Origin of the sequence: Microlunatus kandeliicorticis (assembly GCF_014137855.1) — a bacterium.
Taxonomy (GTDB): domain Bacteria; phylum Actinomycetota; class Actinomycetes; order Propionibacteriales; family Propionibacteriaceae; genus Microlunatus; species Microlunatus kandeliicorticis.
This window is the reverse complement of sequence record NZ_JACGWT010000004.1, coordinates 288358-346028: the sequence shown is the minus strand read 5'-3', so window position 1 is coordinate 346028 and position 57671 is coordinate 288358. Positions and strand designations below refer to the sequence as shown.

The 57671-nt window shown below is 73.2% G+C and carries 52 protein-coding genes and 2 pseudogenes (2 of these 54 only partly in view); 43 read left to right on the top strand and 11 right to left on the bottom strand.

Annotated features, from left to right (window positions below):
• The 17 genes and pseudogenes from FHX74_RS13835 to FHX74_RS13755 all read left to right on the top strand — a co-directional run.
• Window positions 1-11 carry the 3' portion of an N-acetylneuraminate synthase family protein gene (locus FHX74_RS13835; protein ID WP_182560752.1) on the top strand. It extends 910 nt beyond the left edge of the window, so only the last 11 of its 921 coding nucleotides appear in the window; its start codon lies beyond the left edge, outside the window; its stop codon occupies window positions 9-11.
• Between the two features lie 63 nt (window positions 12-74).
• Entirely contained in the window at window positions 75-1193 is a 1119-nt protein-coding gene (locus FHX74_RS13830; protein WP_220483927.1) for a hypothetical protein, read from the top strand.
• A gap of 83 nt (window positions 1194-1276) precedes the next feature.
• A complete protein-coding gene (priA, locus tag FHX74_RS13825; RefSeq protein ID WP_182560751.1) occupies window positions 1277-2071 on the top strand; it encodes a bifunctional 1-(5-phosphoribosyl)-5-((5-phosphoribosylamino)methylideneamino)imidazole-4-carboxamide isomerase/phosphoribosylanthranilate isomerase PriA in 795 nt (264 codons plus the stop codon).
• The gene (locus FHX74_RS13820; RefSeq protein WP_328823822.1) at window positions 2068-4542 is read left to right on the top strand and encodes an HAD-IB family hydrolase; all 2475 of its coding nucleotides are present in this window, start codon (window positions 2068-2070) and stop codon (window positions 4540-4542) included. The genes priA and FHX74_RS13820 overlap by 4 nt, the downstream gene beginning before the upstream one ends.
• A gap of 1 nt (window position 4543) precedes the next feature.
• Window positions 4544-6052 carry a lactate racemase domain-containing protein gene (locus FHX74_RS13815; protein ID WP_182560750.1) on the top strand — a complete coding sequence of 503 codons (1509 nt, stop codon included), beginning with the start codon at window positions 4544-4546 and terminating at the stop codon, window positions 6050-6052.
• Window positions 6042-6929 carry a lysophospholipid acyltransferase family protein gene (locus FHX74_RS13810; protein WP_182560749.1) on the top strand — a complete coding sequence of 296 codons (888 nt, stop codon included), beginning with the start codon at window positions 6042-6044 and terminating at the stop codon, window positions 6927-6929. The genes FHX74_RS13815 and FHX74_RS13810 overlap by 11 nt, the downstream gene beginning before the upstream one ends.
• Window positions 6930-6953: 24 nt before the next feature.
• Window positions 6954-7712: a YebC/PmpR family DNA-binding transcriptional regulator gene (locus tag FHX74_RS13805; RefSeq protein WP_182560748.1), complete on the top strand. Its 759-nt coding sequence runs from the start codon at window positions 6954-6956 to the stop codon at window positions 7710-7712.
• Window positions 7713-7842: 130 nt separating this feature from the next.
• On the top strand, window positions 7843-8889 hold the full coding sequence (locus FHX74_RS13800) for a hypothetical protein (protein WP_182560747.1): 1047 nt from the start codon (window positions 7843-7845) through the stop codon (window positions 8887-8889).
• Window positions 8890-9470: 581 nt separating this feature from the next.
• The gene (ruvC, locus tag FHX74_RS13795; RefSeq protein WP_220483999.1) at window positions 9471-10031 is read left to right on the top strand and encodes a crossover junction endodeoxyribonuclease RuvC; all 561 of its coding nucleotides are present in this window, start codon (window positions 9471-9473) and stop codon (window positions 10029-10031) included.
• Window positions 10028-10633: a Holliday junction branch migration protein RuvA gene (ruvA, locus tag FHX74_RS13790; protein ID WP_182560745.1), complete on the top strand. Its 606-nt coding sequence runs from the start codon at window positions 10028-10030 to the stop codon at window positions 10631-10633. The genes ruvC and ruvA overlap by 4 nt, the downstream gene beginning before the upstream one ends.
• Window positions 10634-10718: 85 nt before the next feature.
• Window positions 10719-11738: pseudogene (ruvB, locus tag FHX74_RS13785) on the top strand (Holliday junction branch migration DNA helicase RuvB); the annotation flags it as partial.
• A gap of 280 nt (window positions 11739-12018) precedes the next feature.
• The gene (gene yajC / locus FHX74_RS13780; RefSeq protein ID WP_182560743.1) at window positions 12019-12540 is read left to right on the top strand and encodes a preprotein translocase subunit YajC; all 522 of its coding nucleotides are present in this window, start codon (window positions 12019-12021) and stop codon (window positions 12538-12540) included.
• Window positions 12541-12566: 26 nt separating this feature from the next.
• The gene (gene secD / locus FHX74_RS13775) at window positions 12567-14312 is read left to right on the top strand and encodes a protein translocase subunit SecD (RefSeq protein WP_182560742.1); all 1746 of its coding nucleotides are present in this window, start codon (window positions 12567-12569) and stop codon (window positions 14310-14312) included.
• Window positions 14312-15619 carry a protein translocase subunit SecF gene (secF, locus tag FHX74_RS13770; RefSeq protein WP_182560741.1) on the top strand — a complete coding sequence of 436 codons (1308 nt, stop codon included), beginning with the start codon at window positions 14312-14314 and terminating at the stop codon, window positions 15617-15619. The genes secD and secF overlap by 1 nt, the downstream gene beginning before the upstream one ends.
• Before the next feature lie 60 nt (window positions 15620-15679).
• Entirely contained in the window at window positions 15680-16267 is a 588-nt protein-coding gene (locus FHX74_RS13765; RefSeq protein WP_182560740.1) for an adenine phosphoribosyltransferase, read from the top strand.
• A 25-nt stretch (window positions 16268-16292) separates the two neighbouring features.
• Window positions 16293-17360 (top strand): potassium channel family protein, encoded by a 1068-nt coding sequence (locus FHX74_RS13760; protein ID WP_182560739.1) that lies wholly within the window; start codon window positions 16293-16295, stop codon window positions 17358-17360.
• Between the two features lie 698 nt (window positions 17361-18058).
• On the top strand, window positions 18059-20290 hold the full coding sequence (locus FHX74_RS13755) for a RelA/SpoT family protein (protein ID WP_182560941.1): 2232 nt from the start codon (window positions 18059-18061) through the stop codon (window positions 20288-20290).
• A 119-nt stretch (window positions 20291-20409) separates the two neighbouring features.
• Here FHX74_RS13755 and FHX74_RS13750 read toward each other — a convergent pair whose 3' ends face one another.
• Window positions 20410-20865: a hypothetical protein gene (locus FHX74_RS13750; RefSeq protein ID WP_182560738.1), complete on the bottom strand. Its 456-nt coding sequence runs from the start codon at window positions 20863-20865 to the stop codon at window positions 20410-20412.
• A 170-nt stretch (window positions 20866-21035) separates the two neighbouring features.
• Window positions 21036-22324, bottom strand: a pseudogene (locus FHX74_RS13745) (DUF349 domain-containing protein).
• Window positions 22325-22346: 22 nt separating this feature from the next.
• On the opposite strand from FHX74_RS13745, the gene FHX74_RS13740 reads away from it, so the two are divergent.
• The 8 genes from FHX74_RS13740 (at window position 22347) to FHX74_RS13705 (ending at window position 29963) form a co-directional block, all read left to right on the top strand.
• Window positions 22347-23063 (top strand): MBL fold metallo-hydrolase, encoded by a 717-nt coding sequence (locus FHX74_RS13740; protein WP_182560736.1) that lies wholly within the window; start codon window positions 22347-22349, stop codon window positions 23061-23063.
• 74 nt (window positions 23064-23137) lie between these two features.
• Window positions 23138-24481 carry a histidine--tRNA ligase gene (hisS, locus tag FHX74_RS13735; protein WP_182560735.1) on the top strand — a complete coding sequence of 448 codons (1344 nt, stop codon included), beginning with the start codon at window positions 23138-23140 and terminating at the stop codon, window positions 24479-24481.
• Window positions 24481-25515, top strand: a complete 1035-nt coding sequence (gene denD / locus FHX74_RS13730; RefSeq protein ID WP_182560734.1) for a D-erythronate dehydrogenase — start codon at window positions 24481-24483, stop codon at window positions 25513-25515. Before hisS ends, denD begins: the two co-directional genes overlap by 1 nt.
• A 140-nt stretch (window positions 25516-25655) precedes the next feature.
• The gene (locus FHX74_RS13725) at window positions 25656-26912 is read left to right on the top strand and encodes a S1 family peptidase (RefSeq protein ID WP_182560733.1); all 1257 of its coding nucleotides are present in this window, start codon (window positions 25656-25658) and stop codon (window positions 26910-26912) included.
• Between the two features lie 65 nt (window positions 26913-26977).
• Window positions 26978-27874: a pyridoxal 5'-phosphate synthase lyase subunit PdxS gene (pdxS, locus tag FHX74_RS13720; RefSeq protein WP_182560732.1), complete on the top strand. Its 897-nt coding sequence runs from the start codon at window positions 26978-26980 to the stop codon at window positions 27872-27874.
• Window positions 27871-28566 carry a pyridoxal 5'-phosphate synthase glutaminase subunit PdxT gene (gene pdxT, locus FHX74_RS13715; RefSeq protein WP_182560731.1) on the top strand — a complete coding sequence of 232 codons (696 nt, stop codon included), beginning with the start codon at window positions 27871-27873 and terminating at the stop codon, window positions 28564-28566. The genes pdxS and pdxT overlap by 4 nt, the downstream gene beginning before the upstream one ends.
• Window positions 28567-28626: 60 nt before the next feature.
• Entirely contained in the window at window positions 28627-29136 is a 510-nt protein-coding gene (locus tag FHX74_RS13710) for a hemerythrin domain-containing protein (protein WP_182560730.1), read from the top strand.
• A 158-nt stretch (window positions 29137-29294) separates the two neighbouring features.
• Window positions 29295-29963: a phosphatase PAP2 family protein gene (locus tag FHX74_RS13705; RefSeq protein WP_220483924.1), complete on the top strand. Its 669-nt coding sequence runs from the start codon at window positions 29295-29297 to the stop codon at window positions 29961-29963.
• Here FHX74_RS13705 and FHX74_RS21155 read toward each other — a convergent pair.
• Window positions 29956-30675 carry a ZIP family metal transporter gene (locus FHX74_RS21155; RefSeq protein ID WP_182560729.1) on the bottom strand — a complete coding sequence of 240 codons (720 nt, stop codon included), beginning with the start codon at window positions 30673-30675 and terminating at the stop codon, window positions 29956-29958. The genes FHX74_RS13705 and FHX74_RS21155 overlap by 8 nt on opposite strands.
• Window positions 30676-30754: 79 nt before the next feature.
• Between FHX74_RS21155 and FHX74_RS13695 the strand changes: the two genes are divergently transcribed.
• Window positions 30755-31909, top strand: coding sequence for an AAA family ATPase (locus FHX74_RS13695; protein WP_182560728.1), 1155 nt, complete (start codon window positions 30755-30757; stop codon window positions 31907-31909).
• A gap of 43 nt (window positions 31910-31952) precedes the next feature.
• Here the strand turns inward: FHX74_RS13695 and FHX74_RS13690 are convergent, their stop codons facing one another.
• Both FHX74_RS13690 and FHX74_RS13685 read right to left on the bottom strand, forming a co-directional pair.
• Window positions 31953-32795, bottom strand: coding sequence for a sugar phosphate isomerase/epimerase family protein (locus tag FHX74_RS13690; protein ID WP_182560727.1), 843 nt, complete (start codon window positions 32793-32795; stop codon window positions 31953-31955).
• Window positions 32796-32806: 11 nt separating this feature from the next.
• Window positions 32807-33013: a hypothetical protein gene (locus FHX74_RS13685; protein WP_182560726.1), complete on the bottom strand. Its 207-nt coding sequence runs from the start codon at window positions 33011-33013 to the stop codon at window positions 32807-32809.
• A gap of 133 nt (window positions 33014-33146) precedes the next feature.
• On the opposite strand from FHX74_RS13685, the gene FHX74_RS13680 reads away from it, so the two are divergent.
• On the top strand, window positions 33147-33872 hold the full coding sequence (locus tag FHX74_RS13680) for a hypothetical protein (protein ID WP_182560725.1): 726 nt from the start codon (window positions 33147-33149) through the stop codon (window positions 33870-33872).
• A 47-nt stretch (window positions 33873-33919) separates the two neighbouring features.
• Here the strand turns inward: FHX74_RS13680 and FHX74_RS13675 are convergent, their stop codons facing one another.
• On the bottom strand, window positions 33920-34504 hold the full coding sequence (locus FHX74_RS13675) for a DinB family protein (protein ID WP_182560724.1): 585 nt from the start codon (window positions 34502-34504) through the stop codon (window positions 33920-33922).
• 98 nt (window positions 34505-34602) lie between these two features.
• Between FHX74_RS13675 and FHX74_RS13670 the strand changes: the two genes are divergently transcribed.
• From FHX74_RS13670 to FHX74_RS13650, 5 genes are all read left to right on the top strand, one after another.
• A complete protein-coding gene (locus FHX74_RS13670) occupies window positions 34603-35421 on the top strand; it encodes a class I SAM-dependent methyltransferase (protein ID WP_182560723.1) in 819 nt (272 codons plus the stop codon).
• Entirely contained in the window at window positions 35418-35948 is a 531-nt protein-coding gene (locus FHX74_RS13665) for a GNAT family N-acetyltransferase (protein ID WP_182560722.1), read from the top strand. Before FHX74_RS13670 ends, FHX74_RS13665 begins: the two co-directional genes overlap by 4 nt.
• 31 nt (window positions 35949-35979) lie before the next feature.
• Window positions 35980-37602 carry a DNA polymerase Y family protein gene (locus tag FHX74_RS13660; protein ID WP_328823821.1) on the top strand — a complete coding sequence of 541 codons (1623 nt, stop codon included), beginning with the start codon at window positions 35980-35982 and terminating at the stop codon, window positions 37600-37602.
• Between the two features lie 75 nt (window positions 37603-37677).
• Window positions 37678-41364, top strand: coding sequence for an error-prone DNA polymerase (locus tag FHX74_RS13655; protein WP_182560721.1), 3687 nt, complete (start codon window positions 37678-37680; stop codon window positions 41362-41364).
• Between the two features lie 78 nt (window positions 41365-41442).
• Entirely contained in the window at window positions 41443-42024 is a 582-nt protein-coding gene (locus FHX74_RS13650; protein ID WP_220483922.1) for a TetR/AcrR family transcriptional regulator, read from the top strand.
• Between the two features lie 75 nt (window positions 42025-42099).
• Here FHX74_RS13650 and FHX74_RS13645 read toward each other — a convergent pair whose 3' ends face one another.
• Window positions 42100-42963 carry an NAD(P)-dependent oxidoreductase gene (locus FHX74_RS13645; RefSeq protein ID WP_182560719.1) on the bottom strand — a complete coding sequence of 288 codons (864 nt, stop codon included), beginning with the start codon at window positions 42961-42963 and terminating at the stop codon, window positions 42100-42102.
• A 130-nt stretch (window positions 42964-43093) separates the two neighbouring features.
• Between FHX74_RS13645 and FHX74_RS13640 the strand changes: the two genes are divergently transcribed.
• Window positions 43094-44023 carry a glycoside hydrolase family protein gene (locus tag FHX74_RS13640; protein WP_182560718.1) on the top strand — a complete coding sequence of 310 codons (930 nt, stop codon included), beginning with the start codon at window positions 43094-43096 and terminating at the stop codon, window positions 44021-44023.
• Between the two features lie 46 nt (window positions 44024-44069).
• On the opposite strand, the gene FHX74_RS13635 is transcribed toward FHX74_RS13640, so the two are convergent.
• Window positions 44070-45038, bottom strand: coding sequence for a sulfotransferase family protein (locus tag FHX74_RS13635; RefSeq protein ID WP_182560717.1), 969 nt, complete (start codon window positions 45036-45038; stop codon window positions 44070-44072).
• 187 nt (window positions 45039-45225) lie between these two features.
• On the opposite strand from FHX74_RS13635, the gene aspS reads away from it, so the two are divergent.
• The gene (aspS, locus tag FHX74_RS13630) at window positions 45226-47040 is read left to right on the top strand and encodes an aspartate--tRNA ligase (protein ID WP_182560716.1); all 1815 of its coding nucleotides are present in this window, start codon (window positions 45226-45228) and stop codon (window positions 47038-47040) included.
• A 92-nt stretch (window positions 47041-47132) separates the two neighbouring features.
• Here the strand turns inward: aspS and FHX74_RS13625 are convergent, their stop codons facing one another.
• The gene (locus tag FHX74_RS13625; protein WP_182560715.1) at window positions 47133-47984 is read right to left on the bottom strand and encodes a class II glutamine amidotransferase; all 852 of its coding nucleotides are present in this window, start codon (window positions 47982-47984) and stop codon (window positions 47133-47135) included.
• Between the two features lie 101 nt (window positions 47985-48085).
• Here FHX74_RS13625 and FHX74_RS13620 point away from each other — a divergent pair, with 101 nt between their 5' ends.
• From FHX74_RS13620 to FHX74_RS13595, 6 genes are all read left to right on the top strand, one after another.
• Window positions 48086-49495, top strand: coding sequence for a glutamate decarboxylase (locus tag FHX74_RS13620; protein WP_182560714.1), 1410 nt, complete (start codon window positions 48086-48088; stop codon window positions 49493-49495).
• Between the two features lie 69 nt (window positions 49496-49564).
• On the top strand, window positions 49565-50716 hold the full coding sequence (locus FHX74_RS13615) for a YdcF family protein (RefSeq protein ID WP_182560713.1): 1152 nt from the start codon (window positions 49565-49567) through the stop codon (window positions 50714-50716).
• A 76-nt stretch (window positions 50717-50792) separates the two neighbouring features.
• Window positions 50793-52199: a replication-associated recombination protein A gene (locus FHX74_RS13610; protein ID WP_407941481.1), complete on the top strand. Its 1407-nt coding sequence runs from the start codon at window positions 50793-50795 to the stop codon at window positions 52197-52199.
• A gap of 138 nt (window positions 52200-52337) precedes the next feature.
• A complete protein-coding gene (locus tag FHX74_RS13605; protein WP_182560712.1) occupies window positions 52338-53711 on the top strand; it encodes a sigma-54-dependent transcriptional regulator family protein in 1374 nt (457 codons plus the stop codon).
• A gap of 148 nt (window positions 53712-53859) precedes the next feature.
• Window positions 53860-55383 (top strand): acetaldehyde dehydrogenase ExaC, encoded by a 1524-nt coding sequence (gene exaC / locus FHX74_RS13600; protein WP_182560711.1) that lies wholly within the window; start codon window positions 53860-53862, stop codon window positions 55381-55383.
• A gap of 219 nt (window positions 55384-55602) precedes the next feature.
• Complete coding sequence (locus tag FHX74_RS13595) at window positions 55603-56028, top strand: DUF779 domain-containing protein (RefSeq protein ID WP_182560710.1); 426 nt, start codon at window positions 55603-55605, stop codon at window positions 56026-56028.
• A gap of 103 nt (window positions 56029-56131) precedes the next feature.
• Here the strand turns inward: FHX74_RS13595 and FHX74_RS13590 are convergent, their stop codons facing one another.
• Together FHX74_RS13590 and FHX74_RS13585 are read right to left on the bottom strand one after the other, a co-directional pair.
• A complete protein-coding gene (locus tag FHX74_RS13590) occupies window positions 56132-56425 on the bottom strand; it encodes a DUF1905 domain-containing protein (protein WP_182560709.1) in 294 nt (97 codons plus the stop codon).
• Window positions 56412-56786 carry a VOC family protein gene (locus FHX74_RS13585; RefSeq protein WP_220483921.1) on the bottom strand — a complete coding sequence of 125 codons (375 nt, stop codon included), beginning with the start codon at window positions 56784-56786 and terminating at the stop codon, window positions 56412-56414. Before FHX74_RS13585 ends, FHX74_RS13590 begins: the two co-directional genes overlap by 14 nt.
• A 166-nt stretch (window positions 56787-56952) precedes the next feature.
• On the opposite strand from FHX74_RS13585, the gene FHX74_RS13580 reads away from it, so the two are divergent.
• The 3 genes in view from FHX74_RS13580 to alaS are tightly spaced (at most 55 nt apart) and all read left to right on the top strand, a layout consistent with a single transcriptional unit that may run on beyond the window.
• Window positions 56953-57354 carry a DUF948 domain-containing protein gene (locus FHX74_RS13580; RefSeq protein WP_182560707.1) on the top strand — a complete coding sequence of 134 codons (402 nt, stop codon included), beginning with the start codon at window positions 56953-56955 and terminating at the stop codon, window positions 57352-57354.
• Window positions 57351-57578, top strand: coding sequence for a DUF6167 family protein (locus tag FHX74_RS13575; RefSeq protein ID WP_182560706.1), 228 nt, complete (start codon window positions 57351-57353; stop codon window positions 57576-57578). The genes FHX74_RS13580 and FHX74_RS13575 overlap by 4 nt, the downstream gene beginning before the upstream one ends.
• A 55-nt stretch (window positions 57579-57633) precedes the next feature.
• Window positions 57634-57671, top strand: partial view of an alanine--tRNA ligase gene (gene alaS, locus FHX74_RS13570; protein WP_182560705.1) — the 5' portion only. The gene runs 2692 nt beyond the window's last position; the window shows 38 of its 2730 coding nt (coding positions 1-38); it begins with the start codon at window positions 57634-57636; its stop codon lies beyond the right edge, outside the window.

Here is a 57671-nt window from a genome sequence, read left to right as displayed (position 1 = left end):
TCGGGGCCTGAGCGGTCGACCGGCCCATCCTCACCGGACGCGCTCGCCCGACACCCACACCCACGGAGGACCCGATGTCCCCGCAGACCCCTTCGACCCGCCCGCCGTCCCCGCTGCCGACGGGGGAGACCCCGCACCGTGACGTGGTCGCGCTGGTGGAGAGCCCGGCGCAGCTGCTGAACGTGATCGAGTGGGCGCACGCCCGCTGCTCGACCGGCGACGGCGAGCCGCAGCTGTCGCCGCACCGGATCGGCGCCGGGGCCACCGTGGTGGTGCTGGCGCCGGCCCAGGCGGCCGGCCGCGAGCAGCTGCGGGCGATGGCCGGGCTGGCCCGCTCGGTCGGGTTCGCCGTGGTCTGGTACGACCTCCGCGGGTCGGCGGCCGGTCGGCTGTCCTGCTGGCCGGGGCTGCTCGGCTGGGTCCGGGCGGCCCGGACGCTGGTGGTCGGCGACCCGTTCTCGGGGCCGATCCAGCTGCTGCTCGGCGCCTCCACCGCCCGCGAGGTGGTGGTGGTCGACGACGGGAGCGCCACCTTCGAGCTGGTCGAGCTGCTGGCCCGCGGCGACGACCTGATCCGCTGGCACCGCGGCGGCCGGGCCGGCGCGGTGCGCCGGCGGGTCGCGCGGACGGCCACCCGGCGACTGACGCCACGGCGGAAGCGCCCGGTCAGCCTGTTCACCGCGATGCCGGTGCACTCGCCGGTGCTGCCGGTGCTGCCCAACCGGCTGGCCTGGACCCGGCGCAGCTTCGGCCCGCCCACCGTGCTGCCGGGCGCCGACCTGATCGGCACCTCGCTGGTCGAGTCCGGAGTCATCGGTCTCTCGCCGTACCTGCGGGCGGTCGGTGGGCTGACCCGCAGCCACGGGCTCGGCCGCTACCTGGCGCACCGCCGGGAGTCCGAGGAGAAGCTGCGGCGGATCGCCGACCTCGGGCTCGAGGTGGTCCGGCCCGAGCTGCCGCTGGAGATCGTGGCCCGGACCGGTCCGATCCGCCGGACGATGATCAGTTTCCCCTCCACCGTGGTGCACACGCTGCCGCCGCTGATCGCTGAGGTCGGCGCCCGGGTGCTGGTCTGCGAGATCGACCGCGACTGGTTCGTCCCGGCGCAGGTCGATGGCAGCTCGGCCGGCTTCCTGAGCGGGGTCAGCGACGCCGCCCGGCGCGCCCACGGCCTCGCGACGGTCGGCGCCTGACCGCTCCGACGTGCCACGGCGGACGCCGTCTCCCGGCTCCGCGGCGGGTCGGTGAGCCGGTCGGACTCGGATAGGGTCACCGGGTGAGTTCGTTGGTGCTGCTGCCCGCCGTCGACGTGGCGGGCGGCCAGGCGGTGCAGCTGGTGCAGGGCCGGGCCGGGAGCGAGAAGCGGTTCGGCGACCCGCGTCAGGCGGCCCGCCGGTGGGCCGAGGCCGGCGCCGAGTGGATCCACCTGGTGGACCTCGACGCGGCGTTCGGCCGCGGCAGCAACGCCGCGGTGATCGGCGAGGTCATCGCCGAGGTGGCCAGCGTGGTCGGGCTCAAGGTCGAGCTCTCCGGCGGGATCCGCGACGCCGCCAGCCTCGACCGCGCCCTCTCCACCGGGTGCGCCCGGGTCAACATCGGCACCGCCGCGCTCGAACGTCCCGAGTGGGTGGCCGAGATCATCGCCGAGCACGGCGAGCGGATCGCCGTCGGCCTGGACGTGAAGTCCGATCCCGACGGCGAGCACCACCGGCTGGCCGCGCGCGGCTGGACCACCGAGGGCGGGGACCTGTTCGAGACGCTGGACCGGCTCGACGCCGAGGGCTGCGCGCGGTTCGTGGTCACCGACGTCGCCTCCGACGGCATGCTGGCTGGGCCGAACTACCGGCTGCTGGCCCAGATCGCCGAGCGCACCTCCCGGCCGCTGGTGGCCAGCGGCGGCATCTCCACCCTCGACGACATCGAGCGGCTCGCCGCCCTGGTGCCCGACCGGCCCGGCGAGCCCGGCGTCGAGGGCGCGATCATCGGCACCGCGCTCTACGTCGGCAACTTCACCCTGACCGACGCGCTGGCCACCGCGCGCGGCGAGCGCCCGGCCGGAGCGGTGCGGTGACGGTCGCGCCCGCCGAGACCTTCCAGCGCGCCACCGCGGCCGACCACCCCGGCCCCACGGTCGACGGGCGGCTCCGCGACCTGCTGGCCGGCAAGGTGATCGTGATGACCGGGGTCACCGGGTTCATCGGCGAGCAGCTGCTGTGGAAGATGCTGGTCGAGCTGCCCGACACCACGGTGGCCGTGCTGGTCCGCCGCAAGGGCTCGGCCAGTGCCCGCGACCGCACGCTCGCGGTCGTCCGGAAGAAGATCTTCGCCGGGGTCCGGGAGGCGGCCGGTGGCCCGGAAGCCCTGCTGGAGCAGCGGATCCGGGTCATCGAGGGTGACCTGCCCAACGTTCCCGCGCTGCCGCGCGACCTCGACGTGGTGGTGCACTGCGCCGGCGACGTATCCTTCGACCCGCCGATCGACCAGGCCTTCCGCACCAACGTCATCGGCACCGAGGCGCTGATGGACCGGATGCTCGAGGCCTGCACCGGCGAGGACGGCGAGCTGGTCCGGATCCCGCACTACGTCCAGATCTCCACCGCCTACACCGCCGGCCGGCGGCGCGGGGCGATCGGCGAGGCCCCGCACGCCCACGACATCGACTACCGGGCCGAGACCGCGGCCGGGCTGGCCATGCGCGACCTGATCGAGGCCGAGTCGCGGACGTCGGCGCAGCTGACCCGGCTGCGTAAGGAGGCCGAGCGCGACCACCGCGCCGCCGGCTACCTCACCACCGCCGCCGACACCGAGCGCCGCCGCAAGGAGTGGGTGCAGGCCAAGCTGGTCGAGGCCGGCACCGAACGGGCCCGCTCGCTCGGCTGGACCGACGTCTACACGTTCACCAAGGCGCTGGGTGAGCGGGTGGTCGCCGACAAGGGCGCGCACATCCGCACCTCGGTGGTCCGGCCCTCGATCGTCGAGTCCTCGCTCGTCCACCCCTACCCGGGCTGGATCGAGGGCTTCAAGATGGCCGAGCCGCTGATCCTGGCCTATGGCCGCGGCGAGTTGCCCGAGTTCCCGGCCTCCCCGGACTCGGTGATCGACGTCGTCCCGTGCGACCACGTGGTCAACGCGACCATCGCGGTCTGCGCGACCGAGCCGGAGATCGGGGTCTGCGAGTACTACCACGTCAGCTCCGGCGCCCGGAACCCGATCACCTTCTCCGGCTTCTACATCCACATCCGCAACTACTTCCTGGCCCACCCGTTCGAGGGCGGCGCCCGGGGCGCGGCGCGGCTGCCGCAGTGGAAGTTCCCCGGCGCGGCCTCGGTCGAGCGGCTGCTGTCCACCTCCGAGCGGGCGCACGCGCTGGCCGACCGGGCGGTGCTCAAGCTCCCGCGCTCCGAGCGCACCCGCAAGTTCGCCCGCGACCTCGACCGGACCCGGTCGCGGCTGGACTTCCTGCGCCGCTACCTCAGCCTCTACAACGAGTACGCGCAGTCCGAGCTGCACTTCGTCGACGACAACACCCTGCGGTTGAGCCGTTCGCTCGACCCGGCCGACCAGCCGGTCTTCGCCTGCGACACCGCGGTGGTCGACTGGACCGAGTACGTCGAGCGGATCCACTGCCCGTCGATCACCGCCCCGGTCCGTCGGCTCGACGCGCTCCGCCGCAAGCGCGGGTCGCGGGCCAGCACCTGGGCCGACCTGAGCAGCGACGAGGGGATGCGCCGGGCCAAGGCCGACCCGGAGGCGCACCGGGTGCTGGCCGCCTTCGACCTCGACGGCACGATCATGTCGACCAACGTGATCGAGCAGTACCTGTGGTCGCGGCTGCCCGAGCTGGACCGGGCCCACCAGCTGGCCGAGCTCGGTTCGGTGCTCCGCTCGCTGCCCAGCTATCTGCGGGTCGAGCGGCGCGACCGCGGGGCGTTCCTGCGCGCGGTCTACCGGCGTTACGCCGGGGCCGACCTGGCCGCGCTCGAGGAGTTCGTCGACACCACGATGGCCGGCGAGATCCTCGGCCGGCTCAGCCCGGACGCGGTCCGCCGGGTCCGCGAGCACCGCGAGGCCGGGCACACCACCATCCTGATCACCGGCTGCATCCGGCCGCTGACCCGGCCGCTGGCGCCGCTGTTCGACGTCATCGTGGCCGCCGACCTCGCCGTCGACGCCCGTGGCCGGTGCACCGGCTTCCTCACCGGCCCGCCGCTGGTCGGCGAGTCCCGGGCCGCCTGGCTCAACCACTACGCGTCGCTGCACGACATGGACCTGTCGCGCAGCTTCGCCTACGCCGACAGCCACTCCGACCTGCCGATGCTGTCCTGCGTCGGACGTCCGGTCGCGGTCAGCCCGGACGTCCCGCTGATGCGGGCCGCGGCCGGCCAGTCCTGGACCACGGTCGAGTGGAAGATCCGTCCGCAGAACTCGCGCTGGACGCTGTCCCGGCTGACCGCCGAGGAACGCACCGACCCGCCCGAGCTGACCGGCGCCCCGTCCGGGGACCCGTCCCCGGCCCCGCGCCCCGTACGAGGAGACTCCTGAGATGGCCCGCCCCGGTTTCGTGCTCGAGGTCGACGAGCGCACCCCGCCGCTGCTGGTGCACGACGGTCCGCGGCTGCGGACCGAGCAGTTCCCACTCGGCACCGAGGTCGTCTACCCGCCCGACCCGGCGACCCCGGTGGACGACCTGACCGAGGCGATCGACGCCGCCTGCGCGCACCCGGTGGGCTCCGACCCGCTGGCCGACCGGCTCCGCCCCGGGATGCGGCTCACCCTGGTCTTCGACGACCTCAGCAGCCCCGGCGTCCGGCTCCGCAGCCCGGACGTCCGCGGCCGGGTCGTCGAGCGGGTGCTGACGCTGGCCGCCGCGGCCGGCGTCGACGACGTCGTGCTGGTCGGGGCCCGCGGGCTCGAACGGCGCAGCACCGACACCGAGCTCCGGCGGGTGCTGGGCGAGCGGGTCTTCCGCAGCTTCCACGGCGACGGCCGGCTGCTCCAGCACGACGCCGAGGACCGTGACGGGCTGACCGTGCTCGACCCGGGCGGCGACGGTGCGCCCGAGGTCGCGATCCACCGCCGGGTGGCCGAGTCCGACCTCGTCGTGCTGGTCCACCTGGTGACCCGGCCGGGCGCGGGCGGGCTCGAGCTGATCGCTCGCGGGCTCGGCTCGCCGGCCACCGCCACCGCCCCCCGCGCGGTCGAGCTGATCGGCGCCGCGGTGCCGGTCTTCGCGCTCGACGCGGTGGTCTCGGTGCAGCGGTACGGCGGCCGGCTCGAGTTCCTCGGCCGCCGCGAGTGGGAGTGGGGGCTGGCCGCGCAGGGCGCCTACCAGGCGGTCTCGCGCGGGCTGTCAGCCGCACCGAGCCGCTGGGCCGACCGGCTGGCCGGCGGCCGCGAGGCGTCGGCGACCGTCAGCCTGGTCACCGCCGGTGACCCGACCGCCGTCGCCGCCGCCAGCGCCGCGCACGTGGCCGAGCACCTGCGGGTCCAGGTCGACGGGCAGGCCGACGTCCTGGTGGTCGGTGCGCCCGACCCCACGCCTTACAGCATCGACTCGCTGACCAACCCGGTGCTGGCGTTGTGGAACGCGCTGGTGCCCGGCGTCGGGGCGACCACCGGCACACCGCTGGTCCGCGAGGGCGGCGCGGTGGTGCTCTACCACCCGCTGAGCACCCAGTTCAGCGCCCTGCACCACCCGTCCTACGTCGACTTCTTCTCCTCGGTCCTCCCGGTGACCGCCGACCCGGCGCGGCTGGCCGAGGACTTCGAGTCGAAGTTCGCCGAGGACCCCTGGTGGCGCAACCTCTACCGGACCGCGCACGCCTTCCACGGCGTCCACCCGTTCCACCGCTGGTACGAGCTGGCGCCGGTGCTGGCCCACTGCGGCGACGTGGTGGCCGTCGGCGCCGACCGGGCGGCCGCGTCCCGGCTCGGGCTGCGGGCCGCCTCGACGCTGGCCGACGCGCTGGAGATCGTCGCCGCGGGCGTCGGGCACAGCCCGCGGATCCGCTATCTCCGCAACGCCGCCCCGGTCTCGGCCGATGTCCGCTGAGCTCTGGTCCCGCACCGGCGGTGCGGGAACGACCGCGGGGAACGGGAACGACTGGGCCCGGTCGCCGCTGGCCGGGCTGGTCCGCCGCCCGCTCCAGGCGCTGACCCTCGGCCCGGTGCTCCGCTCGCTGGTGGCGGTGGAGGCGCGCGGCGCGGACGACCTCGCCGAGACCGCGACCGGCCCGGCCGGCACCGTCGGCCCGGTGATCATCGCGGCCAACCACGCCAGCCACCTCGACACCCCGGTGCTGCTCAGCGCGCTGCCGGGCGCGCTGCGCCGCCGGACCGTGGTGGCCGCGATGGGCGGCGCGCTCTTCGACAGCGGCTGGCGGCGCCAGGCGTCCGCGCTGCTGTTCAACGCGGCGCTGCTCGGCGGCGGACACCGCCCCGGCGGGGTGAGCGCCGACGCCCTGCTCGCCGAGGGCTGGAGCCTGCTGGTCTATCCCGAGGGCGGGCGCTCGGTCGACGGCTTCCTCGGCCGGTTCGCCGACCTGGCCGCCGAACTGGCCATCCGGCACCGGCTGCCGCTGGTCCCGGCGGGGGTGCGCGGGACGTACGCGGTGCTGCCCAAGGGCCGGCCGTGGCCGGTCCGGTCGGGGCGCGACCACCCGGCCCGGTCGCGGATCAGCGTCGGGTTCGGCCCCGCGCTGCGGCCCGGCCCGGGCGAGGACGTCCGGTCGGTCGGCGACCAGCTGGCCGCCGCGGTGACCCGGCTGATCGACGAGGACGCCACCACCTGGTGGGAGGCCCAGCGGCACCCGCGGCCGGCGGGGGAGTCGGTGGACCCGCCGGTCGGGAGCTGGCGGCGGATCTGGCAGCAGACCCAGCCGCCGGGCAAGGGCGGGCAGCGCTCGCGCCGCCGGATCTGGGTCCGCTGAGCGCTCCGGACTAGGATCGGAGTCATGTCCGGACACTCCAAGTGGGCCACCACCAAGCACCAGAAGGCCGTGGTCGACGCACGTCGTGCGAAGTCGTTCGCGAAGCTGATCAAGAACATCGAGGTCGCCGCCCGGCTCGGCGGCGGCGATCCGGACGGCAACCCGACGCTCTACGACGCGATCCAGAAGGCCCGGAAGACCTCGGTCCCCAAGGACAACATCGACCGCGCGGTCAAGCGCGGCTCGGGTGCCGAGTCCGGCGGAGCCGACTACGAGACGCTGATGTACGAGGCCTACGGCCCGGCCGGTGTCGCGCTGCTGATCGAGTGCCTCACCGACAACCGCAACCGCTCGGCCTCCGACGTCCGGGTCGCCGTCACCCGCAACGGCGGCACGATGGCCGACGTCGGCTCGGTGGCCCGGGTGTTCAACCGCAAGGGCGTCGTGGTGGTCGGCAAGACCCAGGGCGACCGGACCCTCACCGAGGACGACGTGCTCGAGGCGACCCTCGAGGCCGGGCCCGAGGACGTCAGCGACCTCGGTGAGGCGTTCGAGGTGCTCTGCGACCCGGCCGACGTGGTCAAGGTGCGCACCGCCGTCCAGGAGGCCGGTCTGGACTACGAGTCCGCCGAGGTCGAGTTCGTCCCCGAGTTCACCCAGCCCGTCGACGCCCCCACCATGGAGAAGGTCGAGCGGATCATCGAGGCCCTCGAGGACTCCGACGATGTCCAGAACGTCTACGCCAACTTCGAGGCCCCCGAAGGCGCCCTGGTCGACGCCTGACCGGGTCGGACGGCCCGCGGGTCGATGCCTGCCCGCGATAGCCGACCCGCTCGTCTGTCGGCCCCCCGCCTGCGTCCTGCAAAGTCGCGTTCGGGCGGGCGTTGCACACGATGCAGCAGCGAGCGGTGTCGTGCTGGGGTTCGGCTGGCAGGTGCTTCGCAGTGTTGGCCGGACGGGCGCAGTGTTGTCCGATCCCTCAGGCCTGTGGATGACCGCCCTACGGCAGGCTCGCGGTCGGCACGCTGCTCGCGTGACGACACGGCCCGCGCAGCACACCCGAGACCTCCTGCACCAAGGCTTCACTCACGACGAGCTTCGGCGTGACGTCTCCCGTGGTCGACGGAGCCGGCTGCGTCGCGGCAGCTATCTCGACGAGCCGGACCCGGCCGAGATCGACGCCGTCCACCGGCACCGTTTGCTGGTCGCCGCGACCCTGCCGCTCTGCGATCCGGGGTCGGTGCTGAGCCACCACTCGGCGGCCGTCGTCTGGGGCCTGCCGACCGCCGGGCTGCCGTCCCGGGTCCAGCTCACCCGCCAGCCGCCTCACAGCGGTCAAGACCGTGGGTGCGTCAACCTGCGGGTCGCCCGCCTGCACCCGGACGAGATCACCGAGGTCGACGGGCTCCCGGTCACCACACTGGCGCGCACGGTCGTCGATCTCGCCCGCGCGCTGCGCCTGGAGGAGGCGGTCGTCACCGGAGACGCGGCGCTTGCCGCCGGCCTCGATCGGGACGCCCTCGACACCGTCCTCGCCCTGTCGCGTCATCGTCCCGGAGTGATCCGCGCCCGCCGGGCATGCGCCTTCTTCGACGGCCGGAGCGAGTCCGACGGCGAGTCGGTCAGCCGGGTACGGCTCGCGGCGGCTGGCCTGCCCGCGCCGGAGCTGCAGCACGAGCTCCGGTCACCCGACGGTGAGTTCCTCGGCCGCGTCGACTTCTTCTGGCGCAAGCAGCGGACCGTCGGCGAGTTCGACGGCCGCGTGAAGTACGGCCGTCTTCTCCGGGCGGGAGAGCATCCGGGCGACGTCGTCTTCGCCGAGAAGCGCCGCGAGGACGCGATCCGCCGACTCGGGCTCGAGGTCGTCAGGTGGACGTGGCCCGACTGGGAACGACCGAGGCGCGTCGTCGGCTGGGTGGAGGACGCGTTCCGCCGAGCCGCGCAGCGCGGTCGGCGCTGAGCGTCACCTCGCCACCGGTCGTCGGCGGGCCATTCCTGATCCCACCGCACGAGCAACCTTGCGTCCGTTGCACGCACCTTGCGGCCGCTGCAGCAGACGCAACGATCGAGCAACGGACGCAATGACGGCTCTTGGGCCAGGCTCGGGGCCGGTGCGGGACGCCGGAATTGGGACGCCACGGGCGGCCGAGGCCGGGATGCCGGACCCGGACGCCGCGGGACGCCGAGTGCGGGACGCCGGGCGCGGACGCCGAACGCCTCATCACCCTGGTCTGTGCGCATCCGACTTTGCGTCCGTTCGATGTTGTTTGCGTCTGCTGCAGCAGCCGCAATGCATGGGGAACGGACGCAAAGTCGGGTCGGGGGTGGCGACTGAGCGGGTACAGAGTCTGGCGGCCCGCCTGCCTTCTGGCCGCCTTTCGGCCCCGGCTCAGGGCCCTGGCCTCACCATCGGCCATCGCCCCTCGGCCCCTGCCCTCGGCCCATGGCCCCGGCGTGGCGGAACCGTCCGGGACGCGGGCCGCTGCCTAGGATCGAACGACTGTTCGATCAGGCGGCCACCAGGAGGTCCGGATGCGGGTGCTGGGGATCGACCCCGGGCTGACCCGGTGCGGGTTCGGGGTGGTCGACGGGACGCCCGGACGCCCGCCCACCCTGGTCGCGGTCGACGTGGTCCGGACGCCGGTGGATGGCGAGCTGGCCCACCGGCTGCTCGCGCTCGAGGCGGCCTTCGAGCAGTGGGTGGTCACCCACCGCCCCGACCGGGTCGCGGTCGAGCGGGTCTTCGCCCAGCACAACGTCCAGACCGTGATGGGCACCGCGCAGGCCGCCGGCGTCGCGATGCTGGTCGCCGCCCGGCACGGCATCCCGGTCGCGCTGCACACCCCGAGCGAGGTCAAGGCGGCGATCACCGGCTCGGGCCGGGCCGACAAGCCCCAGGTCGGCGCCATGGTCACCCGGATCCTCCGGCTCGCCGAGACCCCCAAGCCCGCCGACGCCGCCGACGCGCTCGCGCTGGCCATCTGCCACGTCTGGCGCGGCTCGGCCGCCGGCCGGCTCGACGACGCGATGACCGCGGCCGCCGCGCAGTCCGCCCGGCAGCGCCAGGCCTTCGCCGCCGTCCGCCGCGGAGCCCGCCGGTGATCGCCCAGCTCCGCGGGACGGTGATCGGGCTCGGCCCCACCGCCGCCGTGATCGAGGTAGGCGGGTTCGGCGTCCGCGCGCTCTGCGGTCCCAACACCACCGCCGAGCTCCGGGTCGGCCAGCCCGCCACCCTGGCCACCTCGCTGGTCGTCCGCGAGGACTCGCTGACGCTGTACGGGTTCGGCAGCGACGAGGAGCGCGACTGCTTCGAGCTGCTGCAGACTGCGACCGGTGTCGGGCCGAAACTGGCCCAGGCCGCGCTCGCCGTGTTCACCCCCGACGACCTCCGCGAGGCTATCGTCACCGAGAACCTGGTGGCGCTCTGCCGGGTCCCCGGCGTCGGCCGCAAGGGCGCGCAACGGATCGTGATCGAGCTCAAGGACAAGGTGAACGCGCTCGCCGTCGGCACCCGGATCGCCACCCCGGAGCCGGGCGTCGCCGAGCCGGGCTGGCGCGAGCAGGTCTCGCAGGGCCTGCAGGGGCTCGGCTGGTCGGCCAAGGACGCCGAGGCCGCCTGCGACCGGGTCGAACCGCAGGCCGCCGAGCCGGGTGCCAGCGTCGCCGTGCTGATGCGCGCCGCGCTCCGCACCCTGGCCCGGTGAACCACGGTGCACCGGACGTCCGTGCCGAGCCCGGTGCGGACTGTCGGTGGTCGGTGACAACGTGACGGACGTGAGAATGGCGGGCGTGAGCGCCGAACGCGACCTGGTCGATCCCGAGCAGGATCCCGACGAGCGCGCCGCCGAGTCGGCGCTCCGGCCCACCAGCCTGGCCGATTTCGACGGCCAGCCTCGGGTCCGCGACCAGCTCGGGCTGGTGCTCGAGGCCGCCCGGCACCGCGACCACGTCCCGGACCACGTGCTGCTCTCCGGGCCGCCCGGGCTGGGCAAGACCACCCTGGCCATGATCATCGCCGCCGAGATGAACGCGCCGCTGCGGGTCAGCAGCGGCCCGGCGATCCAGCACGCCGGCGACCTGGCCGCGATCCTCTCCGGGCTGGTCGAGGGCGAGGTGTTCTTCCTCGACGAGATCCACCGGATGAGCCGCCCGGCCGAGGAGATGCTCTATCTGGCGATGGAGGACTTCCGGGTCGACGTGGTCGTCGGCAAGGGCCCGGGTGCCACCGCGATCCCGCTGGAGATCCCGCGGTTCACCCTGGTCGGCGCGACCACCCGGGCCGGGCTGCTGCCCGGGCCGCTCCGCGACCGCTTCGGCTTCACCGCTCAGCTCGACTTCTACGACACGGACGCGCTCGAGCGGATCGTCGCCCGCTCGGCCGCGCTGATCGGTGCGGAGGCCGAGCCCGAGGGACTGGCCGAGATCGCCCGCCGCTCCCGCGGCACCCCGCGGATCGCCAACCGGTTGCTGCGCCGGGTGCGGGACTACGCCCAGGTCCGGGCCGACGGGGTGCTCACCGCCGCGGTGGCCCGCTCCGCGCTCGACCTGTACGAGGTCGACGAGATCGGGCTCGACCGGCTCGACCGCGGCGTGCTCGAGGCGATCTGCCGACGCTTCGGCGGCGGCCCGGTCGGGCTGTCCACCCTGGCCATCTCGGTGGGCGAGGAGACCGAGACGGTCGAGGAGGTGGCCGAGCCGTTCCTGGTCCGCGAGGGGTTCCTGATGCGGACCCCGCGTGGCCGGGTCGCCACCCCGCTGGCCTGGCAGCACCTCGGCCTGACCCCGCCGGCGGGCGCGCCGGGTGCCGGTCCCGGCCGGACCCTCGCCCCACCGCCCGCCCGGCCGCTCGGCCGCGGTGCCGATGGCGCCGGTGACGAGCCGGACCGGCCCGAGCCGGGGCTGTTCGACTGACCCGTCGACTGACCCGTCGACCGACCCGTCGACCGACCCGTCGACCGACCCGTCGACTGGGCCGACGGGCCGCGCCGGGCCCGCGCGCTGAATCGGGATTGCCAGGCGGAGTGGGTAGGCTACGGCGGTCCGGCCGTCAGTGGTCGGGTGTCGAATGCCGTCGAGCGAACGTGGAGTCATGAACAGTCCGTACGCGTCCATCGTCCTGATCGCGGTCCTGGTGCTGCTGATGTACTTCGTGGTCCTCCGGCCGCAGCGCAAGCGCCAGCAGGCCCAGCAGCAGACGATCCGGGCCATCGAGCCCGGCGCCCGGGTGATGACCACCGCCGGCATCTACGCCACCGTCCTGCACGTCGGCGAGAAGCAGATGGTGCTCGAGACCTCGCCCGGCAGCGAGATCACCGTGCTCAAGCAGGCCGTGGCCAAGGTCGTCCCCGAGGGCGAGGAGGACCCGGTCGTCTACGAGGACGAGACCGACGACCTGCCCGAGTCCGAGCAGGGCGAGCTGGGCAACCCGACCACCCACTGGCCGCCGACCAGCGCGACCGGCACCGCGACCGACGAGAACGTCTGGTCCGCGGGCACCGACGCCTCCAGCCAGGCCGCCGCCCGCGACGAGGTCCCGCCGCACCGCGACGAGCCGTCGTCCGCGCTGGGCGACAGCTCGCTGACCGACGACTCGCGCACCAAGCGGGACTGACCGCGACCGAAGAGGCCTGATCGATCGTGCCAACCAGAGTCGGACACCCCCTCCGCGTCCTGATCGTCCTCGCGGTGATCCTCGCGGGTCTGTACGGGCTGATGGCGTTCACCAAGAGCTGGACGCCCAAGCTCGGACTCGACCTCCGCGGTGGGACCACCGTCACCCTGACCGCGACCAACACCACCGGTCGCGGCGGCGTCGACCCCACCAGCCTCCGGCAGGCGCAGACGATCATCCAGCAGCGCGTCGACGGCCTCGGCGTCGGCGAGAGCGAGGTCTCGACCTCCGGGGACAACCAGATCATCGTCAGCGTCCCCAACGTCCAGCAGGACCAGCTCGTTGCCACGGTGGGGCAGACCGCGCTGCTGCGCTTCCGGATGGTCTACGCCGAGGAGCAGGTCGCCGCCCCGAGCGGCGGGGGACAGGTGCCCTCGGGTGTGCCGAGCACCGAGGCCGGCAGCGGGTCGTCCGCCGCGGCCGAGCCCAGCAGCGGGGCGAGCAGTGAACCCAGCAGCGAGCCCAGCGCGTCGAAGACCGGGAACGGCCGTCCGCTGCCGCTGCTGCCGACCGCGCCGCCCGAGCCGCCGGCCACCCCGTTGCCGACCGCCGAGGGCAAGGGCACCCCGCAGGACAAGGCCGTCGACTGGCAGCCGTCGGCCACCGACCAGGCCAACTTCCAGTCATTCAGCTGCGACCCGAACGTCCGGCAGTACTACCCGGACGTCTCCGACCAGCCGCTGTTCACCTGTGACGAGTCGAACACCACCAAGTACCTGCTCGGCCCGACCGTGATCGAGGGCAAGGAGGTCACCAGCGCGACCGCCGGTGTCCCGCAGGGCCAGGTCGGCTGGGAGGTGCAGCTCAACTTCAACGGGCAGGGCACCGACCAGTTCGCCAAGGTGACCGCGCTGCTCAACAGCAAGCAGAGCCCGGAGAACCAGTTCGCCATCGTCCTCGACGGCAAGGTGGTGTCCGCACCGCAGGTCACCCAGGGCGCGATCACCGGTGGTCAGGCCAGCATCAGCGGCAACTTCACCCAGCAGTCGGCGCAGTCGCTGGCCAACGTCCTCAAGTACGGCGCGCTGCCGCTGGCCTTCGAGGTCTCCAGCGTCGACAACGTCTCGGCCACCCTGGGTGCCGAGCAGCTCCGCGCCGGAATCGTGGCCGGCATCATCGGCCTGATCCTGGTGGTCGGCTTCTGCTTCCTCTACTACCGCGGGCTCGGCATCGTGGTGGTCAGCTCGCTGGCCGTCGCCGCCGCCCTCACCTACGCCTGCATGGTGCTGCTCGGCAGCTCGGTCGGGTTCGCGTTGAGCCTGCCCGGCATCGCCGGCGCCATCGTGGCCATCGGCGTCACGGCGGACAGTTTCGTCATCTACTTCGAACGGATCCGCGACGAGGTGCGTGAGGGCCGCAGCCTGCGGACCGCGGTCGAGACCGGCTGGCGCCGGGCCCGGCAGACCGTCCTGATTGCCGACGCGGTCTCGATGCTGTCGGCGATCATCCTGTTCATCCTGGCCATCGGAGCGGTCAAGGGCTTCGCCTTCACGCTCGGCCTGACCACGCTGATCGACGTCGTGGTGGTGTTCTTCTTCACCAAGCCGCTGATGAGCCTGCTGTCGCGGACGTCGTTCTTCGGCAACGGGCACAAGCTGTCGGGTCTCGACCCGGCACACCTCGGGGTCAAGAGACTGCCGGGCGCCCGCGGACGGGTCCGCGGTTCCGCCGCCCCGGCCGCCGACGTCGCGACCGCCGGAGGGGACGCCTGATGAGCAGATTCGGCCGGCTCGGCCACCAGCTGTACGCCGGGGAGGTCTCCTACGACTTCATCGGGCACCGCCGCCGGTGGTACATCCTCTCGGGGATCCTGATCGCGATCGCGATCGTGGCCACCCTGGTCCGCGGGTTGAACTTCGGCATCGAGTTCCGCGGCGGCGCGGACTTCCAGGTCCCGGCGCAGATCACCAGCAGCTCGGTGGAGCGGATGCAGTCGGCGCTCGACCGTTCCGGCGTGCCCGAGCTGGCCGCCGAGGTGACCACGGTCGGCGGCAACACCATCCGGGTCGAGACCCGCACCCTGGACAGCACCACCGAGGTGCCGAAGGTGCGCGCGGCCATCGCCCAGGACGCCGGCACGACCAGCGACAAGGTCGCCTACAGCCTTATCGGCGCGTCCTGGGGCAGCCAGATCACCGAGCGCGCGCTGATCGCGCTGGTGGTCTTCCTGGTGCTGGTCGGACTGATCATCTGGATCTACTTCCGGAACGCGACGATGTCGTTCGCCGCGCTGGTCGCGCTGCTGCACGACCTGATCATCACCGTCGGCATCTACGCCCTGGTCGGCTTCCCGGTCACCCCGGCCACGGTGATCGGCGTGCTGACGATCCTCGGCTACTCGCTCTACGACACGGTCGTGGTGTTTGACAAGGTGCGCGAGAACGTCCGCGACATCCGGTCGAGCACGACCAAGACCTATTCCGAGGCGGCCAACCTGGCGGTCAACCAGGTGCTGGTGCGGTCGATCAACACCACGGTCATCGGCGTGCTGCCGGTGGCCGCGCTGCTGATCGCCGGCACCGTGGTGCTCGGCGGGTCCGGACCGCTGCAGGACCTCTCGCTGGCCCTGTTCGTCGGCATGGTCTCCGGCGCGTACTCGTCGATCTTCATCGCCACCCCGCTGCTCGCCCAGCTCAAGGAGCGCGAGCCCGACATGGTCAAGCAGCGCCAGCGGGTGGAGAACCGCCGGGCCCGCGAGGCCGGGCTGCCGGTGCCGCACGCCTCGGCCGGGGAGGGGCGTCCCCGCAAGAGCACCCGCACCAACGCCGACGACCGCGCCGCCGCGCGCGACGACGAGGACGCCCGCCCGGGCGAGGTCGCCGGGGACCGTGAGGGGGCGACGGTCGGGGCCGCTGCCGGCACCCGCACGATCCGGGTGCCGCTCGGCGGGACCGGTGCGGGCTCGACCACCGGACCCGACGCGGGCCGGGCCGAGGACCCGCGGACCCAGCGGCTCAGCGACGGTGCCGCCAAGCGCCCACAACCGGAGAAGAAGCCGCGCAGCCAGCGGCACACCTGACGTCCTGACCGTCCTGTCTCGTCCGCCCGACGAGCCCGACAGCACCACCCTGGAGAGCCGATGACCGCCGCCGCGAGCGTCCCGTCCGCGCCGGCGGACTGGGCCGACCTGATCCGGGACGTCCCCGACTTCCCGAAGCCCGGGGTGGTGTTCAAGGACATCACCCCGCTGCTGGCCTCCCCGGCCGGCTTCGCCGCGGTGGTCGACGAACTGGTGGCGCGCGCACCGGAACGGATCGACGTGGTGGTCGGGATGGAGGCCCGCGGGTTCATCTTCGGCGCCCCGGTCGCGCTCCGGCTCGGCGCGGCCTTCGTCCCGATCCGCAAGGCGGGCAAGCTGCCCGCCGAGGTGATCACCGCCAGCTACGACCTCGAGTACGGCACCGAGACGCTCGCCGTCCACGCCGACGCCGTACGACCCGGCGCACGGGTGCTGATCGTCGACGACGTGCTGGCCACCGGCGGCACCGTCGGGGCCACCGCCGAGCTGGTCCGCCGGCTGGGCGCCGAGCTGGTCGCGGTCACGGTGGTGCTCGAGCTCGACTTCCTGCACGGCCGCGAGAAGCTCGCCGCGCGGGGCATCGACCAGCTGACCGCGCTCCGCAGCACGGCGTCCGCCACCGGCGGGTCCGCCGCCGCGGACGCCTGACCGGGATCCCGGGAGAAGGCGAACCGTGCCGGGCCGGGACAGCGGGCTGACCTGGGGGAGCCCGACGCTGGTCAGCCTGCCGTCGCGGCGCACCACCCCGGCGCGCGAGCTGGCCCGCCGCGGCCTGATCGCCCTCGGCCTGCTCGGGCTGGTCGTGGCGATCGTCTGGTTCGACCGCGGCTCGTACACCGACAACCACGACGGCTCGGTGACGTTGATCGACGCGATCTACTACGCCACCGTCACCATCACCACGACCGGGTACGGCGACATCACCCCGATCGCCCCGCACGCCCGGATCATCAACGCCATCCTGATCACCCCGCTGCGGATCGCCTTCCTGGTGCTGCTGGTCGGCACCACCCTCGAGGTGCTGGCCAACGAGGGGCGGCGGATCTACCGCGACGGCCGCTGGAGGAAGAAGATGCGCAACCACGTGATCGTCATCGGCTACGGGACCAAGGGCCGGAGCGCGATCCAGACCCTGCGCGACAGCGGCTACGACCCCGCCCAGCTGGTGGTGATCGACAACGGCGGGTCCTGCGTCCAGGAGGCCAACCTGGCCGGCCACGCCGCGATCCACGGCGACGCCACCCGCCGCGAGGTGCTCCGCCGCGCCGAGATCAGCAAGGCCCGCGAGGTGATCGTCACCCTCGACCGCGACGACACCGCGATCCTGGTGACGCTGACCGTCCGCCAGCTCAACCCGGGCGCCCACGTGGTGGTCGCGGTCCGCGAGCACGAGAACGTCCCGCTACTCCGCCAGTCCGGCGCCAGCTCGGTGATCACCTCCTCCGACGCGGTCGGCCGGCTGCTCGGGCTGAGCGCGGTCAGCCCCAACCTCGGCACGGTGATCGAGGACCTGCTGACCGCCAACGAGGGTCTGGAGATCGCCGAACGGCAGGTCGCGCGGACAGAGGTCGGCCAGCACCCCAACGCGCTGGAGGGCGAGCGGGTGCTCGGCGTGGTCCGGAACAAGACCCTCCGGCACTTCTACGACCCCGCGGTCGCCTCGCTCGAGGCCGGCGACCAAGTGGTCGTGGTCCGTCGGTCGGTCGAGGACCGCGACGGCGGGCACGGCCGCGACCGCTGAGGCCGCACCCGCCCGTCGTCTCTCGGGGACCGGTGGGGAACAGCGCCGGGTCACGGGCGCCGGTCGGGCCGCCCGGCGCGGGCGGACGGGCCCGACGACGGTCGGGAATACACTGGGTCATCCCCGTTGTCTCGGTCGGCTGATCCGTGCCGCGAGTGCGGCGGGTGCGTCTGGAGGGACGTGGTGAACAGGACGTGGTGAACGAGAGCGCAGCCGCCGTCGGCACCGAACCCGCGCCCGAGCGCGGCGACGCCGTCCAGGACCGTCGCGAGCGGATCGCCCGTCGCTCGCAGGACAGTGCTGCGCCCGACCGCCGTCCACCCGCCGACCCCGGCACCGACGCCGCCCCGAACGGGTCGCGCCCGACCCACGGCAACGGCGTGGTCAACGGCGACGGCACCTCCGTCGGCCGCCGCTACCGCCCCGATCCTTCCCAGGGCGTCCCGTCCAACGGCACCCCGTCCAACGGCACCCGGGCCGACGGCGCCGGCTCCTCGGGTGTGCGGCCGGCCGAGGCGGCCGCCCAGCTCCCCGGCGCGGACAGTCCCGTGGTCAGCCCGCCCGTCCGGCTGAGCAGTGCTCCCGCCGGCCAGGACCCGGCGCCGCAGGCCGCGCCGGCACCGACGACGCCGCGGACCCCGAGCAGCGCGAGCAGCCCGAGTCCGGCCTCGAGCGCGACCGAGCACCCGCGGGTGCGGATGCGCCAGCGGCTGGCCCGGTTCGGCACCGGACGCCCGGCGCCGATGCCGGTGCTCGACCCGCTGTTCACGGTGATCAAGGCCAACCACCCGAAGGCCGACCTCGACCTGATCGAGCGGGCCTACCGGACCGCCGAGCGGATGCACGAGGGCCAGCGGCGCAAGAGCGGTGACGCCTACATCACCCACCCGCTGGCCGTCACCACCATCCTGGCCGAGCTCGGGATGACCGAGTCGACGCTGTGCGCCGCCCTGCTCCACGACACGGTCGAGGACACCCCGTACACGCTGACCCAGCTGAGCCACGACTTCGGCGAGGAGGTCGCCCGGCTCGTCGACGGTGTGACCAAGCTGGACAAGGTCAAGTACGGCGAGGCCGCGCAGGCCGAGACCATCCGCAAGATGATCGTGGCGATGAGCCGGGACATCCGGGTCCTGGTGATCAAGCTCGCCGACCGGTTGCACAACATGCGGACGCTGCACTACCTGCGTCCGGACAAGCGGGTCCGGATCGCCACCGAGACCCTCGAGATCTACGCGCCGCTGGCCCACCGGCTCGGTATGAACGCGATCAAGTGGGAGCTCGAGGACCTGTCGTTCGCGACCATGCACCCCAAGGTCTACGACGAGGTGGTGCGGCTGGTGGCCGAGGCGGCCCCGCAGCGCGACCAGTTCCTCTCCGGGGTGATCGACCAGGTCGCCGCCGACCTCCGCGCCGCCAAGATCAAGGCGACGGTGACCGGGCGGCCCAAGCACTACTACTCGATCTACCAGAAGATGGTGGTCCGGGGTCGTGAGTTCACCGACATCTACGACCTGGTCGGGCTGCGGATCCTGGTCGAGAGCCCGCGCGACTGCTACGCCGCGCTGGGCGTGATGCACGTCCGCTGGAACCCGCTCCCGGGTCGGTTCAAGGACTACATCGCGATGCCGAAGTTCAACATGTACCAGTCGCTGCACACCACGGTGCTGGGACCGGGCGGCAAGCCGGTCGAGCTGCAGATCCGCACCGACGAGATGCACCGGCGGGCCGAGTTCGGTGTCGCGGCGCACTGGAAGTACAAGGAGAGCGCCAAGAACACCGGCGAGACGCCGTCGCCGGCCAAGGGTGCGCCCGACGACCTGGTGTGGGTGCGACAGCTGCTCGACTGGCAGCGCGAGACCGCGGACCCCGGCGAGTTCCTCGACTCGCTGCGGTTCGAGATCAACTCCTCCGAGGTCTACGTGTTCACCCCGAAGGGCGAGGTCATCTCGCTCCCGTCGGGATCGACCCCGGTCGACTTCGCCTACGCGATCCACACCGAGGTCGGCAACCGGACCATCGGGGCCCGGGTCAACGGCCGGCTGGTGCCGCTCGAGTCGGAGCTCGCCAACGGCGACATGGTCGAGGTGTTCACCTCCAAGGCCGACGGCGCCGGCCCGAGCCGGGACTGGCTGGCCTTCGTCAAGAGCCCGCGCGCCCGGAACAAGATCAAGCACCACTTCACCCGCGAGCGGCGCGAGGAGTCGATCGAGCAGGGCCGCGACCTGTTGGCCCGGCAGCTGCGCAAGGCGGGCCTGCCGCTGCAGCGGTTGCTGACCGTCGAGCACCTCACTGCGGTCGCGGGCTTCTTCAAGCTGCGCGACGTCTCCTCGCTCTACGCGGCGATCGGCGAGGGCACCGTCGGCGCCCAGGCGGCGGTGAACCGGCTGATCAGCACCGAGGGCGGCGAGGACGCCGCGGTCGACGAGACCAGCGAGGACCGGGTCGTCACCGGCCGTCGGCGGCGGCACCGCGGCGGCAGCGAATCCGGGGTGCAGGTGCTCGGCGAGACCGACCTCTGGGTCAAGCTGGCCCGCTGCTGCACGCCGGTCCCCGGGGATGAGATCGTCGGGTTCGTCACCCGCGGGTCCGGGGTCTCGGTGCACCGCACCGACTGCGTCAACATCGACGCGCTGCGCAGCGAGCCCGAGCGGCTGGTCGAGGTCAGCTGGGCCCCGACCGCCAAGAGCGCGTTCCTGGTGGCGATCCAGGTGGAGGCACTGGATCGCAACCGGCTGCTGGCCGACATCACCAGGGCGCTGTCCGACCAGCACGTCAACATCCTGTCGGCGGCCCTGAGCACCAGCAAGGACCGGATCTGCAAGGCGAAGTTCACCTTCGAGACCGCCGATCCGACCCACCTCGACCACGTGCTCAAGGCGGTGCGCGGAGTGCCCGCCGTGTTCGACGTCTACCGCGTCAACCAGTAGCCGAGGCCGGCCGCCGCGCCCGGCACCGGCCCCCGGCTCCGGCCCGGGACGCGCGTCGGCGGCCGGTCCCCGGACCGGCCGCCGACGGCCCCCGAACGCTCAGCGACGCACGCCGCGGGTTACTTCGGCCCGCGGTCACCCACCGAGCGCAGGGTCAGCGTGCTGCCGTCCTTGACCGCGATCACCCGGACCCGGTCGCCGGTCCGGATGTCGGCGAAGGCCGACTTCTCCTTGTCCTTGCGGACCCGGGTCTTCGCGTCGGCGGTGTAGGTCGCGGTGAACCCGTCGACGCTCTTCACGGTGAGCTTGCCGTCGCCGACCGTGGTCACGGTCCCGCGCTGGAAGTCGATCACCCGCTGCTTCTTCGCACCGCCGACGGTGGCCTGGCCGTGCAGCGCACGACCCAGCAGGTCACCCTTGTGGCGCTTCTGGTGGTTCGGGGCCGCACTAGTCGAGCTGCCCGAGGGTGTGGACGACGGGGTCGTCGTCGGGGCCGCCTCGGCGATCCCGATCCCGATCACCGACAAGGTGGCGACGGTGGCCACGCCACCGATCACCGCGTTCCTGGTTCGCATTCCGACCTCTCTGCCGGGCGGTCCGCCCGGTGGAGCCGGCGGGCCGCAGATCCGATCTTCGGGCCCGGTCGGGCCCGTCGATCAGTCTGGGTCGGCGAGCGGGGTCGGCACGGCTCGGGAGGCCGGAGCTTCAGCAACCCTTCAGAGCGACCGCGTCCGCGCGGGTCGGCTCACTCGGGCGAGAAGTCGTCCGCCGCGCGCTGCGCCTGGGCCAGCCACTCGCGGTAGGTCGCCGCGCTGTCCCGCGCCTCCCGTTCGGCCTTGGCGTCGCCGCGGGCGGCCGCCTTGGTCGCCCGGGTCTCCAGCGCGTCGATCTGTGCCTCGAGCTTGGCCGCGGTGTCCTCGGCGCGGGCCCGGGCCTCCGGGTTGGTCCGGCGCCACCGTTCGTCCTCGGCCTCGCGGATCGCGTTCTCGATCGCCCGCAGCCGGTTGTCGAGCGGACGCATGGCGTCGCGCGGCACCTTGCCGATCTGCGACCAGCGCTCGAGCAGGTCGCGGTAGCCCGCCCGCGCGGCGTCGATGTCGGTGACCGGCAGCAGCCGCTCGCCCTCGGCGAGCAGCGCCTCCTTGGCCTCCTGGTTGGCGCGGAACTCCTGGTCCTGCTCGCTCATCGCCGCCTGCTTGGCCGCGAAGAAGGTGTCCTGGATGCCGCGGAAGGTCTTCCACAGCTCCTCGTCGACCTCGCGGGGCGCCGGCCCGGCCGCCTTCCAGCGGGTCATCAGGTCGCGGAAGGCGCCGGTGGTGGGGCCCCAGTCGGTCGACCCGGCCAGCGCCTGGGCCTCGGTGATGATCTTCTCCTTGGCGACCCGGGCCTCCTCGCGCTTCTCGGCCTGCTGGGCGAACTGCGCCTTGCGCCGGCGGGTGTACTGCGTCCGCGCGCTGGAGAACCGATGCCAGAGGGCGTCGTCGGTGGCCCGGTCGAGGCGGGGGAGCGCCTTCCACTCCTCGAGCAGCGCCCGGAACCGGTTGACGCCACCGCGCCAGTCGTTGCTGGCCGCCAGCCGCTCGGCCTCGGCGACGAACTTCTCCTTGGCCGCGCGGGTCTCCTCGGCCTGCCGGGTGCGCTCGGCCCGACGGCGGGCCCGCTGCTGGGCGAGCAGCGGCGACAGGGCGTCGAGCCGGCGGCCCAGCCCCTCGAGGTCGCCGACCGCGTTGGCCTCGGACACCGCCTCGCGGACGGTGCGGATCGAGCTCTGCGCGTCGTCGGGGGAGAGCGCCCCGGACCGGATCCGGCGCTCCAGCAGGGTGACCTCGAGCTCGAGCGACGCGTACCGCCGGACAAAGAAGTCCAGAGCCTCCTGCGGGCTCGCGTCGGGGACCTGGCCGACGGTGCGCTCACCCTCGGAGGTGCGGACGAACACCGTCCCGTCGTCCGCCACCCGGCCGTAGGACTCGGGCGGCTCCGGCGGATTCCCCGTGGGAGCGGGCCCGACGCGTGCGTCGTCGCTCATGGGTTCATCTTGCCCGATAATCTCCCGTCCGTGTTTCTCGCCTGTTTCCCGGCCGGTCCCCTCGCGGCCAATTGCTACGTCGTGGCGGGCGGTGCGGACACCGATCCCGACGCGAAACCGGCTGGGAGCGGCAGCCTCCGGCCGTGCCTGGTGGTCGACCCCGGGATGGACGCGGCCGCTCTGGTCGACGAGGTGATCCGCGAGCACGGGCTGCGGCCGGTGGCGGTGCTGGTCACCCACGGCCACGCCGACCACTCCGCCGACGCGGCCACGGTCGCCGATGCCCACGACGCCGGCTGCTGGCTGGCCGAGCCCGACCGCTACCAGCTCACCGACCCGCTGGCCGGGCTGAGCCCCGAGCTCCGGCCGGCGTTCGCCGGGTTCTTCCCGCCCGGCGTGTCCAGGCCGCTGCCGAGCCGGATGCTCGACCTGGCCCCCGGCCCGGTCCGGCTGGCCGGACTCGACCTCACCCTGCTGCCCGCCCCCGGGCACACCGAGGGCAGCACGCTCTACGCGCTCGAGGTCGGCGAGCCGGACGTCCCGCGGGTGGTGTTCACCGGCGACGTCGTGTTCGCCGGCTCGGTCGGCCGCACCGACCTCCCGGGCGGCGACCAGGCGACGATGGAGGCGACCCTGCGCGACGTCGTCCTCGCGCTGTCCGACGACACCGTGCTGCTCCCCGGCCACGGCCCGCAGACCACGGTGGGGCACGAGCGCGGCACCAACCCGTTCCTCCGGGGCCTCTGAGCGCGACCGGTCACCGGGTCTGCCGGTCGGACGGGCGCGGAAACCGGTTCGCGGGCCTCGATAACCTCGGGGCCGTGCCTCGCCCACGACCGCTCTCCGGGTTCCCGGAGTTCCTGCCGTCCGACCGGATCGTCGAGCAGTTCGTGCTCGACCGGCTGCGGAGCACCTTCGAGCTGCACGGGTTCGCCTCGGTCGAGACCCGCGCCGTCGAGCCGCTCGACCGGCTCTCCAAGCAGGGCGAGATCGACAAGGAGGTCTACGCCGTCCGCCGGCTGCACGCCGCCGAGGACAGCCGTGACGAGCTCGGCCTGCACTTCGACCTGACGGTGCCGTTCGCCCGCTACGTGCTCGAGAACGCCGGGCACCTGCAGTTCCCGTTCCGGCGCTACCAGATCCAGAAGGTGTGGCGCGGCGAGCGGCCGCAGGAGGGCCGCTACCGCGAGTTCACCCAGGCCGACGTGGACATCGTCGACGTCGACGCGCTGGCCGGCCACCACGACGTCGAGCTGCCGCTGGTGGTCCTCGACGCCTTCGGGGCGCTGCAGACCGACCTGCGGCTGCCCCCGGTGCTGATGCGGGTGAGCAACCGCCGGCTGGCCCAGGGGTTCTACGCCGGCCTCGGGATCGAGGACCCGGCACCGGTGCTGCGGATCGTCGACAAGATCGACAAGATCGGCCCGGACCGGGTCGCCGATGCCCTCCGCGAGGACGCCGGGCTCGACGCGGCGCAGGCGCGGGCCTGCGTGGCGCTGGCCGGGATCCGCACCGCGGACGCCTCGTTCGTCGAGCAGGTCCGCGCGCTCGGCATCGGCTCGGAGCTGCTCGACGACGGGCTGGAGCAGCTGGCCGCGGTGGTCGAGGCCGGCGGGCGGTACGCCCCCGGTCGGATGGTCGCCGACCTCAGCATCGCCCGCGGACTCGACTACTACACCGGCACCGTCTACGAGACGAACCTGGTGGGCTTCGCCGAGCTCGGCTCGGTCAGCTCGGGCGGGCGCTACGACGCGCTGGCCACCGACGGGCGGACCAGCTATCCCGGTGTCGGGCTGAGCATCGGGGTGACCCGGATGCTGGTGCCGCTGCTCGGCCGCGGGGTGGTGACGGCCAGCCGGCCGACCCCGACCTGCGTGCTGGTAGCGGTCGATGCCGAGGAGACCCGCGGGGCGGCGGTCGACGTCGCCCAACGGCTGCGCCGGCGCGGGATCGCCGCCGAGGTGGCACCCAAGGCGGACAAGTTCGGCAAGCAGATCCGCTACGCCGACCGGCGGTCGATCCCGTTCGTCTGGTTCGGCGCGGCCGGCGCCAACGGCGAGGTCAAGGACATCCGCACCGGGGAGCAGCTGCCGGCCGACCCGGACCGCTGGGAGCCGCCGGACAGTGACCTGCGGCCCGCGGTGCAGACCCGGTGGGAGGGCTGATGAGCGCCGGAACGGCCGGTGCGGCAGCCACCGTGCTGGTCACCGGGGCGGCCGGGCTGATCGGCCGCAAGCTGACCGCCCGGCTGCTGGCCGACGGCGGGCTGGTCGACGCGGGGTCGGCCGAGCTGCCGGTCCGCCGGCTGGTGCTCGCCGACGTGGTCGCGCCGGAGGTGCCCGCGGACGCCGGGTCGGTCGAGATCGCCTCGGTGACCGCCGACCTGGCCGAGCCCGGCGTGGCCGAGCGACTGGTGGCGGAACGGCCCGCGGTGGTCTTCCACCTGGCCGCGGTGGTCTCCGGTGGCGCCGAGGCCGACTTCGAGTTGGGCTACCGGGTCAACCTCGACGGCACCCGGGCGCTGCTCGAGGCGATCCGCGCGGTGCCCGACTGGACGCCGCGGGTCGTGTTCAGCTCCTCGATCGCGGTGTTCGGCGCCGCGCCGCCGGACCGGTTGCCGAACCCGGTCCCGGACGACCTCGCGCACACCCCGATGACCAGCTACGGCGTGCAGAAGTCGATCGGCGAGCTGCTGCTGGCCGACTACACCCGCCGCGGCTTCCTCGACGGCGTGGGCATCCGGCTGCCCACCATCTGCATCCGCCCCGGCGCGCCCAACGCGGCGGCGTCCGGGTTCTTCTCCTCGATCCTGCGCGAGCCGCTGTCCGGCCGCGAGGCGGTGCTGCCGACCTCGACCGACGTCCGGCACTGGTTCGCCTCGCCGCGCTCGGCGGTCGGCTTCCTGCTCCACGCCGCCACCCTCGACGGGGCGAGGCTCGGGGCCACCCGGACCCTGTCGATGCCCGGGCTGAGCGCGACCGTCGGCGAGGAGATCGAGGCGCTGCGCCGCGTCGCGGGTGACGACGCGGTGGCGTTGATCCGGCACCAGCCCGATCCCGAGATCGCCCGGATCGTCGAGTCCTGGGCGCCGGCCCTCGATGCCAGCCGCGCCGAGGCGCTCGGCTTCGTCGCCGACGCCTCGTTCGACGACATCGTCCGGGTGCACGTCGAGGACGAGCTCGGCGGCCGGATCGGCTGACCGGCCGCCGGCCGCGGTCCGCCGCGGTGGGTCGCGGTGCAGCGGTGGTGGGAAGCGCGTTGTTCGTACCGGCCCCGTGTCGGCCCGGCAGGTCATACGCTGTAAACGCGTCTGTACCCGCCGGAACCGAAGGTCCCACCATGCCTCCCACCGCTCGTCCGCACCGCCCGCACCCGCTGGTCGGAGCCGTTGCCCTCCTCGGTGTGCTGCTGTCCGCCGGGTGCACGATCAACCTCCCGGGCGCCGCGCGCGGTGGCAGCGACGGTCCGACGACCCAAGCGTCGCCGGCCGCGGTGGCCAGCGCCTCGCCGTCGCCGTCGGCACCGGTCGCCACGCCGAGCCCGAGCGCGGCGACCCTCAGCTGGGAGCAGGTCTTCGCGCAGGACGCCGGCTCGGTGGTCCGCATCACCACCGCGTCCTGCGACGACGGCACCTACGCCGCCTCCGGCTTCGCCGTCGGACCGAACCTGGTGATGACGGCTGCGCACGTCGTCGACGGGATGCGGGTGGTCACCGTCCAGACCCCGAAGGGCGATCTGGTCCGCGCGCACGTGCTCGGCTACGCGATGAACGCCGACACCGCGCTGCTCCGGACCGATGACGACCTGAGCGCGACCCCGCTGCCGATCAGCACCGCGCCGCTGGCCGGCGGGGCCGACCTGGCCGTGCTCGGCTATCCGCTCGGGGTCACCGACGTGCGGATCGTCAACGGCATCGTCAGCAGCACCGACGACTCCGTCGACTACCCGGGTCAGCACGTCGAGCACGTCTTCACCACCAACGCCTCGACGAACGGCGGGAACAGCGGGGGGCCCGTCGTCGACCGGACCGGCGCGGTGATCGGACTGGTCAGCGGGGGCACCAGCTGGGACTCCGAGCAGCGGCCGGTCACCGGGATCAACTACGTCGTGCCGCCGAACGTGCTCCAGGCGAAGCTCGAGGCCTGGCGCGGCAAGACTCCCCGGCAACCGCGGTGCGAGGGAGATGTGACCGCGCCGACCTCGTCGGATGACCTGAACGTCACCGTCGAGTCGACGCAGGCCGACGCCGGCGACATCGCGCAGTCGCTCTACCTGCACGGCGAGAGCATCAACGTGGGCAGCTACGCGACAGCCTGGAGCGTCTTCACTCCGGCCAACCAGGCTCGGCTCGGTGGCGAGAGCGGTTGGGCCTCGGGGCTGAACACGTCCTTCTGGACCGACCTCGACGTCACCCAGGTCTCCCGCAGCGGCTCCACCGCGGTGGCGCGGGCCACGCTGCAGACCCGGCAGGACGCCGAGTACGGGCACAACGGTCAGACCTGTTCGGTGTGGTCGATGCGCTACACGATGAAGCTCGTCGACGGCATCTGGCTCATCGACCGGGTGCGTCCGTCCGGCTCACCCACAGCCTGCTGAGAGCCCCGCTCAGGCTCCGACGGCCCGGCGTAGGCTGAGAGACCGTGTCGAGGAGAGAGGACGGGATGAGCGAGCAGGGGCAGCAGACCGGGACGTCGCGGGTCAAGCGCGGCATGGCCGAGATGCTCAAGGGCGGCGTGATCATGGACGTGGTCACCGCCGAGCAGGCCAGGATCGCCGAGGACGCCGGTGCGGTCGCGGTGATGGCGCTCGAACGGGTGCCCGCCGACATCCGTGCGCAGGGCGGGGTGGCCCGGATGAGCGACCCCGACCTGATCGACGAGATCATCTCCGCCGTCTCGATCCCGGTGATGGCCAAGGCGCGCATCGGCCACTTCGTCGAGGCGCAGGTGCTGCAGTCGCTCGGCGTCGATTACGTCGACGAGTCCGAGGTGCTCACCCCGGCCGACTACGCCCATCACATCGACAAGTGGCAGTTCACCGTGCCGTTCGTCTGCGGCGCCACCAACCTCGGGGAGGCGCTGCGCCGGATCACCGAGGGCGCGGCGATGATCAGGAGCAAGGGCGAGGCCGGCACCGGGGACGTCTCCAACGCCACCACGCACATGCGCCGGATCCGCGGCGAGATCCGCCGGCTGACCTCGCTGTCGATCGACGAGCTGTACGTCGCCGCCAAGGAGCTGCAGGCTCCGTACGACCTGGTCGCCGAGGTCGCCGAGGCGGGCAAGCTGCCGGTCGTGCTGTTCACCGCCGGTGGGATCGCCACCCCGGCCGACGCCGCGATGATGATGCAGCTCGGCGCGGAGGGCGTCTTCGTCGGCTCCGGGATCTTCAAGTCGGGCAACCCGGCCGAGCGCGCTGCCGCGATCGTCAAGGCCACCACCTTCCACGACGACCCCGACGTGATCGCCAAGGTCTCGCGCGGGCTCGGCGAGGCCATGGTCGGGATCAACGTCGACGACATCCCTGAGCCGCACCGGCTGGCCGAGCGCGGTTGGTGACCGCGCCCGCTCACCTCGCTCCGGGAGAGCCTCCGACGCCGCGGATCGGCGTGCTGGCGTTGCAGGGTGACGTCCGCGAGCACCTCGCCGCGCTGAGCCGGTGCGGCGCGGACGCGGTTCCGGTCCGGCGTCCCGGCGAGCTCGTCGACCTGGACGCGATCGTCCTGCCCGGCGGGGAGTCGACCACCATCGACAAGCTCTCGGTGATCTTCGAGGTCCGCGAGCCGTTGATCGCCCGGCTGCGCGCCGGGATGCCCGCCTACGGCTCCTGCGCTGGGATGATCATGCTCGCCGACCGGGTCCTCGACGGACGCCCGGACCAGCGCAGCTTCGGCGGGCTCGACGTCACGGTCCGCCGGAACGCCTTCGGGCGCCAGGTCGACTCGTTCGAGGACGACCTGCAGCTCGACGGAATCACCGGGCCGGCCGCGCCGTTCCACGCGATCTTCATCCGGGCGCCCTGGGTCGAGGCCGCCGGGCCGGGCGTCCGGGTGCTCGGCACGGCGGCAGGCCACCCGGTCGCGGTCGAGACCGACACCCTGCTGGCCACCTCGTTCCACCCGGAGGTCGGTGGCGACGACCGGGTGCACGCCTACTTCGTGGCCAAGGTGCGCGCCACGCTGCTCGCGGGGCTCCGTGCGCCTGCCGAGGACGCCGACCGGGCCGACGGTCCGGTCCCGGCCGGGCGCTAGGGTCGAGAGCACAACCCCGGCGTCGGTGATCACCGCGCCGTCCCGACCGGAAGGGCGACGATGGACATCACCGAGCTGATCTTGAGCGATCACCACGAGCAGCGACGCATGTTCGCCGTGCTGGACGAGATCGACCGCAGCGACACCCGCAGCCTGGGCATCGTCTGGAAGCGGCTGGCGGCGATGCTCGAGGTGCACGCCGAGGCCGAGGAGGAGCTCTTCTACCCCGAGCTGCTCAAGCTCGGCAAGGCGCGGCACGACGACGCGGAGGCCGAGGAGACCGACGACGCGATCGGCGACCACAACGACATCCGGGACGGCATCCTCAAGGCCGCCGACGCCGAGGTGGGCAGCGACGACTGGTGGGAGGGCGTCAACGCCGCCCGCGAGGCGAACGACGAGCACATGGGCGAGGAGGAGCACGAGGGTCTGAAGGACTTCCGGCTGCACGTCGACCTCGAGACCCGTCACCGGATCGGGCTGGCTTTCGCGGTGTTCGAGGCCGAGCACGTCGACGGCGTCCCCGTGGTCGACAAGGACCCGCAGACCTACATCGAGGAGAACAGCTGACCCGTCGGCGGCCCGCCGACGCGCCGTGGCTCGACGACCGGCCGGACGAGCAGCGGATCGGTTCGGTCGAGCTGACCCACTGGCCGACGACCGCGGGTCGTTGGCTGGTCGAGCGGGGTCGCGACCTGGCGCACCGGACCTCGGTCAACGCCGTCCTGGTGATCACGCTGCTGGTCGGACTGGTGATCGTCGGCGCGCTGGTGCTGGTGGGCGGCGAGGTCTACGACGCGGTCACCGAGGACGACGGGATCGCCGCGCTCGACGTGCCGCTGCTGGTCTGGTCGATGGGGCACCGCACGCCCGACCTGGTGGCCGCGGTCAACGCCTTCACCCATCTCGGCGGTCCGGTGGGGCTGCCGATCATCGCCTTCGTGGTGCTGGTGCTGATGGTGGTGTTCTGGCGGTCGCGCACGCCGATCGTGCTGATGGTGCTGGCCACTGCCGGCTCGCTGGCGATCACCAGCATCGGCAAGACGGTGGTCGGGCGGGTGCGGCCGCCGCAGGCCGACGCCGTCCCGCCGTACGAGTGGGCACCGTCGTTCCCCTCCGGTCACGCGCTCAACAACACCGTGGTGGCCGGGATGATCGCCTATCTGATCATCCGCCGGCTCGAGCACCGCTGGTCCCGCACGCTGACCGTCGTGCTGGCGGCGGTCTGGGCGGTGGCGATCGGGCTGTCCCGGGTGTTCCTCGGCCACCACTGGTTCACCGACGTCGCCTTCGGCTGGGTGGTCGGGCTGGCCTGGCTCGGGCTGGTGATCACCGCGCACCGGCTCTATCTGACCCTGCGCCGTCGCCCGGCGCCCCCGGAGCACCCGGTCAGCTGATCAGCTCGGCGAGCACCAGGTAGACCAGGAAGCCGACGAAGAACCCGACGCTGCCGATGCTGGTCTCGCCCTCGGCATGGGCCTCGACCAGCAGCTCCTCGGTGGCCAGGTACATGAAGGCGACCGCCCCGAAGGCCAGCACGCCGCCGAGCACGGTGGCCGAGACGCCGGCGAGCAGCACCAGACCCAGCAGCGTCCCGAGCACGGTGAGCAGGGCCAGGGCGACCGGTGCGAGGACCACGAACGTGCGGGTCGCCGTGCCGGCCGCGGTGGCGGCCAGCGACAGGCCGACGAACAGGTACTCGACGGCCAGCGCGATGGTCAGCAGCACCCCGACCCGCGACCCGGAGGCGAAACCGGCACCGAGGATCACCCCGTCGATGAAGAAGTCGATCCCGATGGCCACCGCCATCCCGATCGGCAGCCCGACCGCACCCGCCTGCTCGCGGCGGTGCTCGAGGTGCTGGCCGAGCGCGCGGAACCCGAACATCACCGCGATCCCGATGCCGAAGCCGATGATCGCCACCACCGGGGAGTGGGCGAGCACACCCGGCAGCAGCTCGATCGCGGCCGCGGCGAAGACCACCCCGGCGGCCAGGTGCTGCAGGCCGCTCTTCACCCGGGGCCCGGGCTGCCGGACGGCGGCGACGATCCCGGAGACGAGTGCCGCGAGCACCGGGATCAGGGTGAAGCCCAGCGCGGTCGCGACCACGGGACCTCCTCAGCTCGGGGTGGGCGTCAGGCTATCCAGCGGTCCGGGCGGTGTCCGGACCCGTCCCTAGACTCGCCGCGTGCTGACCGCGCTGGCCGTCGAGGGGTACCGGTCGATCCGCAGCCTGCGGGTCGAGCTCGGGCGCGTCACCGTGGTCACCGGTCCCAACGGCAGCGGCAAGTCGAGCCTCTACCGCGCGCTGCGGCTGCTCGCGGCGGCCGGCCGGGACGGGGCGATCAGTGCGCTGGCCCGCGAGGGCGGGATGCCTTCGGTGCTGTGGGCCGGACCCGAGCACGGTGGGCGCGCCGGCAGCGTCGGGCGTCCGCAGGGCACGGTGCGGACCGGTCCGGTGGCGTTGCGGCTCGGCTTCGCCTCCGACGTGTTCGGCTACGCCGTCGATCTCGGGCTGCCGACGCCCTCGGACTCGATGTTCGCCCGTGACCCCGAGATCAAGGTGGAGAGCGTCTGGCAGGGCCCGGTGCTGCGCCCGGCGACCCTGCTCGCCGAGCGGCGCGGCCCGCAGGTGCGGATCCGCGAGCAGCGCGACTGGCGCGAGGCCGACCAGTCGCTGCTGGGCTGGGAGAGCATGCTCGACGAGGTCGACGAGCCCGAGCTGCGGGCCGTCCGGATCCTGCTGCGGAGCTGGCGGTTCTACGACCACGTCCGCACCGACGAGGCCGCGCCGGCCCGCGCGGCGATGGTCGGCACCCGGACGCCGGTGCTGGCAGGGGACGGCGCCGACCTGGCGGCGGCGTTGCAGACCGTCCGTGAGATCGGCGACGCCGGTCGGCTGGACGCCGCCGTCGACCGTGCCTTTCCGGGCAGCCGGGTCGAGGTGGTCGAGCGCGACGGGCTGTTCGAGCTCCGGCTCCGGCAGGCGGGGCTGCTGCGGTCGCTCGGCGCCGCCGAGCTGTCCGACGGCACGGTGCGGTTCCTCGCCTGGACGGCGGCGCTGCTGGCCCCACGACCCGCGGGGCTGGTGGTGCTCAACGAGCCCGAGACCAGCCTGCACCGCGACCTGCTGCCGGCGCTCGTCGAGCTGGTGGCCGACGCCTCGGCCCACGGCTCGGCGACCGCGACCCAGGTGCTGGTGGTCACCCACGCCGAGCCGCTGAGCCAGGGACTGGCCGACCGGGGCGCCGTCCTGGTCGAGCTCGAGAAGCAGGCCGGCGAGACCCGGGTCGCCGGTCAGGGCAGCCTGGAGGGGCCGCCGTGGCAGTGGGCGCGGCGCTGAGCCGGGCCCACCGCTGGGGCGGCGTCCTGACCGGTGGTGCGGCTCAGCCGACGAAGCGGCCGAGCCGGGCGGAGACGTCGTCGAGCACGTCGTCGACCGGCTGGGCGGCCAGGCTCTTCATGAACGGCTCGACCTTGACCGGGCCGGTGTAGCCGGCGGAGCGCAGGGCCGCGGCGAACCCGTCGAGGTCGATCACGCCGGTGTCGTACGGGAGTCGCCGGTCGAGGTCCTGCTGCTCGTCGCGGGTGCGGTCGTCGCGGGCGTCGTTGGTGTCGACCGAGACGATCTCGGCGTCGGTCAGCCCGGCGAGGTCGTCGGCGTCCTCACCGGCGGTGTACCAGTGGTAGCTGTCCAGGATCAGCCCGATGTTGCGTGCGCCGGTGTCGGCGATCAGCTCACGGGCCTCGCCGAGCGAGTGCAGGAACGGGAAGCGCTCGGTCGACCAGAAGGTCTTTGGGCCGATGTACTCGAGGCCGAGCCGCAACCCGGCGCCGGCGAGGACGTCGGCGACCAGCTGGAGCCGGCTGACGTGCAGCCGCCAGTTGTGGCGGTAGTCGAGGTCGTCGTGCATAGGGCGCAGCCAGGTGCCGATCCGGGTCACGCCGGCGGCGGTGAGCGGTGCGACGGCGTCGGCCAGCCCGGCCACCGCGGTGACGAAGTCGGTGACCGGGGCGTAGAGGTCGACCGGGAGGCCCGCGATGCCCCACTGCAGGCCCCGCTCGCGGACGCCGGCGGCGAACTCCTCGACCGCCGACGGGCTGCCGAGGCGCTGCAGGTGACCGAGGTCGGGGTCGAGCCCGCCGAAGCCGTGGCGCGCGGCGAGGTCGACAGCGGTCGGGTGGTCGAGGGAGAAGCCGAGGGCTCCGAGGCTCAGGTTGGAGAACACGGACGACAACGCTAGTTCACGGGCCGGCCCGCGGGGTCCGGACCTGTCCCGGGGCCGGTGCCGTCTCCGGACGGCGCGTCCCGTGGTGCGGGCGACGGCCGCGCCGGGATCCGGCCACCGAGGGTGCACAGCAGCACCAGCACCGTGGTGGGGACGGTCAGGAGGCCGGCGACCCCGAGGTGCAGGGTCCGGAGACCGGAGCACAGGGTGGCGGCCACCGACGTCTCCTCGGCGGACGGTGCGCGCCCGACGACCTCGAAGCCAGGCGACCGGAGGTTCTCCAGCCGTCGGTCGCGGTCATCCTCGGGCCGGAGACTTGTCCTGATCGAACTTCCGTTCGATTATGGAGGGGTGAGTGTTCCGGCCGTCTCGCCCGCGGTGCCCGCCCCGGCGCGTCGTCCCTCGCGGCGTCTGGGGGCGGAGACCGACGCGACCATCCGCGAGCTGCAGGAGCGGGTGCACCGGATGCAGGGCACCGCGGTCACCCACCCGCTGGAGACCCTGCCGGTGCTCCGGCCGCTGGTGCAGCTGCAGACCGGGTGCAGCTATGCCGTCGACTCCCCGCTGCTGGCGATGGCGCTGATGGCCGGCCCGTCGGGGGCCGGGGCCTGGTGCGGGGTGGTCGGCGTCCCCGAGTTCGGGGTCGAGGCGGCCGCGTCGCTGGGGGTGCAGATCGACCGGACGGTGCTGGTGCCCGAGCCGGGGGAGAACTGGCTGACCGTGGCCGCGGCGATGGTCGACGTGCTGACCGTGGTGGTGGTGCGGCCGCCACAGGGACGCGACGGCCGGATCGGCCCGCACCAGGCGGCCCGGCTCGACTCCCGGCTGCGGCAGCGGGAGGCGGCGTTGATCGTGCTGGGCGACTGGCCGCGCAGCGACGCCCGGCTGCGGGTGCTGCGGACCAGCTGGACCGGGATCGGTCAGGGCTACGGGCACCTGGACGCGCGCCGGGTGACCGTCGCCTCGCGCCGGGTCGGCGCGCCGGGTGCGGAGGCCGACCTGTGGCTCCCGGACGCCGACGGGGTGGTCCGGGTGGCCGCCGAGACGCGGGCGCCGGTGCTCCGGGTGGCCCGCTGAACGCGGGGCTGTCGGGACCGTCGGACTGTCGTCGGGGGCTGTCGGGGCTACTGCCCGACCCGGCCGTCGATCCGCTCGCGCAACAGGTCGGCGTGACCGCAGTGCCGGGCGTACTCCTCGATCAGGTGGACCAGGATGTCGCGCAGCTCCGGCGGAACGGGCTGCCCCCGGACCGCCCGGGTGCCGAGGTCGGCGGTGGAGGCGATCATCGTGTCGGTGACCGCCATCTCGGCCTCCCAGTCGGCGAAGGCGCGACCCACCACCTCCGGGTCGCCGACCGCGCCGTCGAAGTCGGCGTCGCGGTCCTCGGGTGTGCCGTGGAGCGGGGGGACGTCCTGACCGAGCACGTAGCGGCGGGTCCAGCTGCGCTCCACCTCGGCCAGGTGCCGGACCAGGCCGAGCAGCGACATCGTCGACGGCGGCACCGACCGGCGCGCCAGCTGCTCGGCGTCGAGCCCGGCGCACTTCATCCGCAGCGTGTGCCGGTAGGCGTCGAGATAGGACAGCAGGACCTCGCGCTCGCCCTCCGGGACCTGCCCGGTCTCGCGCGGGTCCTCGTCCGGGTCGACCCACATGTCGTCGTGGACGGTGCCACGGTGCCAGCGCTCGGGGACCTCCTCGGTGCTGCTCATCGCCCCAGCATCGCGAATCGTCCGCGCGTCGGCCACCGGAAAAGCGCGTCATCCAAAACCGGATCGACGGCGGACCACCCACCCGGCAGGCTCGAGCCGTGACCGATTCGGCCTTGCACGACTACTACGACCGCGGCTTGGAACGTGACCGGCTCTCCGGTGCCACCGGATCGCTCGAGCTTGCGCGCACCCAGGAGATCCTTTCTCGGGCCCTTCCGCCCGTGCCCGCGACCGTGGCCGACATAGGCGGCGGACCAGGGCGCTACGCCTTCTGGCTCGCCGGCCTCGGATACCGGGTCGAGCACCGTGACCTCATGGAGTTGCACGTCGCGCAGGTGCGGGAGCGCGGTCATGCACACGTCACTTCCGCAATTGGTGACGCCCGCGATCTCGACCTCGGCGACGGGGTGGTCGACGCCGTGCTCCTGCTCGGCCCGCTGTACCACCTCGCCGATCGGGCCGACCGGGTGCAGGCGCTCGCCGAAGCCGCTCGAGTGGTCCGTCCCGGCGGAATTGTCTTCGCCGCGGCGATCTCTCGGTGGGCGCCACGGTTGGCGGGACTGCTGGTCGAGCGTCTGGCGGAGCAGGTTCCGTCGGCCGTCGGCGTGGTCGAGGAAGCGGAGCGGTCCGGACACCTCGGCCCGGTCACGGACCGGGGCTTCAACGCCTACGTCCATCGGCCCGCGGCCCTCGCCGAGGAGATCGCTGCGGCGGGGTTGGTGCTGGACGATCTCGTCGGGGTCGAGGGCATTCCGCTACCGCCTGAGGACATCCTCCGGCGGCGAGCTGACCCGGAGGCGTGGAAGGTGTTGCTCGACTCGGCTCGGGTCGTGGAGCGAGTACCGGAGCTGCTCGGATTGAGCCCGCACCTGGTGGCCACGGCGCACCGGGCCGATGGTGCCGAAGAGCGCGGATGACTGCGCTGATCCGACTCGCCCGACCGGAGGACGCCGACGCGGTGTTCGCGCTGGCCGTCGAGCTCGCCACCACCGCGGTGCCCGAGCGGACGGCGTTCGACCGGTCCTGGCGCACCGTGCTCGGTGATCCCGAGCAGCTCCTGCTGGTCGCCGAGGTCGCCGGGTCCGACCATGAAGTGCCGGTCGAGGGTCAGGTCGAGGGTCAGGCTGAGGGTCAGGCTGAGGTGGAGCCTCAACCCGGTGACGGGTCGGCCCGGGTGGTCGGCTACCTGCACGGGATGCTGCACCCGGCGTTCCACGCGAACGGGCCGATCGGCTGGGTGGAGGAGGTCTGTGTCACCGGGGCGCGGCGTGGCGGCGGCATCGGGCGGGCGCTGATGGCCCGGTTCGAGACGCTCGCCGGCTCGCGGGACGTCGCCTACGTGGCCGTCGCCACCCGCCGGGCCGACGCCTTCTACCGTGCCCTCGGGTACGAGGAGTCGGCGCGCTACTTCCGCAAACTCACAGGTGTTCGAATCCGCTCTTGACTGAGACGAACACCTGTTCGATTATGAACAGGTGTCCGTCGAACAGCTCACCCGCCCGGTGCCGTCGCCCGTGTCGTCGCGCGTCTCGGGGGCGGACGCCGACCGCTCGACCGGATCGCGGGTGCTGGCGGTCTGGTGCCCGGACTGGCCGGTGGTGGCCGCGATGGCCGAGGAGAACCTGCCGCGGCACGCCGCCGTCGCGGTCCTCGACAAGGGCGAGGTGTTCGCCTGTTCAGCGACCGCCCGCGACGAGGGGGTCCGCCGCGGGATGCGCCGGCGCGACGCTGCCTCGCGCTGTCCCGACCTGCTGCTGATCGACCGGAACCCCGACACCGACGCCCGGGCGTTCGAGGCGGTGCTGGCGGCGGTCGAGGAGGTGAGCCCGGGCGTCGAGCCGCTGCGCCCCGGGCTCTGTGCGCTGCGGGTGCCGAGCCGGTTCTACGGCGGCGAGGCCGAGGCGGCCGCGGTGATCGCCGAGCGGCTGGTCGCCGAGGAGATCTGGGACTGCCGGTTCGGGGTGGCTGACAGCCTCTTCGCCGCCGAGCAGGCGGCGCGCGCCGCCGAGCCGCAGGACTGCGTCGTCGTCGCCCCCGGTGGGTCGGCCGGCTACCTGGCCGGGCTCGCGGTCGCGGTGCTCGGCGAGGCCGCCCCCGACCCGCGCGAGGGGCAGCAGCTGGTCAGTCTGCTCAAGCGGATGGGGATCCGGACGCTGGGCGACTACGCCGGGCTGCCGGTCGGGGACATCGCCACCCGGTTCGGTCGGTTCGGCGTCTGGGCGCACCGGGCGGCCACCGGGCAGGAGGGCCGCACCGCCGTCGGACGCCGACCGCCGCCCGAGCTGGTCCAGCAGATCGACTTCGCCCCCGGCCTGGAGACCATCGAGCCGATCGCCTTCAGCAGCCGGCAGACCGCCGAGCGGTTCGTCGGTGACCTGGCCCGGCTCGGACGGGTGTGCAGCGCGGTGCGGATCGAGGTGGCGACCGAGAGCGGGTGGCACGGCCACCGGGTCTGGTCCCACCCGCGCTGGTTCACCGCGGTCGACCTGATCGACCGGCTCCGCTGGCAGCTCCAGGCCGAACCGGCACCCGACCCGGTCGCGGTGATCCGCTTCCTGCCCGAGGTCGTCGAGTCCCTCGGCGCGGTCGGCGACGGTCTGTGGGGCAGCGCGCCCGACGAGCAGATCGAGCGCGGTATGGCCCGGGTGCAGAGCATCGTCGGCTTCGACGGGGTGCTGTCCCCGCGCGAGCAGGGCGGTCGGCAGCCCGCCGAGCGCCAGCAGCTGACCCCATGGGGTGAGGACCAGCCCCGGGTCCGCCCCGGGACCCTGCCCTGGCCGGGCAGCCTGCCCGACCCGGCGCCCACCCGGGTCTACCTGACTCCGCAGCAGGCCCAGGTGCTGACCGGCAACGGGTTGCCGGTCACGCTCACCGAGCGCGGCGCGGTCAGCGGTGTCCCGACCAGCTTCCGGCCGACCCCGGAGACCGAGCTGATCACCGTCGAGGCCTGGGCCGGGCCGTGGCCGATCGACGAGCTCTGGTGGGACGCCCAGCGGGCGCGCAAGATCGCCCGTTTCCAGCTGGTCGGGGTGGACGGCAGCGCCTGGCTGCTGGTGGTCGAGCGCGGTCAGTGGTGGACCGAGGCCCGCTATGACTGAGTGCCGCCCGTGCCCTGGTTCGCCCGCTCCGTGCCCTGAGCCTGTCGAAGGGCACCCGATCCGAGGCGGTCGCTGATGGGCTGGGAGAACCCGGAGATGCCGTGGTCGGAGCTGGAGCGCCGGCTCTCGGGACGCCCCCGACCCCGAAAGGAGGAACCGGAGCAGAAGACCGCTCCGGGCACCCCGTCCAAGCCGACGGTCACGCCGTACGGCTACGCCACCCGGCACCAGAAGGAACGACCGCGTCCCTGGGAGCCGTGGAACTACGACGGCGACGGCTCACCCGGCTGGGAACGGCACCCGCCCTACGAGGCGCACCCCGACGCCCGGACGCCGCAGGGGCCGGTGGTGCCCTACGCCGAGTTGCACGCGCACTCCGACTTCAGCTTCCTCGACGGCGCCGGCGACCCGGAGGCGCTGATCGAGGAGGCGGTCCGGCTGGGCCTGCACGCGCTGGCGCTGACCGACCACGACGGCTTCTACGGGGTGTCCCGGTTCGCCGAGGCGGCCCGGCAGTACCCGATCCGCACCGTGTTCGGGGCCGAGCTGTCGCTCGGACTCCGCACCCCGCAGAACGGGGTCGCCGACCCCGAGGGCAGCCACCTGCTGGTGCTGGCCGCCGGGGTGGCCGGCTACCACCGGCTGGCCGGGGCGATCACCGAGGCCCAGCTCCGCGGCGACGAGAAGGGCCGGCCGGTCTACCACCTCGAGGAGCTGGCCGAGCAGGCCCACGGCGACTGGATGATCCTCACCGGCTGCCGCAAGGGGGCGGTCCGGCAGGCGCTCGCCGGGTCGGGTGGGCGTCCCGACCCGGACGCCGCCGGCCGCGAGCTCGACCGGCTGACCGCGCTGTTCGGTCGCGACCACGTCACCGTCGAGCTGACCGACCACCGGCTGCCCACCGACACCGTCCGCAACGACGCGCTGGCCGCGCTGGCCGCCGAGCGCGGGCTGCCGGTGCTGGCCACCAACAACGTCCACTACCCACGTCCGGACGACTACCGGCTGGCCAGCGCGATGGCCGCGGTCCGGGCCCGGCGCAGCCTGACCGAGATGGACGGCTGGCTGCCGCCGCCCACCGCGTTCCTGCGGTCCGGGGCCGAGATGGCCGCCGCGTTCGCGCGCTATCCGGGCGCGGTGGCCTACTCGGTGACGCTGGCCGAGCAGCTGGCCTTCGACCTCAAGGCGGCCAGCCCGCGGCTCCCCAAGCAGGAGGTCCCCGAGGGGCACACGCCGATCAGCTGGCTGCGCGAGCTGACCCGGGAGGGCGCCGACCGGCTCTATCCGCACCAGCGCGAGAAGGCGCAGGTCCGGCTCGACAAGGAGCTGGCGGTGATCGAGGCCAAGGACTTCCCGGGTTACTTCCTGATCGTCTACGAGATGGTCCGGTACGCCAAGGAGAAGGGGATCCTTTGCCAGGGCCGGGGATCGGCGGCCAACTCGGTGGTCTGCTACACCCTCGGGATCACCGCGGTCGACCCGATCCTCTACGACCTGCCGTTCGAGCGGTTCCTGGCCTCGACCCGCGACGAGGAGCCGGACATCGACGTCGACTTCGACTCCGAGCGGCGCGAGGAGGTGATCCAGGAGGTCTACCGGCGGTACGGACGGCGCAACGCCGCCCAGGTGGCCAACGTGATCGCCTACCGGCCGAAGTCGGCGGTCCGCGACATGGCCAAGGCGCTCGGCTACTCGACCGGTCAGCAGGACGCCTGGAGCAAGCAGATCGACAGCTGGACCGGGATCAGCGACGACGACCACGACATCCCTGCCGAGGTGGTCGAGCTGGCCAACCAGCTGCTCAAGGCGCCCCGGCACCTGGGCATCCACTCCGGCGGGATGGTGCTGACCGAGCAGCCGGTCGGCGAGGTGTGCCCGATCGAGCGCGGCCGGATGGACGACCGCACCGTGCTCCAGTGGGACAAGGACAGCTGCGCCTGGATGGGGCTGGTCAAGTTCGACATGCTCGGTCTGGGGATCCTCAACGCGATCCAGCAGGTGTTCGACCTGGTCGGGCAGTGGCTGGGGGAGACCTGGAAGCTCGAGACCCTGCCCAAGGAGGAGCCGGCGGTCTACGACATGGTCTGCCGGGCCGACTCGGTCGGGCTCTTCCAGGTCGAGAGCCGGGCCCAGATCGGCACCCTGCCACGGCTGCAGCCGCGCCGGTTCTACGACCTGGTGATCGAGGTCGCGCTGATCCGGCCCGGCCCGATCCAGGGCGGTGCGGTGCACCCCTTCATCCGGCGGAGCACCGGGAAGGAGCCGGTGACCTATCCGCACCCGGCGCTCGAACCGGTGCTCGAACGGACCAAGGGCGTCCCGCTGTTCCAGGAGCAGCTGATGCAGATCGCCATGACCGTCGGGGGCTGCACCGGCGACGAGGCGGACCTGCTCCGCCGGGCGATGGGTTCCAAGCGCGGCGTGGAGAAGATCGAGATGCTCCGCCGGACGCTGTTCACCGGGATGGCCGAGCACGGGATCACCGGCGACCTGGCCGAGGAGATCTACGACAAGATCGTCGCCTTCGCGAACTTCGGCTTCGCCGAGAGCCACGCCTGCAGCTTCGCGCTGCTGGTCTATGCCTCGGCCTGGCTCAAACTGCACTACCCGGCCGCCTATCTGGCCGGGCTGCTCCGGGCCCAACCGATGGGCTTCTACTCCCCGCAGTCGCTGGTCACCGACGCCCGCCGGCACGGCGTGATGATCCGGCGTCCGGACATCCTGCGGTCCGGGGCCAACGCCGGTCTCGAACCCCTCGACGAGACGTGCCCTGAGCCTGTCGAAGGGCCGAAGAGGACGTGCCCTGAGCCTGTCGAAGGGCCGAGAAGGACGTGCCCTGAGCCTGTCGAAGGGCCGAAAAGGACGCGCTCTGAGCCTGTCGAAGGGCCGACCAGCAGCACCGAGCCCGTCGTCCGGGCCCCCCGCACCGCACCGCTCACCCCGACCGGGCTGGACTCGTGCCTGCAGCGCGACCAACCGCCGGTGGGCCGGTTCGACCGCGACGTCCCCGACCCGACGCCGACCCACCGCCGCGACGGCGCGTGCGCGGTCCGGATGGGTCTGGACTCGGTCCAGGGCATCGGGCTGGAGGTGGCGAAGAAGATCGTCGCCGAACGCGAGCGGGCGCCGTTCACCTCGATCACCGATCTGGTCCGGCGTACCGGGCTCAGCGTCAAGCAGACCGAGGCGCTGGCCACCGCGGGCGCGTTCGACGGCTTCGGGATCAGCCGCCGGCAAGCGTTGTGGAGCGCCGGCTACACCGACAGTCCCGACCAGCTCGAGGGCACCGCGATCGACGCCCCGGCGCCGGAGCTGCCCGGGATGACGGCCATCGAGACCACGCTGGCCGACCTGTGGGCCACCTCGGTCTCGCCCGACGAGCACCCGATGGCCCACCTGCGCACGGTCCTCGACCGGCACCAGGTCGTCCGGGTGGGGGAGCTCGGTCCGCGGCACGACACCTGCCGGGTCCGGGTCGCCGGTCTGGTCACCCACCGCCAACGGCCCGGGACGGCGGGTGGGGTGACCTTCCTCAACCTCGAGGACGAGACCGGGATGCTCAACGTGGTCTGTTCGGCGGCGTTGTGGTCGCGCTACCGACGGGTGGCGCGCAACTCGGCGGGCATGATCATCCGCGGGGTGATCGAACACAAGGAGGGCGTCACCAACCTGGTCGCCGACCGGCTCGACAGGCTCAGCGGCGTCTATCCCGAGGTGGCCTCGATGCTGCCGGCCCGCCACGCCTCGCGGGACTTCCGGTGATCATCGATCCCCTCCACGACCCGGTGATCACGCGTCATGACACTTGTCTTGACGCCGGCGGCGCGCTGGGATGGTCCGGTGACCGACCCGACCCGCCCGCCCCGTGACCGCATGGTCTACGCCGCCGCCCAGCTGGTCCGCGAGCAGGGAGTGGCGGCGACCGGGGTCCGTGACGTCGTGGACCGTGCGCAGGCCCCGAGGGGTTCGTTCCAGCACTACTTCCCCGGCGGCAAGACCCAGCTGGTCGACGAGGCGCTCGACCTGGCCGCCGGGTTCGCCGCCGACTGGGTGACGGCATATCGCGCCGGCACCCGGTCCCCGACCCCGGCGGGCCTCTTCGCGCACCTGGCCGGCTACTGGCGGCACGACCTCGAGAGCCGGGACTTCGGACGGGGCTGCCCGATCGTGGCGACCGTCGCCGAGACCGGCGCGGTGGACCCCGCGGTGACGGCTGCCGCTCGTCGCGGGCTGGACCGCTGGCAGCAGGCCGTCGTCGACGAGCTGCGGAGCCAGGGACTGACGGCCGCACGGTCCCGCCGGTTGGCCGTGCTGATGCTCAGCACGCTCGAGGGTGCGATCGTGCTCAGCCGGGCGCAGCGGTCGACGCGGCCGCTGACCACGGTCGTCGGCGCGCTCGGCCCGCTCCTCGACGCCGGCTGACGTCGCTCACCGAGCGCGGAGCGCGTCGCTCACCGAGCGCGGTGTGCGTCGCTCACCGAGCGCGGTGTGCGTGGCTCACCGAGCGCGGAGCGCCTCGATCACGGCGATCATGTCCTCGCCTCCACGGCCGAGACCGACGGCCTCGGCGAACAGCTCCCGGCTCGCGGCGGCCAGCGGCAGCCGGACGCCGACCGCTTCGGCTGCGGCGACGATCAACTCGGCGTTCCGGTGCACGTCGGCCACCGCCGCCTGCGGCGCGAGGTCGTCGGCGAGCAGCTTGGCGAGCTTGCCGCGAGAGACGACCGAGGCCATCGGCCCGGCGTCGAGCACCGCCGCCACCGTGGCCAGGTCCAGCCCGGACGCCTCGGCCAGCCGCACCGACTCCGCGAGCCCGGTGACCATGGTGATCAGGAACGTGTTGACGGCCAGCTTGGTGCTCAACGCCTGCGGGACCGCGCCGCACTCGACCACCGTGGCGGCGATCGGACCCAGCAGGGGACGGACCAGCCGCACCGCCTCGGGCTCGCCGGCCAGCATCGCGACCAGCTCGCCGCGCTCGGCGGGACCGCGCGACCCGGACACCGGCGCCTCCACGTAGCGCCCGCCGGACCGGGCGACCGCGGCCGCCAGCCCCGCGGAGTACGCCGGGGAGACCGTGCCGCACTGCACCAGCACCCGCCCGGCCACCGGCACCGTCACCCGTCCGTTGCGATGGCCGAGCACCTGGTCGCAGGCCGAGGCGTCGGCCAGCATCACGAGGGTGACGTCCGCGCGTTGCACCACCTCGGCCGCGTCGGCGGCGATCTCGGCGCCGAGGGCCGCGAGCCGTTCGGCGGCGGCCGCACTGCGGTTCCACACCAGCACTGACCGGCCGGCACGGACGAGGTTGGTGGCCATCGGCTCGCCCATCAGGCCCAACCCGAGGAATCCCAGCAGCACCGCCGCCTCCTGCTATGACGTCCGTCATGAACAGGCGCGATCCTTCCATGACGATCGTCATGATCGCCTCGCCGTGGGTGGCGTTCCCACATCCCGGTCGATCGCCGTGCGGCCTCGTAGGCTCGGGCCCGTGCCCACGACCGATCTCCGGGAACTGCCACGTCTCGAAGACGCCACGGTGGTGGTGCCGGCACCCGGAGACGGTCCCGGGAACTGGTCCGGGGCAGCCAGTGCGGTGCTCGAGGACGGCACCTACTGGCTGGCCTACCGCAGCCGGCGCCCGCTGACCGAGGGGCGTGGAGTCAGCACCGTGGTGGCCCGTTCCGACGACGGTGTCCACTTCGTGACCGTCGCCGAGGTGCGCCGCGAAGCGTTCGGGGCGGCCTCGTTCGAGCGTCCGGTCCTGCTCCGCCGACCGGACGGAGGATGGCGGCTGTACCTCAGCTGCGCCACGCCGGACTCCAAGCACTGGTGGATTGAGGCGCTCGACGCCGTGACCCCCGAGCAGGTCCCCGCGGGCACCCGCACGGTCGTGCTGCCCGGCAGTGAGCGGGTCGCGGTCAAGGACCCGGTGATCACGGTCCGCGACGCCGGTCGTGCCGCCGCCGACGGCGAGCCGGACGAGCCGTGGGAGCTCTGGCTGTGCTGCCACCCGCTCGACGTGGTGGGTGCGGAGGACCGGATGACCACCCGGCGACTGGTGAGCGCCGACGGGCTGACCTGGCACGACCGCGGCGAGGTGCTGAGTGGGACCGCCGGCCGCTGGGACGCCCGCGGGGCCCGGGTGACCGCCGTCGTCGAGCGAAACCCGCTGACCGTGCTCTACGACGGTCGCCCCGACGCCGCCTCGAACTGGCACGAGACCACCGGTCTGGCCCGGTGGGACGGGCTGCGGCTGCAGCCGGTGGGCGAGCAGGACGTCCTGCGGTCCCCGTACGGCGACGGCGCGTTCCGCTACGTCTGCCTGGTCAACGAGCCCGACGGCTCGCGCCGGTTCTACTTCGAGGCCGCCCGCCCCGACGGCGCCCACGACCTCTACACCGCGCTGGTCGCCCGCTGAACTGCTCGAGGGTGAGGCTCCGGTGGGCTGAGGTCCGCGGATGGGATCAGGGCACCGCGCTGCGCTGCCGGAACGAGCCGCGACCGGTGGTCGCTCGCCAGTCGGAGAAGTCCTCCCCGAGCAGGTCCTCGAGGAGGTCGATGTCGTCGAGCACGCCGGCGAGCAGCTCGCGACGCTGGTCGGGGTCGAGCGCGGGGCGGTGATCGGGACCACCGAGCCGACGGGCGGCCAGCAGTGGGCGAGACGCCTGGCGCCAGACCTGGGGCGGAGCGAACCGGCCCAGACCGGCGCCGAGGCGGAGCGCCCGACCGGTGGCCCGGGCCCAGGGGCCACCGGCGACGAAGCCGCGCGCGTTGTCCGCCGGCACCGCCGACACCGCACGCTGATCGATGCCCAGGAAGCCGGCCACCCGGTCCAGCGTCCGGGCCGGGTCGGAGACGAGCTCGCGGTACCGGAACACCAGCACCCGCTCCCGGTCGACCCGGTCGAACAGGTCGGCCAGCTGCTCGCCGTACCGACCCATCCGTCGGTAGTGCCAGAACGGCGCCCACCCACGGGCGATCCGGCTCTCCTCGGCCAGGCAGGCGCGGACGACGTCCGCCTCGGGCTCGAGGCCGTCCACCCACAGGTGCATCCAGTTCGAGTAGGCGCGGTCGACCGGGTCGCGGACCACCACGATCAGCCTGGCGTCGGGCAGCTCCTCGGCGATCCGGCGCCGCGCGTCGGCGGAGTAGAGGTAGAAGGGCGTGCTCTCGAGCCGGACCTGGCCGGGCGCAGCCCCGCGGAACAACGCCTCGTAGTCGTCGCGCCGCCAGACCCATTCCTGCTGGCTGTGGGCGTCCCCGGGTCCGCGGTAGGCCGGTGGCGGTGCCTCGCCGCAGAGGTAGAACTTCGGTTCCTTGACCGGGCTGGCCCACACCCCGGGGTGCCGGGCCAGAGCCGCGTGCAGCGCGGTGGTCCCGGCCTTCGGCGCACCGATGATCACCGCGTCGGGGCCGCTTTCCCGAGTGCTCATGTCGGAATAGTAGAGATGTGCTGGGGATCCGTGGCGGACGTCCGTCCGGCGGACCGGGCGCGCAGTGGCCCGAAACCGTGCGGTGCCGCGACGCCCGGCCTCGTAGGATCGATGACCGGCCCGCCCTGGCGCGGCCGACGCGAGCGCACCGGCGACCGATCCGGTGCCGACCCGAGGAAGGACAGTTGTGATTCGCAGCCACGAGGCCGGAACCCTGCGTGCCGAGCACGCCGGGACCACAGTGACGTTGGCGGGCTGGGTGGCCCGCCGGCGCGATCACGGCGGCGTGGCCTTCCTGGATCTGCGGGACGCCTCGGGCATCGCCCAGGTGGTGGTGCGGGACGAGATCCTCGCCGCCTCCGGTGCGCACGAGCTGCGCAACGAGTACTGCATCGCGGTCACCGGTGAGGTCGAGGTGCGGCCCGAGGGCAACGCCAACCCCGACCTGCCGACCGGCGAGATCGAGGTCGCCGCACGCGAGCTGACCGTGCTCAACGCGGCCGCGCCGCTGCCGTTCCAGATCGACGAGCGGGTGGGCGTCGGTGAGGAGACCCGGCTCAGGTACCGCTACCTCGACCTCCGCCGGCCGGCGCCGGCCAAGGCGCTCCGGCTTCGCAGCGCGGTCAACCGGGTGGCCCGCGAGACCCTGGCGGGCCACGACTTCGTCGAGATCGAGACCCCGACGATGACCCGGTCGACCCCTGAGGGTGCGCGCGACTTCCTGGTGCCGGCCCGGCTGCGTCCGGGGTCCTGGTACGCGCTGCCGCAGAGCCCGCAGCTGTTCAAGCAGCTGCTGATGGTCGCCGGGATGGAGCGGTACTACCAGATCGCGCGCTGCTACCGCGACGAGGACTTCCGCGCCGACCGGCAGCCCGAGTTCACCCAGCTCGACATCGAGATGAGCTTCGTCGACCAGGACGACGTCATCGCGCTGAGCGAGGAGCTGATCGCCAACCTCTGGCGGCTGATCGGGGTCGAGGTGAGCACCCCGATCCCGCGGATCACCTACCGCGAGGCGATGGACCGCTACGGCAGCGACAAGCCCGACCTGCGCTTCGGGCTCGAGATCACCGAGCTGACCGGCTACTTCGCCGACACCCCGTTCCGGGTCTTCCAGGCGCCGTACGTCGGCGCCGTGGTGATGCCCGGCGGGGCCGACCAGCCGCGCCGCACCCTCGACGGCTGGCAGGAGTTCGCCAAGCAGCGCGGGCACCGCGGACTGGCCTACGTGCTCGTCCAGCCCGACGGCGAGCTCGGCGGCCCGGTGGCCAAGAACCTGTCCGAGACCGAGCGTGCCGGGCTGGTCGAGGCTGTCGGCGCGCAGCCGGGAGACTGCGTCTTCTTCGCCGCCGGTGCCCGGTCGGCCGCGCAGTCGCTGCTCGGCGCGACCCGGCTGGAGATCGGCCGCCGGGCCGGGCTGCTCGACGAGAGCGCCTGGAGCTTCGTCTGGGTGGTCGACGCGCCGCTGTTCGAGCCGGCCAGCGAGGCGGTGGCCGCCGGTGACGTGGCGGTCGGGTCCGGCGCCTGGACCGCGGTGCACCACGCGTTCACCTCGCCCAAGCCGGAGAGCCTGGAGACCTTCGACACCGATCCCGGCTCGGCGCTGGCCTACGCCTACGACATCGTCTGCAACGGCAACGAGATCGGCGGCGGGTCGATCCGTATCCACCAGCGCGACGTCCAGGAGCGGGTGTTCGCGGTGATGGGGCTGAGCAAGGAGTCCGCGCAGGAGAAGTTCGGATTCCTGCTCGACGCCTTCGCATTCGGCGCCCCGCCGCACGGCGGGATCGCCTTCGGCTGGGACCGGGTCTGCGCGCTGCTGGCCGGCAGCGAGTCGATCCGCGACGTGATCGCCTTCCCGAAGTCCGGTGGCGGCGTCGACCCGCTGACCAACGCCCCGGCACCCATCACTGCCCAGCAGCGCAAGGAAGCCGGGGTGGACGCCAAGCCCGAGGCGGCCAAGCAGTCCGGCGCGGACGAGGCGGCCGCAGCCACCGCCTGAGAGTCGGCATCACGCCGGTGACTTCGCCGCGTTGCCGCGGCCGAAGTCACCGGCGTCCTGCGTCTCGGGCAGATCATCATCCGCCGCTGGGCTCAGCTGTGCTGCGAAGCCGCCGCGCGCGCTCCCAGGTCCGCCGGACGCAGCGGGTGCACCGGCGCCGCGAACGGCCGGCTGACCGAGCACCGCAGGTCGGGCCCGACCCGGAGGAGCTCGCCGTCGCCGAGCAGCCGCCAGCCGGGGTCGTCGTCCATCCGCTCCGTGGCCACCACCACCGCCGGCCGTCCGGCCAGCGCCGGCGCGTGCGCACTGATCCGCACGCTCCGCACCTGGAGTTCGTCGGCCGCCGGCACGGGCCGCTCGAGCACCCACAGCTCGTGGGTGTCCGGATACCGCAGCGCCCACAGCTCGTCCGGTGTGGCCAGCACCAGGTTGAGCGCGTAGACGGGGAGCTCCGCGCCGACCCAGGCGACCGCGGCCTGCAGACCGGCGCCGAGGTCGCCTCCGTGGCGGCGGGTCTCGGCCGTCACCAGCGCGAACACCCGCTCGCTGTCGGTCTGGCCCCGCACCAGGTCGGCGGCCTCCAGCTCGGCCAGCCGCGCGTCGAGCCGGTCCAGCCCGCCGACCACCCCGTTGTGCGCGAACAGCCGTCCGTCGAGCGCGAACGGGTGGGTGTTCTCCCGGGTGAGCGCACCCGTGCTGGCGTACCGGACGTGCGCGACGAAGGTCCGCCCGGTCAGGGTGCAGGCCGACCGGGCGAAACTGGTGTCGTGCCAGGCGGCGATCGGCTCCTTGGCCACCAGCGGCCGTCCGTCCGGGTCGAAGCAGCCGATCCCGGTGCCGTCCGGATTGCGCCGGCTCTGCGCGGCCAGGCTGTCCGGCGCGTCGAGCAGCCAGAACGTCGCCGTGGTGGGGCTCCCGGCGTGCAGACCGAACAGACGGCACATGCCGCCATCCTCGCCGGTCGGCGGTGGCCAGCTGAGAGCGACCTCAGCGGGCTCGCGGTGCCGGCCCGGTGATCATGGTCGGGCGGTGCGATAGTGCGGCCATGGCCGTGCACAGCGCCGCTCACCCCGACCACCCGCCCCGCCGCACCGCGCACCCGCGCGGGGCCGGCACGAACGCGATCATGACCGAGGCCAACCCCGGTCTCGCCGCCCGGCTGGAGACACCGCGACACCGGTTGGCCGAGGAGCCGGTGCCGGCGGCGGTCGCCTACGAGCTGATCCACGACGAGCTGTTGCTCGACGGGAGCGCCCGGCTCAACCTGGCCACCTTCGTCACCACCTGGATGGAGCCGGAGGCCCGCACGCTGATGGCGGAGTGCGTCGACAAGAACATGATCGACAAGGACGAGTACCCGCAGACCGCCGAGCTCGAGCAGCGCTGCGTGGCCATCCTGGCCGACCTCTGGAACGCGCCCGACCCCGACCGCACCCTCGGTTGCTCGACCACCGGCTCGAGCGAGGCGGCGATGCTGGCCGGGATGGCGCTCAAGCGGCGCTGGCGACAGCGAGTCGACGACCCGACCCGCACCCCCAACCTGGTGATGGGCGCCGACGTCCAGGTCTGCTGGGAGAAGTTCTGCCGCTACTGGGAGGTCGAACCGCGGCTGGTCCCGATGCAGGGTGACCGGTTCCACCTCGACGCCGAGAGCATGCTGCCCTTCGTCGACGAGGACACCATCGGCGTGGTCGCGGTGCTCGGCTCCACCTTCGACGGCAGTTACGAGCCGGTCGCCGAGATCTGCGCGGCGCTCGACCGGCTGGCCGCCGACGGCGGCCCCGACGTCCCTGTGCACGTCGACGGTGCGTCCGGCGCGATGATCGCCCCCTTCCTCGATCGCGAGCTGGTCTGGGACTTCCGGCTGCCGCGGGTGGCCTCGATCAACACCTCCGGGCACAAGTACGGCCTGGTCTATCCCGGGGTCGGCTGGGTGCTCTGGCGCGACACCGACCTGCTGCCCCGCGAGCTGATCTTCGACGTCAACTACCTCGGCGGCCACATGCCGACGTTCGCCCTCAACTTCTCCCGGCCCGGGGCCGAGGTGGTGGCGCAGTACTACACGTTCTTCCGGCTCGGACGGGCCGGCTTCACCGCCGTCCAGCAGGCCGCCCGTGACGTGGCGACCTTCCTGGCCGAGCGGATCGAAGGAACCGGTCGCTTCCGGCTGATCTCGCGTGGGGACGAGCTGCCGGTGTTCGCCTTCGCCGCGGCCGACGACCGGGTCGACGTCTACGCGGTCTCGCGCGCCCTCCGTGAACGCGGCTGGCTGGTGCCGGCCTACAGCTTCCCGGAGAACCGCACCGACCTGTCGGTGCTGCGCGTCGTCGTCCGCAACGGGTTCGGGCACGCGCTGGCCGAGAGCTTCCTGTCCGACCTCGAGGCCGCGGTCGCCGAGCTCGACCAGGAGACCGGAGCCCCACGACAGTCGGGGTCCGGGGGCTTCCACCACTGACCGTCGTCGGACGGCGGACCCGACTCCGGTTGGATCGACCGGCGGCCGCCCGCCGCCTATTCTCGAGCGGTGACTCCCGGGCTGCTCAAGATCACCGTGATCGTCGCGCTGGTGGCGGTCGCGGTGGTCCTGGTGCTGCTGGCGGTCCGTCGCACGAGGTCCGAACCGCGCCGGCTCTCCAACGGCGTGCTGATCGGTTTGGCGGCGTTGAGCACGGGGGAGGCCCTCAGCGCGCTCGGCGCCCCGGGCACCAGCATGATCAGTGCGCTGGCCGTGCTGATCGTGGTGCTGGGCCCGCTGCTGGTCGTCGTCCTCGCGGTGCTGTTGATCATGAACGGCGTCCAGATGATCAAGCGCGAGTCGCGGTCGCTGGGCAACCTGCTGTCGTTGCTGCTCGGGATCGGGCTGCTCGGTCTCGGAGCCCTGCCGGTGGTGGTGCTGGCCCTCGGCGGCGGCGCGCGCGGGCTGGCCGTCACGGTCGGGATCGGACTGGTCGCGGCGTACGCGGGCTTCGCGCTGGTCAACTTCCTGGTCTACGCCCAGATCTACCGGCGGCTGGTGCGCGGCGCCCCGGCCGACTGGCTGGTCGTGCTCGGCTCCGGTCTGGGCGCCGATGGACGGGTGCCGCCGCTGCTGGCCTCGCGGGTCCGCACCGGGCTGGCCGAGGCGGCGCGCCGACGGGTGCGCGTGGTGGTGATGTCGGGCGGCCGGGGGAGCGACGAGGTGGTCGCCGAGGGTGAGGCGATGGCGGCCCTCGCCGTCGAGCACGGCGCCGACCCCTCTCGCGTCCTGGTGGAGGGCCGCTCGACCGACACCGAGGAGAACCTGCGGTTCACCCGCGAGCTGCTGGCCTCGACACCGCTGCCGGCACCGCTGCCGGCACCGCTGGCCACCCTCGCGCCGGCACGCCCGGCGCCGCTCGGCACCCCGCTTCCGGGCACCAGGCCGCCGGTCGAGCCGTCGGCAGCGACCGGGTCCGGCGGGCTCCCCGGACCGGGGCTGATCGTGACCAGCAACTACCACGCGATGCGCGCCGCCGTCCTGGCCCGCAAGCTCGGCATCGACGCCCAGGCCGTCGGCTCGCCGACCGCGGGCTACTACTGGCCGAGCGCGGTGCTCCGCGAGTTCGTCGCCCTGCTGGCCGAGCACCCGTGGTGGCACCTCACCGCAGCGCTACTGGTCGGGATCCCGGTGCCGGCCCTGGTGTTCGCCCTCTCCTGACCCGCGTGGGCACCCGTCGACGTCCGCGGCCGTCGGTGGCGTCCGGGCTGTCGGCGCCGTCGGGGAGGATGGGCCGGTGAGCGAGGACCTGTTCGGCACCGTGACCGCCCCGGCGCAGGAGCCCGGCGTGGCCGGCGGCGCGATCGGCGGGAGCCTCGGCGGCGGCAGCCTCGGGGACGGCCGGGCCGACCGCCGGCTGCCGCTGGCCGTCCGGATGCGCCCGCAGACCCTGGACGAGATCGTCGGGCAGCAGCACCTGCTGGCGCCCGGGTCGCCGCTGCGGCGGCTCGCCGGCGGCGAGCCGATGTCGGTGTTCCTCTGGGGGCCGCCCGGCGTGGGCAAGACGACGATCGCCGCGGTGGTCTCGCAGCAGACCGACCGCCGGTTCGTCGAGGTCTCGGCGGTGACCGCCGGGGTCAAGGAGGTCCGCGCCGTGCTCGACCAGGCCCGCCGCGACCTCGCCGCCGGACGCCAGACGGTGCTCTTCGTCGACGAGGTGCACCGGTTCTCCAAGGCCCAGCAGGACGTCCTGCTGCCCGCGGTCGAGAACCGGCTGGTCACGCTGATCGCGGCCACCACGGAGAACCCGAGCTTCTCGGTGATCAGCCCGCTGCTCTCCCGTTCGCTGCTGCTGACCCTGCGCCCGCTGACCGACGACGACGTCTCCGGGCTGCTCGACCGGGCGCTCACCGACCAGCGCGGGCTGGGCGGCGCCGAGCCGGCGCTCACCCTCACCGACGACGCCCGCGCCGACCTGCTCCGGCTGGCCGGCGGCGACGCCCGGCGGGCACTGACCTATCTCGAGGAGTCGGCCGCGGGCGCGCAGGCCGTCGGGTCGACCGAGATCACCCCCGAGGTCGTCTCGCGCGCCGTGGACAAGGCGGCGGTCCGCTACGACCGCGACGGTGACCAGCACTACGACGTGATCAGCGCGTTCATCAAGTCGATCCGCGGCTCCGACGTCCAGGCCGGTCTGCACTATCTGGCCCGGATGATCGAGGCCGGCGAGGACCCCCGGTTCATCGCCCGCCGGCTGGTCATCCTGGCCAGCGAGGACATCGGGCTGGCCGACCCGACCGCGCTGCCCACCGCCGTCGCCGCCGCCGACGCGGTCGCGTTCATCGGGATGCCCGAGGGCCGGATCTGCCTGGCCCAGGCGGTGATCGCGCTGGCGCTGGCCCCGAAGTCCAACGCGGTGATCATGGGCGTCGACGCCGCGCTGGCCGACGTCCGCGCCGGGCGGATCGGGCTCGTCCCCGCGCCCCTGCGGGACGCCCACTACAGCAGCGCCAAGACCTACGGCCACGGCGTCGGCTACCGCTACGCCCACGACGAACCGCACGGGATCGCCGCCCAGCAGTACCTCCCCGACGAGCTCGCCGACGCCCGCTACTACCAACCGACCGACCACGGCGCCGAAGCGCGGCTCGGGGAGCGGCTGCAGCGGATCGAGGAGCTGTTGGGTCGCGAGCGGCGCAGCTAGGCGCGGGCGCCCTGCGCTAACCCACTACGCGCCCGAGCGCCACCCACCACCACGTGCCCTGAGCCTGTCGAAGGGCGCAGGCCGGCCGGATTGCGCGATCTGATTGTGACGAGGACCACGCGCACCTAGGCTCGGGCCATGCCGACCGCGGGGCAGCGAGGCCCGGCCGACCTGGCCTACCGGGCCGGGTCGGATCTCGACCTGCTGACCCGCGACCTGCACCGTGCCCACGACGCCTTCGTGGCCACCGGGACCCCGGGAGCGCCGCTCCGTCCGCTCGTCCTCGAGTCCTGGCGCCGGTGTGTGAGCAGCGGGCTCGACCCCGAGCAGACCGAGGCGCCCTGGGAGCTCGACGACGCCGAGCTGGCCCGGATCCGGGCCGAGCACCCGTTGTTCGCGGCGATGCCCGTGGTCCGCCGGCTGCTGGTCGACAGCGCCGCCGAGGCGGGCATGCTGGTCGCGGTCAGCGACGCGGCCGGACGCCTGCTGTGGGTCGAGGGGTCGCACCGGCTGCGGTCCCTGGCCGAGGGGATCGCGTTCGCCCCGGGGGCCAACTGGAGCGAGACCGCGGCCGGCACCAACGCACCCGGCACCGCGCTGGCCCTCGACGCGCCGGTGCAGATCTTCGGCGCCGAGCACCTGGCCCGGCCGGTGACGCCGTGGAGCTGCTCGGCCGCACCGGTCCATGACCCGGACACCGGCGCGCTGCTCGGGGTGCTCGACCTCACCGGCGGACCCGACGTGGCCGCGCCGCAGGGTCTGGCGCTGGTCCGCGCGACCGTGGCCGCGGTCGAGTCCGAGCTCCGGCTCGACCGGCTGACCCGGCCGCACCCGCCGACCGGATCGCGCCCGCCGGCCACGAGGTCGGGCCACGCGGTACGCGGCCCGGGGCGGCGTCGACCCACGCAGCCCGACGACGTCCCGGCCACGCTGACCGTGCTCGGCCGCCGCCGCGGGCTGGTCCGCACCGCCGGCACGGACGACGCAACCACCGTCGAGCTCGGGCTGCGGCACAGCGAGATCCTGGTGTTGCTGGCCGCGGCGGGCGCCGGGCTGAGCGGCGACGAGCTCGCCGTCCGGCTCTCCGAGGAGGAGATGTCCGCGGTCACCGTCCGGGCCGAGATGTCGCGCCTGCGCTCCGTGCTGCCGGGCGTGCGGACCGCCTCCCGGCCCTACCGGCTCGAGTCGAGCGTCCGGACCGACCTCGAGGAGGTCCGCGACGAGCTGCGGGCGGGCCGGCTGCGGTCCGCGGTCGCGCACTATCCCGGCCCGGTGCTGCCCTGGTCGCTCGCGCCCGGGGTGGTCGACCTCCGCGACCGGCTGCACCACGAGCTCCGCCGAGCGCTGCTGACCTCCGGCGACCCGGACGCGCTGCTCGGCTTTGCCGACACCGAGCACGGCCGCGACGACCTCGAGGTCTGGCGGGCGGCGTTGGCCGCGCTGCCCGCCGGGTCGCCGCGCTACGCCCAGGTGGCCAGCCACGTCGACGACCTGGCGGTCGCGCTCGCCTGAACCCGTCGACGGCGACCTGGCGGATCCTCGGGCGCCGCGAGGTCCGTTGGCGATGCAACGTTCGGGCAACCCGGGCCGTTCTAGGTTCACCGGAGATGCCCGGCACGGGCCGGGCCGTCGACTCTGTGACCCACGAAGGAGTGGATGCATGGCTGTGTACGCCCAACCGGGCCAGGACGGCAGCGTCGTCAGCTACAAGTCGCGTTACGAGAACTGGATCGGCGGCGACTGGGTCGCGCCGAAGCAGGGCAACTACTTCGAGAACCCGTCCCCGGTGAACGGGCAGACCTTCTGCGAGGTCGCCGCCAGCACCGCCGAGGACATCGACGTCGCGCTCGACGCGGCCCACGCGGCCGCGCCGGCCTGGGGGAAGACCTCGGTGGCCGAGCGCGCCAACATCCTCAACAAGATCGCCGACCGGATCGAGCAGAACCTCGAGATGCTGGCGGTCGGGGAGACCTGGGACAACGGCAAGCCGGTCCGCGAGACCATGGCCGCCGACCTGCCGCTGGCCGTGGACCACTTCCGCTACTTCGCCGGCGCGATCCGGGCCCAGGAGGGCCACCTCAGCCAGATCGACGACAACACCGTCGCCTACCACTTCCACGAGCCGCTCGGGGTGGTCGGCCAGATCATCCCGTGGAACTTCCCGCTGCTGATGGCCACCTGGAAGCTGGCCCCGGCGCTGGCCGCCGGCAACGCCGTGGTGATCAAGCCGGCCGAGCAGACCCCGGCCTCGATCATGATGCTGATGGAGCTGATCGCCGACCTGCTGCCCGCCGGGGTGGTCAACGTGGTCAACGGGTTCGGGGTCGAGGCCGGCAAGCCGCTGGCCAGCTCGAAGCGGATCCGCAAGATCGCCTTCACCGGCGAGACCACCACCGGCCGGCTGATCATGCAGTACGCCAGCCAGAACCTGATCCCGGTCACCCTGGAGCTCGGCGGCAAGAGCCCGAACATCTTCTTCGAGGACGTCGCCGCCAAGGACGACGCGTTCTACGACAAGGCCCTCGAGGGCTTCGCGATGTTCGCGCTCAACCAGGGCGAGGTCTGCACCTGCCCGAGCCGGGCGCTGATCCAGAACTCGATCTTCGAACAGTTCCTGCCTGCCGCGACGGACCGGGTCAAAGCGATCAAGCAGGGCAACCCGCTCGACACCGAGACCATGATCGGCGCGCAGGCCAGCAACGACCAGCTGGAGAAGATCCTCAGCTACTTCGAGATCGGCACCGCCGAGGGCGCCCGGATCATCTGCGGCGGCGAGCGCGTCGACCTGGGTGGTGACCTGTCGGGCGGCTACTACGTGGCCCCGACGATCTTCCAGGGCACCAACAAGATGCGGATCTTCCAGGAGGAGATCTTCGGTCCGGTGGTCTCGGTCACCGGGTTCGAGGACTACGACGACGCGATGAGCATCGCCAACGACACCCTCTACGGGCTGGGCGCGGGCGTGTGGTCTCGCGACGTCAACACGGCCTACCGGGCCGGGCGGGAGATCCAGGCCGGACGCGTCTGGACCAACTGCTACCACCAGTACCCGGCGCACGCCGCGTTCGGTGGCTACAAGAGCTCCGGGATCGGCCGGGAGAACCACGCGATGATGCTGGACCACTACCAGCAGACCAAGAACATGCTGGTCTCCTACGACGAGAACAAGCTCGGCTTCTTCTGATCGGTCTCCCGGCCGGTGCGGTCGCGACGGCGGCCGCACCGTCCGGTCCGGGTCCGGCCCGGGGTGCGCTTCCCCCGACGTCCTCCGGGTCCGCACCGGCCACCTGTGCCCGCCTGGACGGGCACAGGTGGTCCTCTGTGCGGTGACGGACCACGTGGACGACCCCGGCGGCGAACGGCCGGGGCAGACTGGAGGCACGATCCGGGACGAGGAGGTCCGATGACCGAACGAGTGGCGGTGACCGAGAAGGCGGCCGCGTTGCTGCGCACGCTGCGGGAGAAGCACGGCCCGCTGATGTTCCACCAGTCCGGCGGGTGCTGCGACGGCTCGTCGCCGATGTGCTATCCCGACGGCGACTTCCTGATCAGCGACGCCGACGTCCACCTCGGCGACCTCGACGCCGGCACGCCCGAACCGATCCCGGTCTACATGAGCGCCGAGCAGTTCGCCTACTGGAAGCACACCCACCTGACCATCGACGTCGTGCCCGGTCGCGGGGCCGGCTTCTCGGTCGAGTCACCGACCGGCCAGCGGTTCCTGATCCGGTCCCGGTTGCTCACCGAGGCCGAGTCGGCCGACCTCGACCCGGGCGAGCTCGCCGCGGCGGTCGGAGCCCGACCGCAGCCCGAGGTCCTCGGGCACTGATCGCCGCGCCCTGCCCTTCGACGGGCTCAGGGGACGGTGGTGGGCAAGCTCAGGGCGCTCCGGGCGCTGAGCCCGTCGAAGCGCGACCGGGGCGCCGCGGGAGTCAGCTGAGCCGTTCGGTGAGGTGCACGGTGACCTCGTCGCCGTCGTCCTTGCCGATCGCGCGACGGACCGCGGCGGCCACCGGCAGCTTGTGGGTGCCGTCGCCGAGGGCCATGAAGGCGCCGCGGAACGGCTGCCCGTCGACCGTCCCGGCCACCTTGACCAGACCGCGGGTGCCGAACACCTCGGCCGACCCGGGCAGTTGGACGCAGGTCCAGGTGTCACCCTCGCGGACCTTGCCGAGGACCGCGGTGAAGGTCAGGTCGAGCGGGCCGCGCCGGTCAGCCGCGGGCACCGTCGGGCTCCTGCAGGTAGACCAGGCCGTTGCCGTCGGGGTCGGCGAAGTGGAACATCGGCGGCGCGCCCTCGAGGTGCAGCACGTCGTCGTTGTAAAGCACCGCGTCGGCCTCGCGCAACCGGTCGTAGGCGGCCCGGGCGTCGGTCGTGCCCAACCGGACCGCCACCGGGATCTCGCTGTCCGGCGGCAGCAGCACCAGCGCCACCGACGAGCCCGGCGGCACCACCTCGACCAGCCGGGCACCCGGCCAGATCTCGACGTCGGTGCGGAGCTCGCACCCCAGCGTCTGCACGTAGAACGCGATCGCCGCGTCCTGGTCGGCGACCGGCACCGACACACTGATCACCCGCGTGGTCATCGTCATGGCGTTCCGACCGGCGCGGGGGCCCGAACTCATCGGCCGGCGGGCGCCGGATTCCGGTTCGGGCCGGTGGCGCCCTCGCGGTAGGGTCGTCCGCGGACAATCGAGCCCGGCGGCCGGCCGGGACGGGTCCGCGCCGGAGTGCCGTCGAGGAGAGGACACCATGAGCCTGGGAGACATCGCGGGGTTGATCGCAGCCATCGCGTTCGCCGTCTTGGTCGTGTTGTTCGCCATCCCGCTGCTGAAGCTCGGCCGGGTGCTCGAGGAGCTCCGGCTGGCGGTCCGCGACGTCGGCCACGAGAGCGTGCCGATCCTCACCGAGCTGCAGGGCACCGTGCGGGCCACCAACGCCGAGCTCGAGAAGCTGAGCGTGGTCACCGAGGACGTCGCCAAGGTCAGCGCGAACGCCACCACGGTGAGTGAGAACGCGGCCCAGCTGACCACCCTGTTCTCGGCCACCCTGGGCGGGCCGCTGGTCAAGACCGCGGCGTTCTCCTACGGCATCCGCAAGGCGATCCGCGGCGACGGCGAGCGCCGGACCCGCCGCGGGCGGCGGTCGAAGTGATCCGCCGCGTCGTCTGGTTCGCGGTGGGCGCCGGGGTGGGCGTCTACGCGCTGGTGAGGGTCCGCCGCTACCTCGCCCAGGCGACCCCCGAGGCCATCGGCCAGCGGGTCGCCGACCGTGCCAACGGCATCACCGGGTCGGTGCAGGAGTTCGGATCGAGGGTCCGAGCTGCCATGGCCGAGCGCGAGGCGGAACTCCGCACCGAGCTCGGCCTCTCCGAATGACTCGACCACCTCGGCCCGCCACCGGCGGGCGTCCCACAGCAAGGAACCACTGATCATGAGAACCGCCGACGTCCGGCGTCGCTACCTGGACTA

What these genes read in the sequence shown, in the direction of transcription:
- FHX74_RS13830 (WP_220483927.1), top strand. Translation starts at nt 75, where the DNA reads ATGTCCCCGCAGACCCCTTCGACCCGCCCGCCGTCCCCGCTGCCGACG.
- FHX74_RS13815 (WP_182560750.1), top strand. Translation starts at nt 4,544, where the DNA reads ATGGCCCGCCCCGGTTTCGTGCTCGAGGTCGACGAGCGCACCCCGCCG.
- FHX74_RS13810 (WP_182560749.1), top strand. Translation starts at nt 6,042, where the DNA reads ATGTCCGCTGAGCTCTGGTCCCGCACCGGCGGTGCGGGAACGACCGCG.
- FHX74_RS13805 (WP_182560748.1), top strand. Translation starts at nt 6,954, where the DNA reads ATGTCCGGACACTCCAAGTGGGCCACCACCAAGCACCAGAAGGCCGTG.
- yajC (WP_182560743.1), top strand. Translation starts at nt 12,019, where the DNA reads ATGAACAGTCCGTACGCGTCCATCGTCCTGATCGCGGTCCTGGTGCTG.
- secF (WP_182560741.1), top strand. Translation starts at nt 14,312, where the DNA reads ATGAGCAGATTCGGCCGGCTCGGCCACCAGCTGTACGCCGGGGAGGTC.
- FHX74_RS13765 (WP_182560740.1), top strand. Translation starts at nt 15,680, where the DNA reads ATGACCGCCGCCGCGAGCGTCCCGTCCGCGCCGGCGGACTGGGCCGAC.
- FHX74_RS13755 (WP_182560941.1), top strand. Translation starts at nt 18,059, where the DNA reads ATGCGCCAGCGGCTGGCCCGGTTCGGCACCGGACGCCCGGCGCCGATG.
- FHX74_RS13750 (WP_182560738.1), bottom strand. Translation starts at nt 20,865, where the DNA reads ATGCGAACCAGGAACGCGGTGATCGGTGGCGTGGCCACCGTCGCCACC.
- denD (WP_182560734.1), top strand. Translation starts at nt 24,481, where the DNA reads ATGAGCGCCGGAACGGCCGGTGCGGCAGCCACCGTGCTGGTCACCGGG.
- FHX74_RS13725 (WP_182560733.1), top strand. Translation starts at nt 25,656, where the DNA reads ATGCCTCCCACCGCTCGTCCGCACCGCCCGCACCCGCTGGTCGGAGCC.
- pdxS (WP_182560732.1), top strand. Translation starts at nt 26,978, where the DNA reads ATGAGCGAGCAGGGGCAGCAGACCGGGACGTCGCGGGTCAAGCGCGGC.
- FHX74_RS13710 (WP_182560730.1), top strand. Translation starts at nt 28,627, where the DNA reads ATGGACATCACCGAGCTGATCTTGAGCGATCACCACGAGCAGCGACGC.
- FHX74_RS13675 (WP_182560724.1), bottom strand. Translation starts at nt 34,504, where the DNA reads ATGAGCAGCACCGAGGAGGTCCCCGAGCGCTGGCACCGTGGCACCGTC.
- FHX74_RS13665 (WP_182560722.1), top strand. Translation starts at nt 35,418, where the DNA reads ATGACTGCGCTGATCCGACTCGCCCGACCGGAGGACGCCGACGCGGTG.
- FHX74_RS13655 (WP_182560721.1), top strand. Translation starts at nt 37,678, where the DNA reads ATGGGCTGGGAGAACCCGGAGATGCCGTGGTCGGAGCTGGAGCGCCGG.
- FHX74_RS13635 (WP_182560717.1), bottom strand. Translation starts at nt 45,038, where the DNA reads ATGAGCACTCGGGAAAGCGGCCCCGACGCGGTGATCATCGGTGCGCCG.
- FHX74_RS13625 (WP_182560715.1), bottom strand. Translation starts at nt 47,984, where the DNA reads ATGTGCCGTCTGTTCGGTCTGCACGCCGGGAGCCCCACCACGGCGACG.
- FHX74_RS13620 (WP_182560714.1), top strand. Translation starts at nt 48,086, where the DNA reads ATGGCCGTGCACAGCGCCGCTCACCCCGACCACCCGCCCCGCCGCACC.
- FHX74_RS13605 (WP_182560712.1), top strand. Translation starts at nt 52,338, where the DNA reads ATGCCGACCGCGGGGCAGCGAGGCCCGGCCGACCTGGCCTACCGGGCC.
- exaC (WP_182560711.1), top strand. Translation starts at nt 53,860, where the DNA reads ATGGCTGTGTACGCCCAACCGGGCCAGGACGGCAGCGTCGTCAGCTAC.
- FHX74_RS13595 (WP_182560710.1), top strand. Translation starts at nt 55,603, where the DNA reads ATGACCGAACGAGTGGCGGTGACCGAGAAGGCGGCCGCGTTGCTGCGC.
- FHX74_RS13585 (WP_220483921.1), bottom strand. Translation starts at nt 56,786, where the DNA reads ATGACCACGCGGGTGATCAGTGTGTCGGTGCCGGTCGCCGACCAGGAC.
- FHX74_RS13580 (WP_182560707.1), top strand. Translation starts at nt 56,953, where the DNA reads ATGAGCCTGGGAGACATCGCGGGGTTGATCGCAGCCATCGCGTTCGCC.